At 66.0% G+C, this 43,591-nt stretch carries 54 protein-coding genes, 1 tRNA gene and 1 rRNA gene; 18 read left to right on the forward strand and 38 right to left on the reverse strand.

Features of this window, described 5'->3' with window-relative positions; genetic code table 11:
• Positions 1-694, reverse strand: a 16S ribosomal RNA gene (locus G584_RS0109410); the annotation flags it as partial.
• A gap of 127 nt (positions 695-821) precedes the next feature.
• Between G584_RS0109410 and G584_RS0109415 the strand changes: the two genes are divergently transcribed.
• Both G584_RS0109415 and G584_RS0109420 read left to right on the forward strand, forming a co-directional pair.
• Positions 822-1,523: a PIG-L deacetylase family protein gene (locus G584_RS0109415; protein ID WP_038051022.1), complete on the forward strand. Its 702-nt coding sequence runs from the start codon at positions 822-824 to the stop codon at positions 1,521-1,523.
• Entirely contained in the window at positions 1,514-1,933 is a 420-nt protein-coding gene (locus tag G584_RS0109420; protein WP_028494403.1) for an archease, read from the forward strand. The genes G584_RS0109415 and G584_RS0109420 overlap by 10 nt, the downstream gene beginning before the upstream one ends.
• Here the strand turns inward: G584_RS0109420 and plsX are convergent.
• Genes plsX through folK form a run of 4 tightly spaced genes read right to left on the reverse strand, consistent with a single transcriptional unit; the run spans position 1,922 to position 4,191 of the window.
• Complete coding sequence (gene plsX / locus G584_RS0109425) at positions 1,922-2,902, reverse strand: phosphate acyltransferase PlsX (protein ID WP_028494404.1); 981 nt, start codon at positions 2,900-2,902, stop codon at positions 1,922-1,924. The two genes, G584_RS0109420 and plsX, sit on opposite strands and share 12 nt — an antisense overlap.
• Complete coding sequence (gene trxA, locus G584_RS0109430) at positions 2,899-3,231, reverse strand: thioredoxin (RefSeq protein WP_028494405.1); 333 nt, start codon at positions 3,229-3,231, stop codon at positions 2,899-2,901. The genes plsX and trxA overlap by 4 nt, the downstream gene beginning before the upstream one ends.
• 60 nt (positions 3,232-3,291) lie before the next feature.
• Positions 3,292-3,669, reverse strand: coding sequence for an RNA-binding protein S1 (locus G584_RS0109435; protein ID WP_028494406.1), 378 nt, complete (start codon positions 3,667-3,669; stop codon positions 3,292-3,294).
• Between the two features lie 42 nt (positions 3,670-3,711).
• The gene (folK, locus tag G584_RS0109440; protein ID WP_028494407.1) at positions 3,712-4,191 is read right to left on the reverse strand and encodes a 2-amino-4-hydroxy-6-hydroxymethyldihydropteridine diphosphokinase; all 480 of its coding nucleotides are present in this window, start codon (positions 4,189-4,191) and stop codon (positions 3,712-3,714) included.
• A 138-nt stretch (positions 4,192-4,329) separates the two neighbouring features.
• Between folK and lysJ the strand changes: the two genes are divergently transcribed.
• Genes lysJ through G584_RS0109455 form a run of 3 tightly spaced genes read left to right on the forward strand, consistent with a single transcriptional unit; the run spans position 4,330 to position 8,236 of the window.
• Positions 4,330-5,526, forward strand: coding sequence for a [LysW]-aminoadipate semialdehyde transaminase LysJ (gene lysJ, locus G584_RS0109445; protein WP_028494408.1), 1,197 nt, complete (start codon positions 4,330-4,332; stop codon positions 5,524-5,526).
• Between the two features lies 1 nt (position 5,527).
• The gene (locus G584_RS0109450) at positions 5,528-6,616 is read left to right on the forward strand and encodes a [LysW]-lysine hydrolase (protein ID WP_028494409.1); all 1,089 of its coding nucleotides are present in this window, start codon (positions 5,528-5,530) and stop codon (positions 6,614-6,616) included.
• 9 nt (positions 6,617-6,625) lie between these two features.
• On the forward strand, positions 6,626-8,236 hold the full coding sequence (locus tag G584_RS0109455; RefSeq protein WP_028494410.1) for a GGDEF domain-containing protein: 1,611 nt from the start codon (positions 6,626-6,628) through the stop codon (positions 8,234-8,236).
• A 48-nt stretch (positions 8,237-8,284) separates the two neighbouring features.
• Here G584_RS0109455 and G584_RS12800 read toward each other — a convergent pair whose 3' ends face one another.
• The 8 genes from G584_RS12800 to G584_RS0109495 all read right to left on the reverse strand — a co-directional run bounded on the left by G584_RS12800 (position 8,285) and on the right by G584_RS0109495 (position 16,813).
• Positions 8,285-8,896, reverse strand: coding sequence for a helical membrane plugin domain-containing protein (locus tag G584_RS12800; RefSeq protein WP_028494411.1), 612 nt, complete (start codon positions 8,894-8,896; stop codon positions 8,285-8,287).
• Positions 8,897-8,904: 8 nt separating this feature from the next.
• Positions 8,905-10,041: an NAD(P)/FAD-dependent oxidoreductase gene (locus tag G584_RS0109465; RefSeq protein ID WP_028494412.1), complete on the reverse strand. Its 1,137-nt coding sequence runs from the start codon at positions 10,039-10,041 to the stop codon at positions 8,905-8,907.
• Positions 10,042-10,163: 122 nt separating this feature from the next.
• Entirely contained in the window at positions 10,164-11,168 is a 1,005-nt protein-coding gene (locus tag G584_RS0109470) for a hypothetical protein (RefSeq protein ID WP_028494413.1), read from the reverse strand.
• Positions 11,152-11,667, reverse strand: a complete 516-nt coding sequence (locus G584_RS0109475; protein ID WP_028494414.1) for a c-type cytochrome — start codon at positions 11,665-11,667, stop codon at positions 11,152-11,154. Before G584_RS0109475 ends, G584_RS0109470 begins: the two co-directional genes overlap by 17 nt.
• Positions 11,660-12,178: a DUF3341 domain-containing protein gene (locus tag G584_RS0109480; protein WP_028494415.1), complete on the reverse strand. Its 519-nt coding sequence runs from the start codon at positions 12,176-12,178 to the stop codon at positions 11,660-11,662. The genes G584_RS0109475 and G584_RS0109480 overlap by 8 nt, the downstream gene beginning before the upstream one ends.
• Before the next feature lie 9 nt (positions 12,179-12,187).
• On the reverse strand, positions 12,188-13,540 hold the full coding sequence (gene nrfD / locus G584_RS0109485; RefSeq protein ID WP_028494416.1) for an NrfD/PsrC family molybdoenzyme membrane anchor subunit: 1,353 nt from the start codon (positions 13,538-13,540) through the stop codon (positions 12,188-12,190).
• Positions 13,530-16,169 (reverse strand): 4Fe-4S dicluster domain-containing protein, encoded by a 2,640-nt coding sequence (locus tag G584_RS0109490; RefSeq protein ID WP_028494417.1) that lies wholly within the window; start codon positions 16,167-16,169, stop codon positions 13,530-13,532. The genes nrfD and G584_RS0109490 overlap by 11 nt, the downstream gene beginning before the upstream one ends.
• Positions 16,170-16,177: 8 nt before the next feature.
• On the reverse strand, positions 16,178-16,813 hold the full coding sequence (locus G584_RS0109495) for a cytochrome c3 family protein (RefSeq protein ID WP_028494418.1): 636 nt from the start codon (positions 16,811-16,813) through the stop codon (positions 16,178-16,180).
• Between the two features lie 228 nt (positions 16,814-17,041).
• Between G584_RS0109495 and G584_RS0109500 the strand changes: the two genes are divergently transcribed.
• Together G584_RS0109500 and tsaE are read left to right on the forward strand one after the other, a co-directional pair.
• Positions 17,042-17,128: transfer RNA gene (locus G584_RS0109500), tRNA-Leu, on the forward strand.
• Positions 17,129-17,156: 28 nt separating this feature from the next.
• Positions 17,157-17,627, forward strand: a complete 471-nt coding sequence (gene tsaE / locus G584_RS12140) for a tRNA (adenosine(37)-N6)-threonylcarbamoyltransferase complex ATPase subunit type 1 TsaE (protein WP_038051035.1) — start codon at positions 17,157-17,159, stop codon at positions 17,625-17,627.
• On the opposite strand, the gene G584_RS0109510 is transcribed toward tsaE, so the two are convergent.
• From G584_RS0109510 to G584_RS0109520, 3 genes are read right to left on the reverse strand one after another with little or no spacing between them, the layout of a single operon-like run.
• The gene (locus tag G584_RS0109510; protein ID WP_028494419.1) at positions 17,556-18,038 is read right to left on the reverse strand and encodes a TlpA family protein disulfide reductase; all 483 of its coding nucleotides are present in this window, start codon (positions 18,036-18,038) and stop codon (positions 17,556-17,558) included. The two genes, tsaE and G584_RS0109510, sit on opposite strands and share 72 nt — an antisense overlap.
• 43 nt (positions 18,039-18,081) lie before the next feature.
• Complete coding sequence (locus G584_RS0109515) at positions 18,082-18,582, reverse strand: metal-binding protein (protein WP_028494420.1); 501 nt, start codon at positions 18,580-18,582, stop codon at positions 18,082-18,084.
• Between the two features lie 36 nt (positions 18,583-18,618).
• On the reverse strand, positions 18,619-19,332 hold the full coding sequence (locus G584_RS0109520; RefSeq protein ID WP_028494421.1) for a type 1 glutamine amidotransferase family protein: 714 nt from the start codon (positions 19,330-19,332) through the stop codon (positions 18,619-18,621).
• A 73-nt stretch (positions 19,333-19,405) separates the two neighbouring features.
• Here G584_RS0109520 and G584_RS0109525 point away from each other — a divergent pair, with 73 nt between their 5' ends.
• Positions 19,406-19,975 carry a TetR/AcrR family transcriptional regulator gene (locus G584_RS0109525; RefSeq protein ID WP_211218410.1) on the forward strand — a complete coding sequence of 190 codons (570 nt, stop codon included), beginning with the start codon at positions 19,406-19,408 and terminating at the stop codon, positions 19,973-19,975.
• Positions 19,972-20,466 (forward strand): CarD family transcriptional regulator, encoded by a 495-nt coding sequence (locus G584_RS0109530; RefSeq protein WP_015716260.1) that lies wholly within the window; start codon positions 19,972-19,974, stop codon positions 20,464-20,466. The genes G584_RS0109525 and G584_RS0109530 overlap by 4 nt, the downstream gene beginning before the upstream one ends.
• A 50-nt stretch (positions 20,467-20,516) precedes the next feature.
• Here G584_RS0109530 and G584_RS0109535 read toward each other — a convergent pair whose 3' ends face one another.
• The 3 genes from G584_RS0109535 to ispD are packed head-to-tail and all read right to left on the reverse strand — an operon-like array spanning position 20,517 to position 22,529.
• Entirely contained in the window at positions 20,517-21,086 is a 570-nt protein-coding gene (locus G584_RS0109535; RefSeq protein ID WP_028494423.1) for a hypothetical protein, read from the reverse strand.
• Positions 21,073-21,891 carry a 4-(cytidine 5'-diphospho)-2-C-methyl-D-erythritol kinase gene (gene ispE / locus G584_RS0109540; protein WP_028494424.1) on the reverse strand — a complete coding sequence of 273 codons (819 nt, stop codon included), beginning with the start codon at positions 21,889-21,891 and terminating at the stop codon, positions 21,073-21,075. Before ispE ends, G584_RS0109535 begins: the two co-directional genes overlap by 14 nt.
• Positions 21,879-22,529 carry a 2-C-methyl-D-erythritol 4-phosphate cytidylyltransferase gene (ispD, locus tag G584_RS0109545; RefSeq protein WP_038051027.1) on the reverse strand — a complete coding sequence of 217 codons (651 nt, stop codon included), beginning with the start codon at positions 22,527-22,529 and terminating at the stop codon, positions 21,879-21,881. Before ispD ends, ispE begins: the two co-directional genes overlap by 13 nt.
• 15 nt (positions 22,530-22,544) lie before the next feature.
• On the opposite strand from ispD, the gene G584_RS0109550 reads away from it, so the two are divergent.
• Positions 22,545-23,321, forward strand: a complete 777-nt coding sequence (locus tag G584_RS0109550) for an undecaprenyl-diphosphate phosphatase (protein ID WP_476756155.1) — start codon at positions 22,545-22,547, stop codon at positions 23,319-23,321.
• Here the strand turns inward: G584_RS0109550 and G584_RS0109555 are convergent.
• Positions 23,313-24,374 (reverse strand): aminotransferase class V-fold PLP-dependent enzyme, encoded by a 1,062-nt coding sequence (locus tag G584_RS0109555; RefSeq protein ID WP_028494427.1) that lies wholly within the window; start codon positions 24,372-24,374, stop codon positions 23,313-23,315. The genes G584_RS0109550 and G584_RS0109555 overlap by 9 nt on opposite strands.
• A 163-nt stretch (positions 24,375-24,537) precedes the next feature.
• Between G584_RS0109555 and G584_RS0109565 the strand changes: the two genes are divergently transcribed.
• From G584_RS0109565 to G584_RS0109575, 3 genes are all read left to right on the forward strand, one after another.
• Entirely contained in the window at positions 24,538-25,587 is a 1,050-nt protein-coding gene (locus tag G584_RS0109565; RefSeq protein WP_028494428.1) for a DnaJ C-terminal domain-containing protein, read from the forward strand.
• A 113-nt stretch (positions 25,588-25,700) separates the two neighbouring features.
• Positions 25,701-25,922: a cold-shock protein gene (locus tag G584_RS0109570; RefSeq protein ID WP_014516375.1), complete on the forward strand. Its 222-nt coding sequence runs from the start codon at positions 25,701-25,703 to the stop codon at positions 25,920-25,922.
• Between the two features lie 87 nt (positions 25,923-26,009).
• The gene (locus G584_RS0109575) at positions 26,010-26,486 is read left to right on the forward strand and encodes a GNAT family N-acetyltransferase (RefSeq protein WP_028494429.1); all 477 of its coding nucleotides are present in this window, start codon (positions 26,010-26,012) and stop codon (positions 26,484-26,486) included.
• Positions 26,487-26,558: 72 nt separating this feature from the next.
• Here the strand turns inward: G584_RS0109575 and G584_RS0109580 are convergent, their stop codons facing one another.
• The 9 genes from G584_RS0109580 to G584_RS0109620 form a co-directional block, all read right to left on the reverse strand.
• A complete protein-coding gene (locus G584_RS0109580; protein WP_028494430.1) occupies positions 26,559-26,798 on the reverse strand; it encodes a ferredoxin in 240 nt (79 codons plus the stop codon).
• A 61-nt stretch (positions 26,799-26,859) separates the two neighbouring features.
• A complete protein-coding gene (locus tag G584_RS0109585; RefSeq protein ID WP_028494431.1) occupies positions 26,860-27,399 on the reverse strand; it encodes a CBS domain-containing protein in 540 nt (179 codons plus the stop codon).
• 4 nt (positions 27,400-27,403) lie between these two features.
• Positions 27,404-28,096 carry an NTP transferase domain-containing protein gene (locus tag G584_RS0109590; RefSeq protein ID WP_028494432.1) on the reverse strand — a complete coding sequence of 231 codons (693 nt, stop codon included), beginning with the start codon at positions 28,094-28,096 and terminating at the stop codon, positions 27,404-27,406.
• 60 nt (positions 28,097-28,156) lie between these two features.
• Positions 28,157-29,773, reverse strand: a complete 1,617-nt coding sequence (locus tag G584_RS0109595; RefSeq protein WP_028494433.1) for a PEGA domain-containing protein — start codon at positions 29,771-29,773, stop codon at positions 28,157-28,159.
• Positions 29,774-29,841: 68 nt separating this feature from the next.
• Entirely contained in the window at positions 29,842-30,792 is a 951-nt protein-coding gene (locus G584_RS0109600; RefSeq protein ID WP_028494434.1) for an acetyl-CoA carboxylase carboxyltransferase subunit alpha, read from the reverse strand.
• Positions 30,776-31,633, reverse strand: a complete 858-nt coding sequence (gene accD / locus G584_RS0109605) for an acetyl-CoA carboxylase, carboxyltransferase subunit beta (RefSeq protein ID WP_028494435.1) — start codon at positions 31,631-31,633, stop codon at positions 30,776-30,778. Before accD ends, G584_RS0109600 begins: the two co-directional genes overlap by 17 nt.
• Position 31,634: 1 nt before the next feature.
• A complete protein-coding gene (locus G584_RS0109610) occupies positions 31,635-31,997 on the reverse strand; it encodes a bactofilin family protein (RefSeq protein ID WP_028494436.1) in 363 nt (120 codons plus the stop codon).
• Positions 31,998-32,007: 10 nt separating this feature from the next.
• The gene (locus G584_RS0109615; RefSeq protein ID WP_028494437.1) at positions 32,008-32,940 is read right to left on the reverse strand and encodes a M23 family metallopeptidase; all 933 of its coding nucleotides are present in this window, start codon (positions 32,938-32,940) and stop codon (positions 32,008-32,010) included.
• Between the two features lie 57 nt (positions 32,941-32,997).
• On the reverse strand, positions 32,998-34,272 hold the full coding sequence (locus G584_RS0109620; RefSeq protein ID WP_028494438.1) for a thymidine phosphorylase: 1,275 nt from the start codon (positions 34,270-34,272) through the stop codon (positions 32,998-33,000).
• 22 nt (positions 34,273-34,294) lie between these two features.
• Here G584_RS0109620 and G584_RS0109625 point away from each other — a divergent pair, with 22 nt between their 5' ends.
• Genes G584_RS0109625 through G584_RS0109635 form a run of 3 tightly spaced genes read left to right on the forward strand, consistent with a single transcriptional unit; the run spans position 34,295 to position 35,987 of the window.
• The gene (locus G584_RS0109625) at positions 34,295-34,828 is read left to right on the forward strand and encodes a Uma2 family endonuclease (RefSeq protein ID WP_028494439.1); all 534 of its coding nucleotides are present in this window, start codon (positions 34,295-34,297) and stop codon (positions 34,826-34,828) included.
• Between the two features lie 41 nt (positions 34,829-34,869).
• Positions 34,870-35,574 carry a DUF433 domain-containing protein gene (locus G584_RS13150; protein ID WP_336298637.1) on the forward strand — a complete coding sequence of 235 codons (705 nt, stop codon included), beginning with the start codon at positions 34,870-34,872 and terminating at the stop codon, positions 35,572-35,574.
• Positions 35,571-35,987, forward strand: coding sequence for a PIN-like domain-containing protein (locus G584_RS0109635; protein ID WP_028494441.1), 417 nt, complete (start codon positions 35,571-35,573; stop codon positions 35,985-35,987). Before G584_RS13150 ends, G584_RS0109635 begins: the two co-directional genes overlap by 4 nt.
• Here the strand turns inward: G584_RS0109635 and G584_RS0109640 are convergent.
• Positions 35,984-37,093, reverse strand: a complete 1,110-nt coding sequence (locus G584_RS0109640) for a type IV pilus twitching motility protein PilT (protein ID WP_028494442.1) — start codon at positions 37,091-37,093, stop codon at positions 35,984-35,986. The two genes, G584_RS0109635 and G584_RS0109640, sit on opposite strands and share 4 nt — an antisense overlap.
• A complete protein-coding gene (gene panC / locus G584_RS0109645; protein ID WP_028494443.1) occupies positions 37,090-37,920 on the reverse strand; it encodes a pantoate--beta-alanine ligase in 831 nt (276 codons plus the stop codon). The genes G584_RS0109640 and panC overlap by 4 nt, the downstream gene beginning before the upstream one ends.
• Positions 37,921-37,941: 21 nt before the next feature.
• Between panC and G584_RS0109650 the strand changes: the two genes are divergently transcribed.
• Both G584_RS0109650 and G584_RS0109655 read left to right on the forward strand, forming a co-directional pair.
• The gene (locus tag G584_RS0109650; RefSeq protein WP_028494444.1) at positions 37,942-38,223 is read left to right on the forward strand and encodes a hypothetical protein; all 282 of its coding nucleotides are present in this window, start codon (positions 37,942-37,944) and stop codon (positions 38,221-38,223) included.
• 6 nt (positions 38,224-38,229) lie between these two features.
• Positions 38,230-38,781 (forward strand): Uma2 family endonuclease, encoded by a 552-nt coding sequence (locus G584_RS0109655; RefSeq protein ID WP_028494445.1) that lies wholly within the window; start codon positions 38,230-38,232, stop codon positions 38,779-38,781.
• A 17-nt stretch (positions 38,782-38,798) separates the two neighbouring features.
• Here G584_RS0109655 and rsfS read toward each other — a convergent pair whose 3' ends face one another.
• From rsfS to rplU, 7 genes are read right to left on the reverse strand one after another with little or no spacing between them, the layout of a single operon-like run.
• Positions 38,799-39,173: a ribosome silencing factor gene (gene rsfS / locus G584_RS0109660; protein ID WP_051209237.1), complete on the reverse strand. Its 375-nt coding sequence runs from the start codon at positions 39,171-39,173 to the stop codon at positions 38,799-38,801.
• A 6-nt stretch (positions 39,174-39,179) separates the two neighbouring features.
• Entirely contained in the window at positions 39,180-40,277 is a 1,098-nt protein-coding gene (locus tag G584_RS0109665) for an LCP family protein (protein ID WP_028494447.1), read from the reverse strand.
• On the reverse strand, positions 40,267-40,824 hold the full coding sequence (gene yqeK / locus G584_RS0109670; RefSeq protein WP_028494448.1) for a bis(5'-nucleosyl)-tetraphosphatase (symmetrical) YqeK: 558 nt from the start codon (positions 40,822-40,824) through the stop codon (positions 40,267-40,269). The genes G584_RS0109665 and yqeK overlap by 11 nt, the downstream gene beginning before the upstream one ends.
• Positions 40,799-41,359: a nicotinate-nucleotide adenylyltransferase gene (gene nadD, locus G584_RS0109675; protein WP_028494449.1), complete on the reverse strand. Its 561-nt coding sequence runs from the start codon at positions 41,357-41,359 to the stop codon at positions 40,799-40,801. Before nadD ends, yqeK begins: the two co-directional genes overlap by 26 nt.
• Before the next feature lie 27 nt (positions 41,360-41,386).
• Entirely contained in the window at positions 41,387-42,640 is a 1,254-nt protein-coding gene (gene obgE, locus G584_RS0109680) for a GTPase ObgE (protein WP_028494450.1), read from the reverse strand.
• 18 nt (positions 42,641-42,658) lie between these two features.
• The gene (rpmA, locus tag G584_RS0109685) at positions 42,659-42,916 is read right to left on the reverse strand and encodes a 50S ribosomal protein L27 (RefSeq protein WP_015716231.1); all 258 of its coding nucleotides are present in this window, start codon (positions 42,914-42,916) and stop codon (positions 42,659-42,661) included.
• Positions 42,917-42,919: 3 nt separating this feature from the next.
• Positions 42,920-43,225, reverse strand: coding sequence for a 50S ribosomal protein L21 (rplU, locus tag G584_RS0109690; protein WP_028494451.1), 306 nt, complete (start codon positions 43,223-43,225; stop codon positions 42,920-42,922).
• Positions 43,226-43,591 lie beyond the last annotated feature (366 nt).

Raw genomic sequence — 43,591 nt, forward strand, 5'->3', positions numbered from 1 at the left:
TCCCGGTATCTGCGCATTTCACCGCTACTCCGGGAATTCCACCACCCTCTCCCACCCTCTAGCTTGAGCGTATCCCACGCTCCCCCACGGTTGAGCCGTGGTCTTTCACATGGGACGCCCCAAGCCGCCTACACGCCCTTTACGCCCAGTAAATCCGGGTAACGCTCGCGCCCTCCGTATTACCGCGGCTGCTGGCACGGAGTTGGCCGGCGCTATTACCTGGGTACCGTCATCCCCCTAACCGGGGCTTTCGTCCCCAGTTCAGGAGTTTACACCCCGAAGGGCTTCCTCCTCCAAGCGGCGTCGCTCCGTCAGGCTTCCGCCCATTGCGGAAGATTCCTAACTGCTGCCTCCCGTAGGAGTGGGGCCCGTGTCTCAGTGCCCCTGTGGCCGGCCGTCCTCTCAGACCGGCTACCCGTCGTCGCCTTGGTGGGCCTTTACCCCACCAACTAGCTGATGGGACGCGGGCCCATCCGGAAGCGGGGCTATCCACCCCTTTAGTCCTACCCCACAGGATAGGACCACATGGCGGATTAGCCTGGGTTTCCCCAGGTTGTCCACCTCTTCCGGGTAGGTCACCCACGCGTTACTCACCCGTCCGCCGCTGGGTAGGCATAAACCTACCCCGCTCGACTTGCATGTCTTAGGCACGCCGCCAGCGTTCACCCTGAGCCAGGATCAAACTCTCCAACAAAAAGAACTCGCCCGAAGGCGTTGTGTTTCGCGTGTTGCCCTATTCCTGCGCTTTCAAGATCCCCCGCCGGTCCAACCGGCGCACCATTGAATGTACCAAGCAGGGACTTTTCTGTCAAGATGGGGGCATGCTGGACCTCTTGGTGGTGGTCCCCCACCCCGACGACGAAAGCTTTGGTGCTGGTGGGGCGCTTCTCCTTGCCAAAAGGGCCGGGCTCAGAACGGGTATCCTTACCCTCACCCAAGGGGAGGCCGGAAGAACCCTGGGGCTTTGTCCCCCCGAGGAGCTGCCTAGGGTGCGGGCCCAAGAGCTAGAGCGGGCGGCGGAGATCCTGGAGGTGGACTTCCTCGAGGTCCTCTCCTTCCCCAACGCCCTACCCCAGGCGGTTCACCTGGAGTACAGAGGCCCCAAAGAGGCGGCGGAGGGACCCCGCGGCCTGGCCTCGGGGAAAGGCCTCCTCGACCATCCCGAGGCGGAAGCAGCCATCCGGGAAAGGCTTCTTGCCCAAAGGCCCCGTTATATCCTCACCTTTCCCCCTGACGGCATCAACGGCCACCCCGACCACGTGGCCACAAGCCGCTACGCCACCAGGGCGGCGAAGGGCCTGGCCCAGGTGGTATACTTCGTGCGGCCCGAAGGCCCCTGGCCCGTCACCCACCGCCTACACCTACCCGAATGGGCCCTGGCTCGGAAGCTCAAGGCCCTGGCCCAGCACCGGACCCAAGCCCTGTCCGTGCTGGATTTCATGGAAAGGTATCCAGAGAGGCTCTGGATGGAAACCTTCCACCTCCCTGGGGCGAAGGGCATCCAGGAGGGGCCATGGTGGTAAAGCCCCTGAACCACACCGCCGACGTGGGGTTCCTCCTGGAGGCGGAAAGCCTCGAGGGCCTCTTCCAGGCCGCCCTGAAAGGGCTTCTCCAGGTGATGTTCCTCTTTCCCCCAGAAGGGGGAAGCCGGCGCAGGCGCCTTTCCCTGGAGGCGGAGGACCTGGAAACCCTCCTGGTCCGCTTCCTTAACGAGCTCATCTACCTGATCCAGACCAAGGGCTTCGTGCCCGGAAGGGCCCGGGTACAGGTAAACAAGGAAGCCGGGGGCTACCGCCTCACCGCCACCCTCTGGGGCGAGCCCTTCCAGGAGAGCCTTGGCTTCCAGGGGGAGGTGAAAAGCGCCACCTTCCACGGCCTGCAGGTGAGCCGGGAAAACGGGGTATGGAAGGCCCAGGTGATCCTAGACGTGTAAGGCGGAAAGACCCGCCCGCACCCGGTCTAAAAGCCCTGCCGCCACCAAGCTCCTGGCCCGAAGGAGGGCGTTTTTCACCGCCAAAGCGTCGGCGGAACCGTGGCCGATGAAGACCGCTCCCTCCACCCCTAGAAGCGGCATGGCCCCATACTGGGCAGGATCCACCCTGTCCCTCACCTTTCGCAAAGCCCCCCGGGCCAGGAGGGCCCCCAACCGGGCCAAGGGACTTGAGGTGAGGGCTTCCTTGATCCAACCGAGGAGGACCTTGGCCTCCCCCTCCGCCAGCTTCAGGGCCACGTTCCCGGTAAAGCCGTCGGTGACCACCACCTCCGCGGTGCCCAAGAAGATGTCCCGCCCCTCCACGTTGCCGAAAAACCGCTCTCCCAAGGCATCCTTCAGGAGGGGGTAGGTTTCCAACACCAGGGCGTTGCCCTTCCCCTCCTCCTCACCGATGGAAAGAAGGCCCACCTTGGGGTCCTTAAGGCCGCTGGCCTCGGCATAGGCCAGGCCCATGGCGGCGAACTGCACCAAGAAGGAAGGGCGGCAGTCGGCGTTGGCCCCCCCGTCCAGGAGGAAGGTGCGTCCCCTTTGGCTGGGGAACTCCACCAAAAGGGCAGGCCTTTCCACCCCTTTGACCCGCCCCAGGGTGAAGAGGGCCGCGGCCATGGTGGCTCCGGTGTGGCCCATGGACACCACCGCCTGGACCTCACCCCGCTTCAGAAGGTCCATGGCCACCATGATGGAGCTTTCCCGGCGCTTCCTCACCTCGGTGGCATGCTCCTCCATGGGGATCCAGTCCGGAGCATGGTGGATGGGCAAGGAAGCCCCCAGGCGAGCGAGCTCAGCCCGCAAGCGGGCCTCCTCCCCCACCAAAAGGACCTCCACCCCTTCCTTAGCGGCCAGGAAGGCTCCCTGGACCGTAACCCCGGGGGCCCGGTCCCCCCCCATGGCGTCCAGGGCGATCCTCATGCGCTCGCAGGAAGGTGCTTCTGGATTTTGGCCTCAAAGTTGCGCTTGGGCTGGGCCCCCACCAGAACCTCCACCGGCTGGCCGTTTTTGAAGAGGATCACCGTGGGAATGCTCATGACCCTAAAGCGCATGGCCGTCTTGGGGTTTTCGTCCACGTCCAGCTTGGCCACCAAGAGCTTCCCCTCGTACTCCCTGGCCAGCTCCTCCAGGATGGGAGCGATCATGCGGCAAGGAGCACACCACTCCGCCCAGAAGTCCACCAGGACCAGGGGGTGTCCGCTTAAGGTCTGGTCAAAGTTGGCGTCGGTAACCTCTATGGGCTTCGCCATACCCCATCACTTTAAAGCAAAACCCCGGGGGCATACACCCCCCGGGGGAACCCTTTAGGATCACCGCCTTTTCCTTCCGCCCTTCTTACCCCCCTTGCCGCTGAAACCCCCGGTGCCCCGGAGGAAGCTTTTGAGCTTGTTCTCAAACTCGGGGGACTGCTTGGGCAGGCGCCTGGGCCTGGGGGGCGGAGCCCCTTCCGGGGCAGGGGTGAGGTCCTTGATGGAAAGGTCCAGACGCCCCCTGGCGTCCCGGCCCTTCACCATCACCTGGACGATGTCCCCCTCGTTGAGGAAGTCCCGCACGTTCCTCACGAACTCGTGGGCGATCTGAGAGATATGCACCAGCCCCTGCTCGCCCCCCGGGAGTTCCACGAAGGCACCAAACTCCGTGACCCGCACCACACGACCCTCTACAACGCTTCCTGCTTCTAGCTCCACTTTGTTTCTCCCTTTGCGCGGCTAGGATCCGCGATGCCTCCACTATAGCACAAAGGGTCGCACCCCCTTTCGGTCCAGGGGGGCGAGGAGTTCGGCAAAGGTGCGCCCAAGCACCGGGTGCCGTCCCTCCGGGATAAGATCGGCCAAGGGCACCAGGACGAAGGCCCGCTGGTGGAGCCTGGGATGGGGCACCTCGAGGCCCTCCTCCCTTAGGACCAGGTCCCCGTAGAGCAGGAGGTCCAGGTCGATGGTCCTCGGCCCCCAGCGCTCCCTCCGCTCCCGCCCAAGGCTTTGCTCTATCCCCAGGAGGCCCTCCAGGAAAGCCCGTGGGGAAAGTCCCGTATCCACCTCCGCCACCAGGTTCAGGTAGGGAGGCTGGGGTGGGCCCACGGGCTCGGTTTCGTACACGGGGGAAAGGCGCAAAAACCGGGTCTCGGGAAGCCGGGAAAGGAGGGAAAGGGCCTGCAGAAGATAGCCCGCCCGGTCCCCCAGGTTGGAACCCAAGCCCACATAGGCCAGCACCTCCCCAGTCTATCCGTTGACAAGGAGGTCCCGCCCCCCTACCCTGAAGGGGAGATGGCCGTCCGGGGCAAAACCTGATGGGGCCTGGGAAGCCAGGCTTCCCGGGCCCGCCCGGGGGCTTTTCTTTTGGAGGCGAGGATGGTTGAGGTAAACGGGGTAAACGTGGACTGGCGGACCCTTCTGGAGGCGGAAAAGAGCCTGGATACTGGCGTCTACACCAAGCACGACCTTCTTTTGGTGCGGGGGCAGGGGGCTAGGGTTTGGGATGCCGAGGGCCACGAGTACATCGACTGCGTGGGGGGCTACGGGGTGGCCAACCTGGGCCACGCCAACCCCGAGGTGGTGGAGGCCATCAAGAAGCAGGCGGAAACCCTCCTCTCCATGCCCCAGACCCTGCCCACCCCCACGCGGGGGGAGTTCTACCGCACCCTGGTAAGCCTTCTTCCCCCCGAACTCAACCGGGTCTTCCCCACCAACTCCGGCACCGAGGCCAACGAGGCGGCCATCAAGTTCGCCTGGGCCCACACCAAGAGGCGGAAGCTGGTGGCCGCCATGCGGGGTTTCTCCGGGCGCACCCTGGGAAGCCTTTCCGTGACCTGGGAGCCCAAGTACCGGGAGCCCTTCATGCCCCTCTTGGGGCCCGTGGAGTTCATTCCCTTTAACGACGTGGAGGCCCTAAGGAAGGCGGTGGACGAGGAAACCGCGGCGGTGATCCTCGAGCCCGTGCAGGGGGAAGGAGGGGTGCGCCCCGCCACCCGGGAGTTTCTGGAGGCCGCCCGGGAGATTACCCGGGAAAAAGGTGCCCTGCTGATCCTGGACGAGATCCAGACCGGCATGGGGCGCACGGGAAGGCGCTTCGCCTTTGAGCACTATGGGGTGGTACCCGACATCCTCACCCTGGCCAAGGCCCTTGGGGGCGGGGTGCCCATCGGGGTAGCGGTGATGCGGGAAGAGGTGGCGAAAAGCATGCCCAAGGGGGGCCACGGCACCACCTTCGGGGGGAATCCCTTGGCCATGGCCGCTGGAGTGGCCGCCCTGCGCTACCTGGAGCGCACCCGGCTATGGGAGAGGGCCGCCGAGCTCGGGCCCTGGTTCATGGAAAAGCTAAGGGAGATCCCCTCCCCCAAGATCCGCGAGGTGCGGGGGCTTGGGCTCATGGTGGGCCTCGAGCTCAAGGAAAAGGTCGCCCCCTACATCGAGCGCCTGGAAAAGGAGCACCGGGTGCTGACCCTACAAGCCGGCCCCACGGTGATCCGCTTCCTTCCCCCTTTGGTCATCGAAAAGGCGGATCTGGAGCGGGTGGTGGAGGCGGTGCGGGCTGTGCTAACCCAATAAGATGAGCGCAAGCGCCTTGGACCCCGTTGAGTTCCTCAAAGGGGCCCTGGAGATCCCCTCCCCTTCCGGGCAGGAGCGCCTGGTGGCAGAGTACCTGGCGGAGGGGATGGAAAGGCTGGGCCTTAAGGCCTTCGTGGACGAGGCGGACAACGCCCGGGGCCAGGTGGGCCATGGCCCCATCCAGGTGGTCCTCCTGGGGCACATCGACACCGTGCCCGGGGTGGTGCCGGTGCGCCTGGAGGGCAACAAGCTCTTCGGCCGGGGAGCGGTGGACGCCAAGGGCCCCTTCGTGGCCATGATCCTGGCCGCTGCTAGGCTTTCGGAAGAAGCCCAGCGGCGCCTTACCGTTCACCTGGTGGGGGCCACGGAGGAGGAGGTCCCCAGCTCCAAAGGGGCCCGCTTCGTGGCCCCGAGGCTCAAGCCCCACTACGCCATCATCGGGGAGCCCTCGGGCTGGGAGGGCATCACCCTGGGCTACAAGGGAAGGCTGCTGGTGAAGGCCAGACGGGAAAAGGACAACTTCCACTCCGCCCACCACGAGCCCAACGCCGCCGAGGAGCTCATCAGCTACTTCGTGGCCATCAAGGCCTGGACGGAGGCCATGAACGTGGGGCAAAAGGCCTTTGACCAGGTGCAGTACACCCTAAGGGACTTCCGCATCCAGCCTGCGGAGCTCAAGCAGGTGGCGGAGATGTTCTTTGACCTGCGCCTTCCCCCAAGACTCCCCCCGGAGGAGGCCATTCGCCATCTCACCGCCTACGCCCCCCCCACCATAGAGCTGGAGTTCTTCGGCCGAGAGGTGCCCTACCTGGGTCCCAAGGACACCCCCCTCACCCGGGCCCTCAGGCAAGGGATCCGCAAGGCTGGGGGAAAACCCGTTTTCAAGCTCAAGACCGGGACCAGCGACATGAACGTCCTGGCCCCCCACTGGAAGGTGCCCATGGTGGCCTACGGTCCTGGGGACTCCACCCTAGACCACACCCCTCACGAGCACATAGAAGTGGAGGAGTTCCTGAAAGGAATAGAAGTGCTTAAGGAGGCCCTCGAGGCCCTGGCCAAGGCGCACCCACCGGAGCCAGCCTTGGGCTAAACTGTGGCCGTGGCCGCCTATGGGTTAGGGTTTGTCGCCCTCCTTGTATTCCTGGGTCTATTCCCCCCCACCGCCCCTTGGAGCGAGCGCTTCCTCACCCCCCTGGTGGCCCTAGGAGGGGGGATTTTCCTTCTAAAACGCCGACGGGGAGCCTGGGGCCTGGGCCTTCTCCTCCTGGGCCTGGGGGACCTGGTCAAGACCCTGGGGGACCTGAAGGATCTACCCAGGGGCCTATACCTAGAGCTCCCCTACCTGGTGGGTTATGCCGCCTTGACCTGGGCTCTCCTCAAGATCCCAGGGGAAAAGCCCCGCCTAAGCCTCCTCCTGGTGCCCTTGGCCCTTTTGGGCCTGGCTTCCGCTTTGAAACCAGAACTGGGCATAGACCGGATCTATACCGTGTGGGATACCCTCCTGCTCCTTCTCCTTTTGCCCAGGCTGGAACCCGTGTTCCGGGAGCGCCTCCTGGGGGAACGGGCCCTTTGGGGAGCAGGGCTTCTCCTCTACCTGGTGGCGGACATGGCCTACGCCTTCCTGGAGGCGGAGGGAGCCTATCCCACCGGCCATCCTGCCCACCTCCTCTGGATCCTGGGGTACCTCCTCCTCGCCTGGGGTATGGAGAAGGAAGGGCGAGGGGAAGGCGTCTTTTTGGGGCAAGCCCTGGCCCTAGGAGGGCTTTTCCTGATGCCCATTCTCCTACTGAACGATCCCACCCCCTGGGGGGTGCGGATCATGGCCCTCTACGGCGGGATGGTGGGGGGGCTGGGCCTCCTTTACGCCAACCACCTGGAATGGCGCCGCACGGAGGAGAAAAGGCTACGCTGGACCCGCTTTCTGGAGGAGCTCGCCCGCCTCTCCCCCCGGGTGACCCAGACCCTAAGCCCTGAGGCTGTGTTGGTGGGGGCCCTCGAGGCCACCCGCCACCTCCTGCCCCAGGCCGTGGGCCTGGAGGTGAGGGGAAGGCGGGGCCTGGTGGGGGAGCGCACCCCCCATTCCCTGGCCATTCCCTTAAACGGGGACACCGCCTACCTCTACCTGCAAAAGCCCTTGGAGGAATCCGTCCCGCCCGGCTTCCTCTCCCTCCTGGGGGAGCGGATCCGGCAAGTCCTGCGCCAGGTGGAGTGGGGCACCCTGGCCCTCACGGATCCCCTCACCGGGCTTTTGAACCGCAGGGGCCTCGAGGCGGAGCTTCCCAAGCTCCTGGCCCTGGCCCGGCGCTACCAGGCCCCCATCAGCGTGGTCATGCTGGACATCGACCGCTTCAAGCGGGTGAACGACACCTACGGCCACCCGGTGGGCGACGAGGTCCTAAAACACCTGGGCCGCATCCTCCAGGCCAGCGTGCGCCGCGAGGACCTGGCGGTGCGCTACGGGGGGGAGGAGTTCCTCCTCTTCCTCTACGGGGCCGACCGCCTTGCGGCCAAGGAGGTGGTGGAGCGCATCCGCTACCGCTTCCGCCACCAAAGGGTGGACCCCATCCCCTATCCCCTCACCCTCTCCGCCGGCATCGCCGGGGGAGAGGTTCCGGAAAGCGAGGCCCAGCTGGAGGACTGGGTTCTCAAGGCCGACTACGCCCTTCTCAGGGCCAAGGAAACGGGCCGGGACCGGGTGACCATGGCGTAAACCCCGTTGCGGCTCTTGCCGCAACGGGGCCTTGAAGACTCTGAGCCGCTACTTCTTGGGCATCATCTTGGCCATGAGGCCTTCCAGGGCCTTCATGTCCTCGTTCAGGTGTCCGAAGGCCTTGCCCAGGGCCTTGAGAAGGAGGAAAAGCACCCCCAGGGCCTTCTGCACCTCGGGGTCGGAAAGCTGTTTCAGGATCCCCGCCAGGCCCACCCGGGGTGGATCCCGCATCACCTCGGGGGTAAAGGTCTCCCCCAGGCCCCGTTGCAGGGCCGAGGCCATCATGCCGATGGCGGCGGGCTCTATCCGGGAAAGGATGTCCAGAACATTGGCCCCGTGGGAAAAAAGCCTGAGCACCTGGGGCTCCATGAGCATCCCCAAGCCCTCCCCGAAGTTCTCAGAGAGGTGGCCCAGGAAGGCCAAGGCCCCGGATCGTTCCAGCTTCTCCAGGGTATCCGCCAGCTTCTCCAAGGCCTCCGCCTGGTCCAGGAAGCGGGCCAGCAGGGAAACCACCTGGAGGTTCTTGGGCTCCATGAGGAGGCCCAGGTTCTCCGCCAGGGTCTCCCCGGCCCCTACCTTGGCCAGGAGGCCTAGCCCGCTCTTTTCCAGGACCTCCTCTATGCGGGCCAGCCTTTCTTCCACCGTAAGCGTCCTCTCCATGACCCCTCCTACTCGATCAAGGTGGCGAACCAGAAGCCCTCAAAGAGCATCTTGGTCACCCGCACCCACTTGCCCACGGCCATCACCCCGCAGGAGGGCATCCCCGTGCCCGCCAGAAGCCTTTCAAAGGAGCACTGGGGCAGAAGGGCGTTATCCCCGAAGTCCATGATGCACATGGCCACGGGGTTGAAGGGCTCGCCGATATAGGCCCCCTTGAGATCGGAGGCGATGACCCCGGCCACGTACTCTCCCTGGAAGTGGGCCACCACCCCAGCGGGGGGCAGCATGAGGGAGGGGTTCACCGTGTCCCCGATGACGAAGACGTTGGCGAACCGGGTGGAGCGGAAGGTCGTCTTGTTCACCTCGGGGAAGCCCTGGGGCCCCGCCAGGGGGGATTCCCGCACCACCCGGTTGGGGGCGAAAGGAGGCGTAAGGATGAGGAGGTCGTAGGCCAGCTCCCGCCCGTCCTTGGCCCTGACCTTGCCCCCTTCAAAGGAAACGGGTTCAAACTCCCCGTGGAAGGCGATGCCCTTGGAGCGGAGGATCTCCATGACCTTCCCCGAGATCACCGGGCCCATGCCCGCCAGGGGCAGGGGGTTTAGGTGGAAGACCTCCACCGTGCTCTTATCCCGGATCCCCTTGACCTTGAGGGCGAACTCCACCTGCCCCGCCACCTCGTAGGGCGCGGGAGGGCAGGGGTAGTAGGGGGAGGAAACCCCCACCACCACCCGGCCCCCCTTGAAGTTCTTGAGAGCCTCCCTCAGCTTCAAGGCCCCCTCGAGGCTCCAGGGAGCGTGGCCGTCCTGGGCGGGGGAAGGCAGCGCCTCCGCCCCCAGGGAAACGATCAGGTAGTCGTAGGAAAGCTCCCCGGCGCTGGTCTTCACCCGGTTGTTGGCGGGGTCTAAGGCCTCCACCGTGGCCTGAAGGTAGGTGATGCCCCGCTTCTCCAGGTTGGCCAGGGGCCTGCGCACCTGCTCGGGCTCCCGCATGCCGAAGGCCACCCAGGGATAGGCGGGCATGAACTCGTGGTAGGCGTTCTTGTCCACCAGGGTGACCTCCACCTCCCTCCCCAGGAGCCTTTTCACCTTGTTGGCCGCCACCAGGCCACCCGAGCCGCCTCCCAAAACCAGAACCTTCGTCGCCATCTTCCACCTCCCGGGTACCCTTACCGTGTACCCCTAAGTCCAGGATGCACCCATCCTCTTTGTGAAGGTAGGTGCAAATGCCCCGCCCGTGAGGGCGGGGGCATCCCTGGCTTAGAGAATCCTCAGGAGGGGTTCCGCAGGCGCTGGAGGAAGAAGAGGCCAAGGCCCAGGAAACCCAGCACCTCCCCGATCCCCACCCCCCGCCCCAGGGCGGGGAGCACGTACCAGGCCAGGTGCAGAAGGCGGAAGAGGGAAATCCAAAGGGCCACGGGCAGGAGATACCGGGCCTCCCGCTTGGGCAGGTTGGTGAGGAGGTAAAGGAAGGGCAGGAAAAACCCCCCCACCGCCCACAGGGCGGCCACCGTGCCCCAAGGGCCTTCCAGGCGCTTCAGGTAAAACTCCACCTCATGGGGCAGATCCCCTCCCCAGATGATGATCAGGGTGGTGGCCTCCACGTAGATCCAGATGATGGAAAGGGCGAGAAGGAGGTTGGTGTGGTTCTGGGCCTGGCCCATGAGGGCGGGCGTTCCCTTGCGGGCCGCCAGGGCCACGGCCACGGCCAGGGCTAAAACCGCTGCGGAAAGAAGGAGGATGGCCCCAAAGGAGGCGGAGTAGAAGTGGGCCTCGAGGGCCATGAAGAGATCATAGGTGAGAAAAGTGCCTGCAACAAAGGCCAACGCCAACCCCCAGGCCCCTACCTCCGCCCGGTGTTCCCCGGGTTTCAGCTTGAGGAGGATCCAGGAAAAGAGGGTGAAGAAGAGGACGTAGCGAAGAAGCATGAAGGGAGCGTTCAGGTACCCCGAGCGGTGCGCCAGTATGGGATCCAACGCAGCCCCAGGCCGGGCCCAGGGGAAAAGCTCCGGCAGGAAGAGGAAAAAGGGCAGGCCCAAAAGCCCCATGAGGGGGAGGAAGCGGGCTAGGGGATAAAGGTAAGGCTCCAGGGGAACACCCCAGCGGCTCCTTAAGGCGTTGTGCAGCAGGAGCACCAGAAGCGCTCCCAAGGAAAGGAGCAGGAAGAAGGCGAAGGGAAAGTAAGCGGCCGGAGCCCCAAAAAGAAAGGCTAGAGCGTAAAGAACCAGGCCCAGGAACAGGAAACCCGAACGGCTTGCCTCAATAGACCTCTGCATTGATCACCTCCAGAGGGCAGGCCTCCTCCTGCAGGCACCGCTTGATGTAGTGGGCAATAAGCCAACGCTCCCTCTCCGGGATGCGGCTTTTGTAGGAGAGCATGCGGCCAAAGCCGTTGGTGGCCGCAAAGTAGAAGTAACCCTCGGGCATGGCCTTCACCGCTGGGTCCAGGAAGGAGCGGGGCTTGGGCATCCCCAAAGGAATCACCCTCCCATCCCCTTCCCCGTTCAGCCCATGGCAGATGGCGCAGAAGGAGCGGTAAAGGACCTTGCCCCGCACAAGCTCCTCGTCCGTGAAGGCGTAGGGGTTGTCGGCGAACCCCCCCTCGGGCTTGAGCCCGGTGCGCACCTCCAGGTTCAGGTTCTCCCCGAAGCGCACCCGTTCCGGGGCCACCTGGACCTGGAGGGGTGCTTCCCGAAACGGCTTCACCTTGGGCTGGTCCCACATCCAGCCGCAGGCGGAAAGGAGGGGGAGCAGGAGAAGAAGCCACCTAGTCACGCCGCACCTCCTCCACCTCGGCGCCCAGTTCCCGAAGAAGGGCCTTGGTGGCCTCCAGGTCGAACCGAGGGTCCGTGGCGTAGACGAAGATCCCGTACTCGTCCATAAGGACCCGCACGTACTCCTTGGCCCTCACCGCAGGGTGGGCGGCCAAGGGAAGGCCGTTTATGTACAGGAGAAAGAGGAAGATCCCCACGGTGATGGTGAGGATGGTGAGCTCAAAGGTCACGGGGATGAAGGCAGGCCAGCCCAAGAGGGTCTTGCCTCCGGCGTTGTGGGGATAGTCCAAGGTGGTGTAGACCTGGAGGAAAAGCCCGAGGCCCACACCCAGAACCCCCAGGCCAAAGGCCACCCAGGGAATGCGCCCATCCCCCCCCAGGACCTCCTCGATCCCCTCCACGGGGTTTGGGGTGAGGGCCTCGAGGTGGCGGTATCCCTTTTCCTTGAGCACCCTTAAGGCCTCTAAAAGCCTTTCCGCAGAGTCAAAGTAGGCCATGAGTCCATACAGCATGGGCCCCTCCTAGTGCTTCCTCAAGCGGTGGAACAGGTGGACCATCTCCGCCACGGCGATGGGTGGGAAGATGCGGATGAAAAGGGAAAGGCCGAAGAGGAAGAAGCCGATGGTCCCGAGGAAGAGGGTCCAGTCCACCCAGGTGGGGTAGTAAAGGTGGAAGTTCCCAGGCAAGAAGTCGTGGGACAGGCTGATGATGACGATCACGAAGCGCTCCAGCCACATGCCCACGTTGGCCAGAATGGAGAAGACGAAAAGCCAGGTGACGTTCTTGCGGAAGCGGGGAAACCAAAGGGTTTGGAGAAGGACCACGTTGATGAGCATCATGGCCCAGTAGTAGGGGGCGTAGGGGCCGGTCATGCGCCAAAGCTGCTGAGCCCACTCCGCGGGCTCCCCCGCGTACCAGGCGATGAAGATCTCCAGGAGATAGATGTAGGCCACGCCGAGGCCCGAGGCCAGGGTCACCTTGGCCATCCAGTCCAGGTGGCGGTCGGTGATCACCCCCTCCAGCCGGTACCACTTTCTGAGGGGAATGATCAGGGTAAGGGCCATGGCAAAGCCCGAGTAGATGGCCCCGGCGGCGAAGAAGGGGGGAAAGACCGTGATGTGCCAGCCCGGCACCAGGCCGTAGGCGAAGTCCATGCTCACCACCGAGTGCACGGAGATCACCACCGGGGTAGCGAGGCCCGCCAAAAGCACATAGACCGCCCTATAGCGCTGCCAATGGACGGCATTTCCCGTCCAGCCCAGGGAGAGCCAGCCGTATAGCTTCCGCCGCCAACCCTGGCTCCTCTCCCTCAGGAGGGCCAGGTCCGGAATCAAGCCCAGGTAGAGGAAGAGGGTGGAGATGGTGAGGTAGGTCATGATGGCCAGCACATCCCAGGAAAGGGGGCTTTTGTACTGGGGCCAGAGGGCCATGTGGGTGGGGTAGGGCATGACCCAGTAGAAGAGCTGGGGCCGGCCCATGTGGATGAGGGGGAAGGTGGCCGCCGCCAGCACGGCAAACAGGGTCATGGCCTCGGTGACCCGGTTCAAGGAGTCCCGCCAGTTCTGGCGCATGAGGACCAGGATGGCGCTGATCAGGGTCCCGGCGTGGCCGATGCCGATCCACCAGACGAAGTGGACGATGTCAAACCCCCAGGCCACGGGCTGGTTGATGCCCCAGGTGCCGAGGCCCTTCACGAAGGTGACGAAGATGGCATAAAGCCAGGCCAAGGTCAAGGCCCCCCCCACGGCCAAGACCACCTTCCAGGGCCTGGGGGCTGGCTTCTCCACCGGTTCCAAAAGCTTTTCCACCAAGGTCTTCTCCGTCCACTCCCCCTGGATCAGGTCGTGGTCGGGATGGGGTTCCTTATGCGCCATGCCTCCCCTCCTTCAGCTTGGGATTGGGGTTTTTCAAGTGGGCCAGGTAGGTGGTGCGGGGCCAGGTGTTGGCCTCCTCCAGAAGGGCGTAGTGCCTTCCCTCCTTGCGGTGGGCCTGGATGGGGTCTTCAGGGTCCAGAAGGTCCCCGAAGTGGATGGCCTTCCCCGGGCAGACCTCCTGGCAGGCGGTCCTGATCTCCCCGGTGCGGATCTTCCGCCCCTCCATGGCCGCCTTGGCCCGGGTTTTTTCGATGCGCTGCACGCAGTAGGTGCACTTCTCCATTACCCCGCGGCTCCGCACCGTCACCTCGGGGTTCATGAGGAGGGCCAGGGGGCTTTCCTTGGCCCTGCGGGGGTCTCCCTTGCCCACGAAGGCCTCCCCGTAGGGGAAGAAGTTGAAGCGCCGGGCCTTGTAGGGGCAGTTGGCGGAGCAGTACTTGGTGCCCACGCAGCGGTTGTAGACCATAAGGTTTAACCCCTCATCGGAATGCAGCGTGGCCGCCACCGGGCAGACGGCCTCGCAAGGGGCCTTCTCGCAGTGCTGGCACATCACCGGCTGGTGCACCACCCCCTCCTCGGCGAAGTAGCGGTCGATGCGGATCCAGTGCATCTCCCGCCCCTTGGCCACCTCCTCCTTGCCCACCACGGGGATGTTGTTCTCCACCTGGCAGGCCAGGGTGCAAAGCCCGCACCCCAGGCAGCGGCTTAGGTCCACGGTCATGGCCCAGGCGTGCTCCCCTTGGGGCCAAGGGGGATAGAAGGAGATCCGCTTCTCCTTCTCCGGTTCGGCCTCGAGGGCCTCGGCCTCCTCCATCACCTTCACCGCCTCCACTTCGCCCAGGTACCCGTGGTACTGGGTGGAAACCAGGGGATAGTCCCGGCCCGTGGGGGTAACCTCCATGGGCCAGACCACCCCTTCGGGGTGGAAGAAGTGGGAAAGGGGGGCTACCCCGCTCCCCTTGGGCAGGCCGGGAAGGGGCCAGAGGGGAAGGAGGGCCTCCTTCTCCCCAGCCTTAACCCGCAGGAGGGGCCTTTTGGGATCCGCCCGCCGCTCCCGGGCCCGGATGTCCGCAAGAAGGCCTAGGGCCTCGGCATCCTCCTCGCTTAAGAGCAAGGCCCCGTCCCAGACCAAGCGGCTTAGGGGCCTCGGAAGCTCCTGCAAATAGGGGTTGTCCCGGTAGCGCCCGTCGTAGAGGCTGGCGTCGGGGCGCAGGGTAAGCTCCCAAGGAGCCTCCTTCCGCAAAGGGGGAAGGCGGCCTTCCAGGCCGGGGCGCACCTCCACGGGCACCTCCCGGGCCTCCGCCAAGGGCCTTCCCTCCGCCAGGGCCCGCTTCTCCTCGGGGGAAAGGGCGGGAAGCTCCTCCCCCAGAAGCCCCGCCAGCACCTCCTCCAGGCTCTTCCCGCCCCACAGGGGCTGGATGAGGGCCTGGCTGGACCAAAGCCGGCCCTCGGCATCCCGGTGCTGGCCCGAGGCCTCGAGGGGATGGGCCAGGGGAAGGCTCCAGGAGGCAGCCTTGTTGGGGTAGAGGGAAAGCGCTGCGGAAAAGGCCTTGCCCGAGAAGCTGGGCAAGGGACCCTCCGCCGCCCACACCAGGCGCTCGGCCTCCTCGGCCTGCAGGAAGGCTTTGGGCGTGGCCGCCTCCTTCTCCGGAGGCTCCACATACCGCACCGGGGCCTTAAGGGCCTGGTTGATGGCCATGACCAGGGCCTGAGCCCCCGGGGAGAGCTGGGGCCCAGCCAGGACCACCCCACCCCGTTGCAGGTCCTCCGCCAAGGCGGAAAGGAACCCTCCGTAGTCCGAGGCCGGGCTTCCCGGCACCACCCCCAGGGTCTGGGCCAAGGCCAGGATAAACGCCTCCACCTGGCTGGGCTTTAAGGCCAGGCGGTGGTCGGCCATGCTTCCCAGAAGGCTGGCCCCGCTTTCCACCGCGTAGAGGCGGTTCATGGGCGGAATGCGCCTGCGGCTTAAGGCCTCCCACCAGAGGTATCCCGCCGGGTGCTCGTGCGCCTCCACGTCCAGGAGAAGTACGGTTTCCGCCTTCTCCGGGGCGTAGACGGGCCAGGCCCTTCGCCCAAAGGCCACCTCCGCCCCCAGGTAGATGTTCTCCAGGCTCCAGGCCTCAAACCGGGCCACCCGGAGGTTGGGGAAGCGAGCCTGGGCTCTTTCCAACAGGCCCTCGAGCCTGGGGGAGGTGGTGCGGGGCAGAACCAGAAGGGTCTCCCCCTCTGCCAAAGCCCGCCGCCAGGCGGCGTAAAACCCCTCCCAGTCCGGGGCCTTGCCCTGGCGGGCCGGGTCGTATAGAGCGTAGAGGCCCGCCAGGGGATAGGGGCCCATGGCCCTCTCCAAAGGCGCCATGAAGAGGGGCCTTTCCTGGTAGACCTTTACCCGCACCGGCTCGGCAAAGCCAGCGTGGGCTATGGCGGTGACGAACTCCGCCTCCCCCCCCTCCACCACCCATTCCGGCTGGCGCACGTAGGGTACCCCCTTCCGCCGCACCACCGGGGTACAGGCGGCCAGGGACAAAAGCCCCAAAGCCAAGAACCCCCGCCGGGTCACAGGACCAAAGGGAAACTCCTCACGGAAGAGCTCCCGCTCCAAAGCTTCCTCATAACCGCGCCGTTCCCTCATGAAGCCTCCTAACGGTGACAGGTGTTGCAGCTGGTAAGGGCCTCCGCCGAACGCACCTGGTAGATCTCCTTCAGCTTCTTGCCCAACTCGGGATCCGGGGTGTAGGCCATGTTGAAGACCTGCTCCCTGGGCCTGAGGCGGGCCTCAGGCTGGCGGTGGCAGTCCAGGCAGAACTTCATGGTGAAGGCCTGGGGCTGGCGGACCACCGCCATCTGGTCCACCCGGCCGTGGCACTCGGCGCACCCCACCCCCTTGGCCACGTGGGCCCCGTGGTGGAAGTAGACGAAGTCGGGCAGGTTGATGACCCGGTTCCAGCGCAAGGGCTCCCCGGTTTCCCAGCTTCGCCGCACCAGGGCCAGGTTGGGGCTATCGGGCTTGATGAAGGTGTGGCAGGTCATGCAGGTTTCCGTGGGAGGCAGACCCGCGTAGGCCGCCCGCTCCACGCTGGAATGGCAGTAGCGGCAGGAAAGCCCCAACCCCCCGGCGTGGAAGGCATGGCTGAAGGGCACGGGTTGCTCCACGGGCAGGGTGCGCTGCTCAAAAGCCCCCACCGCCACCCCAGAAAAGACCACCACCAGTAAGGCGAACACCCCTAAAACCGTTCCCCAGAAGAAGGTTTTTACCCATCGGTTGCGCCGCCGCATGCCACCTCCGGTCTTAAGGGCCAAGGCTACGGGCAAAGGGGCGAGGGGTCAATTAAAGGGCGTGGCTCTTTTCATAAGCGAACAGGCTTTACCCGTGCCTACCCTTTAGCAAGGTCTTCTCATGGGTACACTAGCGGAAAGGGTAAGGGACAAATGTCCCAAACCCCGGCAAACCTTGACAAGGAGGAGGCTTTTGCTAAACTAAGGCTTGCGCGTAAGGCGCACCCTGCCGGGATGGTGGAACTGGTAGACACGCCATCTTGAGGGGGTGGTGCCCGCAAGGGCGTGCGGGTTCAAGTCCCGCTCCCGGCACCAAAGAGGCCCCGCGGGGCCTTTTTCCTTTATGCGGCTCCTCCTAGAGCGCACCCTCAAGACCCTCGAGGACACCCAGGCCCTGGCCCGGGAAACCCTGGCCCTTTTCCCTTTGGGGGCCCTGGTGGTCCTGGAGGGGCCCTTGGGTGCGGGCAAGACCACCTTTGTCCGCTTTCTGGCCGAGGCCTTGGGCTTTAAGGGAAGGGTGACCAGCCCCAGCTACACCCTCATCCACACCTACCCCACCCCGGAGGGCCCCTTGGTCCACGCGGACCTCTACCGCCTGAAGGACCAAAGGGCTCTCCTGCCCCAGCTGGAGGCGGCCCGGGAGGAGGCCCGCCTCCTCCTGGCGGAGTGGGGGGACCCTGGCCTCCTCGAGGCCGATTTCCTCCTGCGCCTTAGCCCCCAAGGGGAGGTGCGCCGGGCAGAGCTATGGCAACTCCACCCCGGCCAGGAGGAGGGCATCCAGCAAGGCCTCCCGCCCGGCCCGCCCGGCGAATAGGGCCACCACCTTGCCCTCGGCATCCACCACGAAGGTCCAGGGCTGGCCCAGGACCTTGAAGCGGTTGGCCACCTCGTGGGGCTTGTCCCTATCCGAGGCCAGCAAGGGAATGAACCGGGGAAAGGCCCTCATGTACTCCAGCACCACCTCCTTGGTGTCCTTGGGCTCCCGGCTGATCACGTAGAAGGGTACCCGGGTTTCCTCCGCCACCCGGTGAAGCCCCGGGAACTCCGCCTTGCACACCGTGCACCAGCTGGCCCAGAAGACGATGACCGCAGGCTTCCTCAAGGTGGCGGGGGTGACGAGGTTACCCTTGGGATCCAGAAGGGCGAACTCGGGCAGGCGCTGGCCCGGCTGCACCGCAAGGACCACACCCAAAAGCAGAAGGAACCCCATCCATCGCCTTAGCATGCCTCCATTGTTTACCCTAGCGGGGATGGGTATGTAAACCACCTCACCTTGGCCGCCGCAGGCGCTTAAGGTCGTGGTCGGGCCAGATGCCGTCCGCCACCAGGTGGAGCCACTGGGAAAGGTAGTAGCCCAAAAGGGCAAACCCCCAGACCTCCCAGGGCCAGGAGGGAAGCTTCAGGGAAAACCCCATGCCAAAGTACCCGGCAAGCCCCTGGGCCAGGAATCCCAGGGCCAAAAGGAGCCCCACCAGATACCCCAGGCGGGTCAAGGGTCCCAGCACCCAGGTATGGGAAAGCCCCCGGTGGCGGAAGAGCCATCCATAAGGGCGCCAAAAAAGACCCAAAAGGCCCCAGCGGCGCTGGGATCGCGAACCCTTCTCCGCCAGGTCCAGGTCGGGGGAAAGGAGGAAGGTGCCCGCCAGATAGGCCAGGGTGAAGGCCAAGCCCCGAGGGTCCTCCGGGGAGCCCCCGTAGGCCAGAAAGACCACCGCCCCCCCGCCCAGGACCGTCAGGTTAATGGCCTCGTGCACCCGCCCCAAGGGCATAGGACCATGTTACCGGAGGAGGGAACCCCGCCCTCCTCAAAGGGCGGGAAGGGGGAAGCGCTCCCCCGCCGAGAGCACGTCCACCCTGAGCCCCTTCACCCCCCGGCCCGTGTACTCCGCCCCTCCGGCATCCACCAGGGTCACCCCTCCCATCCAGACCTCTCCCAGGCCCCTTAGGAGGCGAAGAGCGGTGTTCTCCAGAAGGCCTAAGCCCACCAGGTCAGGGTTGTCGGCCACCAGGCGGGAGAGGGCCAGGAACCGCCCCCTTTCCTCCACCCGGGGGAGGAGCACCAGTCCCCTCAAGAGGGCCAGGCCCAAGGCGGCCCTAACCTCCCCCTCCAGGGAGTAAAAGGCAGCCTCGCCCAAAAGGCCCGCCGCCTCCCCCAAGGCCACCACCCCACCCCCCTGGCGGTGGACCTCCAAAAGGGCCTGGAGAAGGAGGCTTCCCCGGATGAGATCCAAAAACTCCGGCAGCCCCTCGGCGGCCAGAAGCACCAGGGGGCTCGCCGCCACCGCCTGGGCTATCTCGGGATCAAAGGCCTCCTCCCGCCGCCTGAGGTAGAGGACCTTCCCCCGCTTCAGGCCCAAGCTGCGGTAGGCCAGCCGCCAGGCCTCCGCCAGGTCCCGCAAAGGATAGGGTACGAGGAAAAGGGCCTCCCCCCTGGCCTCCTCCAGGAGCCTGGCCTCCACCGGGCGCAAGGCCCCCCGAAGGGGATCGGCGGTTAGCAAGGCGAAAAAGCCCTGACGCATACCTGACCTCCTATACCTTCAGGGTAATCCCCTCCTCATGAAAGGAAAAGGGTGGTGTGGTAGACTTAAGGGCGTGGCCGCGATGGTATCCCCCCCGGGGGCGCTCTCCAAGGACAAAAAGAGGGCCATCCTCGAGGCCACCTTGGAAATCCTCCGGGAGATGGGGCTTTCCGGGCTGAAAATGGAGGAGGTGGCCCGGCGGGCAGAGGTGGGCAAGGGCACCATCTACCTCTACTTCCGCGACAAGAAGGACCTCCTGAAAAGCCTGGTGGAGGAACGCACCTGGGCCTTCTACCGAGAGGTGGAGGAGGTGGTGCGCCTCAAGGCACCCTTTTTTGTGCGCCTTGAGGCCCTCCTGAAGAAGCGCCTGGCCTGGATCGCCGAGTGGCGGGGCCTGTGGGCGGCGGTAGCCCGGGAGGCCATGGAGGACCCCACCCCCTGGCTCAAGGGGCTCCACCAGCACTACCTGGACCTCTTGGAGGAGCTGGTGCGGAGCGGCCAAGAAGAAGGGGCCGTGCGCCCCGAGCTTTCCCCCAGGGCCACCGCCCACGTGATCGCGGCCTTGGGGTGCACCCCCCAGCTAGAGGTGGAGGCTTATTTGGAACACCTCATGGAGGTGTTCCGGAAAGGAGTCGCGCCGTGAAAGAATTCCGTCCCGGCGATAAGGTGGTTTTGCCCCCTTACGGGGTCGGCGTGGTGGCGGGCATAGCCCAGCGGAGCGTGAGCGGCATCAGCCGAGCCTACTACCAGGTGGACTTTCCCGGCTCCCGCTCCAAGGCCTACGTACCCGTGGAGGCTCCCCAAAGCGTGGGCATGCGCAAAGCCCTTGCCCCGGAGGAGGTGCCGGTCATCCTTGACCTCCTAAAAAACGGGCGCATGCCCCTGCCCAAACAGTGGGCCGCCCGGCACCGCAAGACCAGCGAGATCCTGGCGGATGGGAACCCCTACCGCATCGCCCAGATGGCTGGGCAGCTTAGGGCTTGGGAGCTGGAACGGGGCCTACCGGACCTGGACCGCCAGGCCCTCAGGCGGGCCATCTACCTCCTGGCGGAGGAGGTCTCCCAGACCCTGGAGATCACCGTGCAGGAGGCCAAGCGCCTCTTTGAGGAGGCCTGGGGCGAAGAGCTGAACTAACGCCACCCCACCCTGGCCTTGCCAGGGTGGGGGCCCCGGTAACGCTCTTTTCACAGCAATAGGCTCCAGGTTTTCTTCTCCATCTCCAGGATGCGGGCCAGGTAATGCTCCAGGACCCCTGGATCCAGTCCCTCCACCTGGCCCTGGGCCATGACCTCCAGGTCGAAGAGCACCGCCTGAAACTCAGGGGCCGACCAGTGCTCGGCAAGCTCCTGCCAGGGCCCATCCCCCTCCACGTGGGCGTTCCAGGCCTCTAGGAACAGGCGGTTCAGGAAGTAAAAGAATACGAGCCGGTAAGGGTAGGAAAGCCCCTCCATCTCCTGGAGCAGGGCGATGTACTCCTGCCGTACCGGGTGAACCGGTTCCCTGGGATCCGCCCCCTGGGAAAGAAGCCAGTCCAGCTCCTCCACTGTGGCCATGAGGGCCTGGACCAAAGGAGCCCGGTGGGGATGGGGGGCCTCCTTAAGAAGCCCCACCTGAAAGCGGTACAAAGCCTCCACGAAGGGGAAGTCCTGCTTAAGCCAGAAGCTGAACCGCTCCTCATCCCAGCGGAGGGGCAAGGCCTTGATCTCCTCCAAGGCATCCGGGCAACACCCAAAAAGCTCCCTAAAAAGCTCCATACCCTCCCCCCAGAACCCCTTGCCGGGCATAACCGCTATGCCTCAGGGCCTCCACCGCCCTCTTGGCCTGGGCCTCGTCCTCCGCCAGGCCGAAGAAGGCACTCCCCGAGCCCGACATCAAAACCCCCCTCAAGCCTAAGGCCTTAAGCCGGGCCCTCACCTCCTTCAGCTCCGGATGGAGGCGGAAGGCGGGACCCTCCAGGCTATTCCAATAGGGTGGCTCCTCCCCTTTCTCCAGGGCCTCGAGGATCTCCGACACCGGAAGCTCGGGCCCGAAATCGTGGGGCTTCACCTCCGCATACACCCTGGGGGTGGGAAGCCGCAGGCCCGAGGAAAAGACCACCACCGGCAAAGGGGAAAGGGAAAGGGGTCTGAGCCTCTCCCCCACCCCCCGGGCCTCCGCCACCCCCCCTTGGAGGAAGAAGGGCACGTCGGCCCCCAGGGAAAGGGCCAGGGCAAAAAGGTCCACCTCCGCCGGATAGAGCTCCTTCAGGCCCAAAAGCACCTGGGCGGCATCCGAACTCCCCCCGCCCAGGCCCGCCCCCTCGGGCAGGGCTTTCTCCAGGACGATCCGCACCCCCCCGGGCCAGCCCGCCGCCTCCAGGTAGGCCTCTGCCGCCCGGTAGGCCAGGTTCCTTCGCCCGTACCGCCCGCGGAACTCGATCCCCTCGGGGATGGGTTCCAGGAAAAGCCGGTCCCCGAAGGATAGGCTGGCGAAGAGGGTGTGGAGCTCGTGGTAGCCATCCGGCCTCCTCCCCAGGAGGGAGAGGCCCAGGTTCACCTTGGCCACCGCTAGGCGTTCCATACCCTCGCCAAAGCCTCCGCCAGGGGCAGGTCCTCGGGGTAGGTGATCTTGAAGGCAGCCCTCTCCCCCTCCACCAGGGCCACGGGATAGCCCAGGGCCCTCACCAGCTGGGCGTCGTCGGTGGCGGAAAGCCCCCGCTTCCTGGCGTAGGCGTGGGCCTCCCGCAAGAGGGCGGTGAAGAAGCCCTGGGGGGTTTGGACCAGGCGCAGGGCCTCCCGGGGCACCACCTCCCCATACCCCTCCCCTTCCGGCCGGATGAGGGTGTCGGGAAGGGGCAGAACCGGCACCGCCGCCCCCGTGGCCCGGGTGGCCTCGAGGACCCGCGCCACCAGCCTCTGGCTCACGAAGGGCCGGGCCACGTCGTGGACCAGGACTAAAGGGAGGCTTGCCGCCTCCAGGAGGCGGGAAACCGACTCCTGCCGGGTTCTGCCCCCCTCCAAAAAGGTGGCGCGAAGCCCCTTGGGAACGGGAGCCCCAGGGGGCAAGGCCACCAGGACCTCCGCCGCCTCCTGGAAAGCACCCACGGCCCACTCCAAGAGGGTCTTCCCTCCCACCCGCAAGAAGGCCTTGGGCCCCAGGCCCAGCCGCTCCCCGTTCCCGGCGGCGGGGATCAGGACAGAGACCTCCACGACTCCCATGGTAGCATGGGCCCCATGAGCCTTTGGGAAGCTCTTCTCTTAGGGGTGGTGGAGGGGCTCACGGAGTTCCTGCCCGTCTCCTCCACCGGCCACCTAACCCTCCTCTTCCACCTCCTGGGCCTGCCCATCCAAGAGGATCCCTTCCTCAAGACCTTCCTCATCGCCATCCAGCTTGGGGCCATCCTGGCCATCCTCCTCCTCTACGGAAGGCGGTTCGCGGTGGACCGGGCCCTCTGGCTCAGGATCGGGATGGCCTTTCTGCCCACCGCGGCCATGGGCTTCCTCCTCTACCCCCTCATCAAGGGGGAAATCCTGGGAAACGACGGCATCGTGGTCTTCTTTCTGTTCTCCGTGGGCCTGGTCCTCCTCTTGGCCGACCGCCTGGCGGAACGGGCCCGCTATGGGGATGTGCTGGAGCTCCCCCTAGCCCGGGTGGCCTTAATCGGGGTCTTCCAGGGCCTGGCGGCCCTCTTCCCCGGCACCAGCCGGAGCGGGGCCACCATCCTGGGAGGCCTCCTCCTGGGCTTGAGGCGCAAGGCAGCAGCGGAGTTCAGCTTCCTCTTGGCCCTCCCCACCATGCTGGCCGCCGTGGGGTACGACCTCCTGAAAAGCGCTCCCGCGGTGCCCCAGGGGGGCTGGATCCTTCTTGGGGTAGGCTTCCTCGCCGCCCTGGTCACCGCCCTCCTCACCGTGCGCTGGATGCTTTCCTTCGTGGAGCGCCACGGCTTCAGGCCCTTCGCCTATTACCGCATGGCCCTGGCCTTGGTCTACGCCTACTTCTTCCTACGCTAGGGCCAGAACCCTATCCAGGGTTTCCAGGAACTGTTGGTAGACTTCCCTCCGGGCCCCTTCCCCCATGAGGCCGAGCCGCAAAACCTGCCCCCGGGTGGGCCCGATCCCCCCGGCCACCGCCACCCCCTGGGCGTAAAGGGCCTGGACCAGGCGGTCCGCCTCCACCCCCTCAGGGGGGCGCACCACCAGTACCGTGGGCAGGGGGCTGGCCTTGGGGTAAGGACGGAAACCCCTTTCCCTTAGCTCCCCAAGAAGCCAGGCGTAGACCTCCTTTGCCCTTCGTTCCCGGGCCTCCATCCCCTCCTCCAGGGCCAGGTTGAGGGCCTCCAGCAGGGCGTAGTGCAGGAGGACCGGGGTGGTGTGGTGGTAGCCGCCCCGCTCCCAGTGCTCCGCCACCCGGGCAAGGTCCAGGTACCAGCCCCGCCTACCGGTGAGGGCCTTGCGGGCCTCGAGGCTCACGGCGATGGGGGCCAGGCCCGGGGGAGCGGAGAGGCACTTTTGGCTGCCCGTGAAGGCGTAGTCCACCCCCATCTCCCGCATGGAGAAGGGAAGCATCCCCAGGGTGGTGACGGCATCCAGGAAGAAAAGGGCCCCGGCCTCCTTGGCCAGGGCCCCGATCTCCCGGGCCGGGTTCAGCACCCCGGTGGAGGTCTCCCCATGGACCAGGGCCACCATGCGGTAGCGCCTGGCCTTTAGGGCCTTGGCCACCGGTTCCGGGTCCACGGGCTCGCCCGGAGGGAATTCCAAAACCGTGGGTTCCAGGCCGTGCACCTGGGCCATCTCCGCCACCCTCTGGGAAAAGGCCCCGTTCACCAGCACCAGGACCGGACCCCGGTCCAGGTTGGCGAGGCCAGCCTCCATACCCAGGCTTCCCGAGCCTGCCAAAGCCGCCAGCAGGGCGCCTTCCCCGGGGTCAAAGAGCCGGGCAAGCCTCTCCTGAATGGCTCGGTTCACCGCCAGCACCTCGGGGTCCAGGTGGCCCCGCATGGGACGGAGAAGGACCTTTTGCACGCGCTCGGGGATGGGGGTGGGTCCAGGGGTCAGAAGCAGCATCTCGCCTCCTCTACTCCCGCCGGAAGCGGGCATAAGAAAAGCCCCCGCGGCCATACCGGGGGGGCCCTTCCCGAAGGAAGGGGCCCCCTACCGGATAGCTCGCAGGAGCCTCATTGAGGCCCACTTTAGCCCAAGGCCCCTTTCCTTGTAAAGTGCTACCTGGATGAAGGACTACTATGCCATCCTGGGGGTGAGCCGGGAGGCCACCCAGGAGGAGATCAAGAAAGCCTACCGGAGGCTTGCCCTCCAGTACCACCCCGACCGCAACCCCGGGGACAAGGAGGCGGAGGAACGCTTCAAGGAGATCAACGAGGCCTACGCCGTCCTTTCCGACCCCGAGAAACGGGCCCAGTACGACCGAGGGCTTCTAGGGGCACCGGAGCTCCGCACCGAGGACCTCTTTGACCTCTTCGCCCAGGTTTTCGGCTTCCACGCGGGGCGCACCGCCCCCAGGGGGGAGGACCTCGAGGCCCAGGTGGAGGTGGGGTTGGAAGACCTCCTCAAGGGAAGGGAGGTGGAGGTGGCCTACGCCCGCCTCGTCCCCTGCGAGGCCTGCCACGGCCAGGGAGGGAGGCGGGTGGCCTGCCCCACCTGCGGGGGAAAGGGCGTGCTGGAAAGCTACCGGCAGGGTCTCTTTGGCACCTTTGTTACCCGCTCCACCTGCCCCCACTGCAAGGGACAGGGCCATCTGTTGGCGGAAACCTGCCCCGCCTGCCGGGGCCGGGGCCGGGTGGCGCGGGAGGAACGGGCCCGGGTACGAATCCCTCCGGGCATGGACGAGAACCACCTCCTGCGGGTACCGGGCTACGGAAACCTGGGGCCCGGCGGGCCAGGGGACTTGTACGTGCGCTTGAAAATCCGCCCCCATCCCCACCTGGAGCGGGAAGGGGCGGATCTGGTCTACCGGCTCAGGCTTGGCCTCGCCCAGGCGGCCCTGGGCGCTCGGGTGGAGATCCCGGGGCTTTCGGGCCCCATCCCCTTGGAGATCCCCCCGGGCACGGGGCATGGGGAGGTCTTTGAACTTCCCGGGGAGGGCCTTCCCTACCCAGGAGAGGCCAGGCGGGGAACCCTTCGGGTGGTGGTGGAGCTTTCCGTGCCCAAACACCTCAGCCCCAAGGCCAAGGAGCTCCTCAGGGCCTACGCCAAGGAGGTGGGAGAGGAGGTGGCTCCGGAAGGCTTCTTTGAGAGGCTACGGGGGTTCTTCCACAAGTAGACCTTTCGTGGTATAATAAGACATTCCGGGTTGCTATAGGGTGGCCCCTTGGGTCTAAAGCAACCCCTAAGGCCCCGGATACGAGCCCTTGGGCTCGGAAGAGAAGGAGCAGTATGCAGAAGGGTCGGGTCAAGTGGTTCAATGCGGAGAAGGGCTACGGCTTCATCGAGCGCGAGGGCGACACGGACGTGTTCGTCCACTTCAGCGCCATCAACGCCAAGGGGTTCCGCACCCTGAACGAGGGCGACATCGTCACCTTTGACGTGGAGCCGGGCAAGAACGGTAAGGGCCCCCAGGCGGTGAACGTCACCGTGGTGGAGCCGGCCCGCAGGTAAAGGGCAACCCGAACCGCCGTGGGGAGGACCCACGGCGGTCTCCTTTTGGGGAAACTATCACCCCATTCTCAGGCCCTAGCCGGTAGCATGGGAGGGATGCGGACCCTTAACCTGAGCCTACGCCCGGTGCTTCCCGAGGATGCCCCCCTCCTGCACCAGCTCTTCCTGCGAAGCCCCGGGTACTTCGCCCTGATCGGTATGGAACCCCCGGCCCTCGAGGACGTGGCCCGGGACCTGGCCACCCTGGAGAAGGACGAGCGCCGCCGGGTCTTCCTCCTCTTCCTGGAGGAGGAGGCGGTGGGCTACCTGGACTACAAGCTTCGCTACCCCGAGCCTGAGGACGCCACCCTAAGCCTCCTCCTCATCCGGGAAGACCGCCAGGGGCAGGGCCTGGGGCGAAGGGCCCTGGAACACCTCCTAAACCACCTTCTTGCGGGAACCGAGCGGCTTTATGCGGTGGTCTACGGCAACAACGCCCGGGCCAAGGCCTTCTTCCAGGCCCAGGGTTTCCGTCACGTGAAGGACGGGGGCCCCACCCTGAGCTGGTACGTGCGGGAGCTATAACCCGGCACCCCACCCAGGATCTCGCCCAGGTGGGGTGCACCTGAACCCTAAGCCCGCTCTGGGCCTAAGCCCCTAGCCCAAGCCGGCCAGCTTGCGGTTCTTCTCGATGTAGGACTTCCACTGCTCGGGAACGTCCTCCTCGGGGTAGATGGCGTTCACCGGGCAGGCGGGTACGCAGGCCCCGCAGTCGATGCACTCCTCGGGGTGGATGTAGAACTGGTCCCCCCCGTCGTAGATGCACTCCACGGGGCAAACCTCCACGCAGGACTGGTCCTTTACGCCGATGCAGGGTTCACAGATCACGTGCGGCATCCTTCACCTCCCGAGCAACCGCTCCCCCCTATTTTAGGGCAGATGGCCCTTTGTCAACCGCCTAGGCCCCCAGGTGCCGGAAGAAGGCCTCCCGGGAGATGGCCCCCACCACCTCCTCCCCCCTGACCACCAGGACCAAGGGCTGCCGCAGGAAGAGGGGGGAAAGCTCGCTCACCGCCACCTCCGCCTCCACACTGGGCACCTCCTCCAGGGGCAGGATGTGGTCGGAAAGGCCCAGTAGCCCCACCGGCCGCCCCTCGTGCACCAGCAGGGCCAGCCCCCGGCCCTCGTAGGCCTCGAGGGCCTCCACCCGGGGCAGGGGCCGCGCCAGGCGCCGTGCCGGGATGGGCCAGAGGAGCCCGGCGGTGAGCAAGGTGGTGCAGGGCACCCGCACCGCCTTCTTGGCCACGTAGAGGGAAAAGGTGAAGAAGAGGAGAAACCCCAACCCCTCCAGGAGGCCGGCCAGGTTAAAGCTCTCCCACCCCAGCCTGCCCCCACCCCCGAGGAAGGAGTGGAGGAGGTAGGAGAAGAGAAGGCCCAGCACCAGGGCGGCTAGATAAGCGAAAAGCCCGGCCAGGCGGAGCTCCTTCACCGTGCGCATGGGCTTAGCTTACCAGGTCCTCCTCCCGGTCCACATCCACCCCCACCTCGGGGTAAGGGGTGATGAGGGCCTTGGCCTCCACCCCTAGGATCCTCCCGGCCCTTCCCTCCAGCTCGGGGAGGGAAAGCCGGCCCAGAAGAAGCTTGAGGAGGACGTCCAGGCCGATGAGCCGGGCCAGGGCCAAGGGGCTTTTCCTCAGGGCCACCACCCTTTGGGCCAGGGGCAGGGCCTGGTAGAAAAGCCCCTTGTCCAAAAGCACCAGGTTTCCCCCGGTGAAAACCCCCTCCCGCAGGCGGGCGTAGGTGCGCCGGCTGTGGGGAAAACGGGCCTCCACCGCCTCCTTGGGGACGATGGGGTAGACGAGAGCAGCCTCCGGGGCCTTTTCCAGCACATAGCGCACCGCCTCCGGGGTGAGGTGGGGGATGTCGGCGGTGGCCACCAGGACCCGCCCCTCCACGTGCTCCAAGGCCGCCTCCAGGTTCCCAAGCAGGCTTCCCCTGTCGGGCAGGGTCAGGCGGGGGGAGGGGCTTAGCCCCGGGTTCTCCCCCACGTAGACCACGGAAAGCCCCGCTTCCCTCAAGGCGGAAAGCACCCACTCCGCCATGGGCCTTCCCCGGTAGGGCACCAGGGCCTTGCTCCGCACCCCGTACTTCCCCGCCCAAGCCTCCTCGCCGCCTCCCAGGACAATGGCCTCCACGCCCCTATGCTAAAGGTTTTGCCGGGACCCCCACCCCGGCATCGCCGGGGTGGGGTGGCATTAAAGGGGCCTAAGGGTAAACCGGAGCACCTGGTTCCCCGTGATGCGCACCGTTTCCACTAGGGTGCGGTACCCAGGGGCCACCAGGGTGAGTTCGTGCTCGCCGAAGGGCGCCTCGAGGCGCAGGTAACCGCCCTTGGCCACCCCCACCTCCTCCCCATCCAGGAAGACCCGGGCCTCCACGTTCAGGTAAAGCTCCAACACCGCCCGCACCGGCACGAGCTCCACGTAAAGCCTCACGGACTCCCCGGGGCGCACCTCCACCTGGGCCCGGTACTCCCCGTAGCCGAGGGCCAGGACCCGCACCTCATGGAGACCGGCCTCGAGGGTCATCCTTAAAGGTGCCCGGCCCATCGAGCGGCCGTCGATGTAGACCTCAGCCCCCTCGGGCCTAGCCTCCAGGTAAAGCTCCCCCGTGCGGATGGGCCTCAAGGTGGCGGAAACCCGGGTCTCCCGGCCCCCTTCCACCCGCACCGTGGCCCGGTAGGGCTCGTAACCCGGGGCCTTGAGCTCCACCTGATAGGTTCCCTCCTCCAGCACCAGGCGCAAGGGAGTCCGGCCCCGCAAGGTGCCGTTCACGTAGGCCTCGGCCCCCGTGGGGCTGGACTCCAAGAGAAGGGTGCCGGTGCGGGGAATGGGGTTCAGGCGCACGTCCAGCCGGGTGGTCTCGCCCCTTCGCACCTGGACCGTGGCCCGGTAGGGCTCGTAGCCCGGCGCCTTAAGCTCCACCGCATACCGCCCCTCGGGCAGGCTTAGGGAAAGGGGCGTGCGGCCCCTGAGGACTCCTTCCACGTACACCTCGGCCCCGGAAGGGCTGGAGGTGACGGCAAGGGTCCCTTGCCTGGGCTCCGGCACCAGCTGGGCGAAGACCTGGACCCTTTCCCCGGGCCTGGGGTTCACCACGACCCGGTAGGGCTGGTAGCCGGCAAGCCGGAGCTCCACCTCGTGCCGGCCCGGGTTCACCTGGAGGCTAACGGGGGTGCGCCCAGAAAGCCGTCCATCCAGGTAAACCTCGGCGCCAACGGGCCTCGAGTCCACCACCAGGGTGGCCGTGGCCGGGGTGGGTGGGGGGGCCGTGACCCGGCCCACGAAGTAGCGGGCCACGTCGGTGACCCAGTCCTTGTCGGGGACGGGCTCAATCACGATGGAAAGCGCCCGGGCTAAGCCCTCCGCCCCCTGGACCCGCACCTGGTTGCGCTCCACATCCAGGATCTCCCCCAGGGAAAGGGGGCGCTTGCTCGCCACCGCCAGGATGCGGTCCTCGCCCTCGGGACCCGTCACCGTGTAGCGGTAGCGGGCCCCTTCCGGGGGAAAGCGCCGGGTTTCCCCGGCCCGGAGGAAGTTGCCCCGTTCGAAGGCGTTGGGCAGGATGGGGTCAACTTTCCCGTCGGCGTTGATGTTGAAAAGGTAGACGTAGGCATCCTGGTTCACGTTCACGTAGATGAAGATGGGCTCACCGATCTGGTAAACCGCACCTCCCCGTTTGCCGGGGTCCTTGTCCACCCAAACCCGAACCTGCAGGTCGGTGGGCACGGGATTCACGAGGATCCCCTGGGGGCTTACCTGCTGGGCCAAAGCCGTCCCCAGGCCCAGGATGGCCCAAAGCAGTTTGCGCATATCCCTCACCTCCGCCCTCAGGCTAAAGCTTTCCTGTGAAAATCCTGAGGGAAAAGGGACAAGGCCCCTTAAGACTCGGCGTAGGCCCCAAGGGCGCGGAAGCGGCGGTAGCGGTCCTGGTAGAGCTCCTCCGGGGAAAGCCCTTTGAGCTCCTCGAGGGTCCTCAGAAGGGCTTCCTTGATGTTCTGGATGGCCTTAAGGGGGTCCTTGTGGGCCCCGCCCTCGGGCTCGGGGACGATGGCGTCCACCACCCTCTGGGCCAGGAGGTCCCTTGCGGTGAGCTTCAAAGCCTCGGCGGCCTTAGGGGCCTCCTTGGCATCCCGCCAGAGGATGGCGGCGCAGGACTCGGGGCTGATCACCGAGTACCAGGCGTTCTCCATGATGAGGACCCGGTTGGCCACCCCGATGGCCAAGGCCCCCCCGCTGCCCCCCTCCCCCAGGATGAGGGCGATGGCGGGCACCTTCAGGCGGCTCATGCGCTGGATGCTCTGGGCGATGACCCAGGCCTGGCCCCGCTCCTCCGCGGAAACCCCCGGGTAGGCCCCCGGGGTGTCGATAAAGGATATGAAGGGGTAGCCGAACCGGTCCGCCAGGTCCATGAGGCGCATGGCCTTGCGGTACCCCTCGGGGTGGGGCATACCGAAGTTGCGCTTTAGGTTCTCCTTGGTGTCCCTCCCCTTCTGGTGGCCCACCACCACCACCTTCTGGCCCTCCAAATAGGCGAGCCCCCCCACGATGGCGGGGTCGTCGGCGAAGGCCCGGTCCCCATGGAGCTCCAAAAAGTCCTGGAAGGCCTTCTCCAGGACGTCCAGGGTGGTGGGGCGGCCCGGGGCCCGGGCCAGCTGCACCCTCTGCCAGGCGGTGAGGCTCCCGTATACCTCCTGCTTGAGCCTAGCCAGGCGCTCCTCCAAAAGGCGAATCTCCGCCTCCAGGTCTACCCCCGTGGTGCGGGCGGTTTCCCTTAGCTCTGCGATGCGCTTTTCTAGCTCCAGGATGGGCTTTTCAAACTCCAACGGCATAGGAAACTCCGGGGTGCAAATGGCGAAGGACCAGGACCAGCTCCGCCTTCAACCTCCTGCGGTCCGTAACCCGGTCCACCATCCCGTGCTTCAGCAAAAACTCCGAACGCTGGAAGCCCTCGGGAAGCTCCTGGCGGATGGTCTGGCGGATGACCCTGGGCCCGGCGAAGCCGATCAGGGCCCCGGGTTCGGCGAAGATCACGTCGGCCAGGGCGGCGAAGCTGGCGGTGACCCCCCCGGTGGTGGGGTCGGTGAGGATGGAAACGTAAGGAAGGCGTTTCTCCCAAAGGCGGTCCAGGCTCATCACCGTCTTGGCCATCTGCATGAGGGAAAGGGCCGCCTCCTGCATCCTGGCCCCGCCCGAGGCCGCCACGATCACCAGGGCCCGGCCCTCCGCCGCCGCCCTTTCCGCCCCCCGGGCGATCTCCTCCCCCACCACGCTCCCCATGGACCCCCCAGCAAAGGCGTAGTCCATCACCAGAAGGACCGCGGGCACCCCACCGATGGCGCAGGTACCCCCCAGGATGGCGTCCTTGCGACCGGTCTCCTCCTGGTAGGCCCTGAGCCTTTCCGCATAGGGTTTGGTGTCCACAAAGCCTAAGGGATCCAGGGGCCTAAGCCCGGTGATCTCCTGGAAGGTGCCGGGGTCTGCCAGCATCTCCACCCTTTCGGAAGCGGGCACCCGGTGGTGGTGGCCGCACTTGGGGCAGACGTAGAGGTTTTCCCGGAACTCCTTCTTGTAGAGCTGGGCCCCGCAGGCCTCGCACTTGGTCCAGAGCTCGGGGACGTCCCGGTTCCCCCCGCTGGGCCTTTTTCTCCGGAAAAGCCGCTCTAGGGCCACGCTACGCCTCCTTGGGAGCCTCGAGGGCCTTGGTCTCCCCCGCCAGGCTCTGGCCGATGAAGACCGCTCCCGCCTCCACATCCAGGACCTGGGCCCGCACCGTGCCGGTGAAGCGGGCCGTCTTGGAAAGGCTCACCTTCTGAGCCACCAGGTCCGCCTTCACCTCCCCGTGGATCTGGACGCTCCCTGCCTCCACCCTTTCCCCTTCCACCCGGCCCGTGCGCCCCACCTCCAGCTCCCCTTCCACGTAGACCGAGCCCTTGACCAAGCCGTCGATGCGCACCTGGCCCTTGGCCTTCAGATCCCCCAGGACCTCGGTGTCGGGCCCTAGGTAGGTGAGGGCTCCCCCCTTCCTGCCCAACATCCGCCCCATTTTACCGGCCGGCCCAGGTGGGGGGAAGGTAGGGCCTCGGGTCCACGGGGGTGCCGTAGCGGTAGACACCGTAGTGGAGGTGGGGACCGGTGGAGCGGCCCGTGGAGCCCACGTACCCCAGGACCTGCCCCCTTTCCACCCTCTGCCCGGGGCGCACCAGGATGCGGGAAAGGTGGCCGTAGAGGCTCTGGTACCCCTCGGCGTGGTCCAGGAGGACGGCGAGGCCATAGGCCCCCATCCAGCCGGCCCGGGCCACCACCCCGCCTCCCGTGGCGTAGACGGGAGCACCGTAAGGGGCGGAGAGGTCCAGGCCGTCGTGGAACTCATACCCCGGGCCGAAGGGGTTCTTGCGCACGCCGAAGAAGGAGGTGATCCCCTCGTAACCCCTTAGGGGCAGGCCCCGGGGGAGGCTTCGCTCCACCTCCAGGGTCCTCTCCAAGGCCGGCACCACCTCCTTAAGCTGGTTCCTTAGGTCCAGGACCTCGGCCCGCACCTCCGCCCAGCCCGCCAGGGACTCCTCGGGGGAGGCCGCCACAGCCCCACCCCCCTGGCCCCCCTCCTGGTAGCGCACGGGAAGGGCGTTTAAAGGGGAAAGCCCCGCCCGGCGGCGGAGCTCCTCTATGGCCTTCTTGATCTCCTCAAGCTCCTTCTTGGTGCGCTTGGCCTCCTCCGAGAGGGCCCCGTTTTTGGCCCGCTCCGCCTCGAGGGCCAAGGAAAGCCTCCGGGCCTCCTGGGAAAGAGCCTGGAGGCGAACCTCGAGGGTTCGGGCCTCCCGGCTCCTATGCCAGAGGTAGAGGTTGGCCCCGGTCCAAAGGGTCAGGAGGACCAGGATCAGGGCCACGGCCCACCCCGGCAGGGACACCGCCCGGCTTCCCCCGCCGCTTCGGGCAAGGAGAAGGGTATAGCGCACGGGCCTCCTAGCCTGCCGCTTCATCCGGTCGAGTATACCCCACCCCACCGCCACCTGCCCTGCGCAACCCTATGTTGCGCCTCAGGGCACAGCATCCAGGACCAGGGGCAGGGGGCTTGCCGAAAATCCCAGCTGGAAGGCCTCCCTTAAGTGGGCCAGGGCTTCCTCCAAGCCCTTCCCGCGGTGGTAGACCAGGGCCAGGGCCTCCCCCCTTTCCACCCAGTCCCCGGGCTTTTTCAGCAGATAGACCCCCACCCCGTGGTCGATGGCCTCCCCCTTCTTCCTACGCCCGCCCCCCAGGGCCAAAACCGCCAGGCCCACCCGGTAGGCATCCACCTCCTGCACCACGCCCTCCTTCTCCGAGACGAGAGGAAGTTCCTCCCCAAGGGGAAGCAGGGAGAAGTCCTCCACCACCCGGGGATTTCCCCCCTGGGCCTCGAGGAAGGCCTGGAACCTTTCCAGCGCCTTGCCGCTTTCCCAGGCCCTACGGGCCAGGCCCGGGTCCAGCCCCTCAAGCCGTAAGGCCTCCTCCGCAAGGCGCAGGGCCACCTCCACGAGGTCCTCCGGTCCCTTTCCCTTCAGGGTTTCTATGGCCTCCCGGACCTCTATGGCGTTCCCCACCGCCCGGCCCAGGGGGGCCTCCATGCTGGTGAGGAGGGCCCTAACCCTTCGCCCCGCCCCCTGGCCGATCCCCACCATGGTCCTGGCGAGAAGCCGGGCTTCCTCCAGGGTCTTCATGAAGGCCCCCTTGCCCACCTTCACGTCCAAGACGATGCTCCTCGCCCCGGCCGCCAGCTTCTTGCTCATGATGGAGCTGGCGATCAAGGGGATGCTCTCCACCGTGGCCGTGACATCCCTTAGGGCGTAGAGCTTCCCGTCCAGAGGAGCCAGGTCCGGGCTTTGGGCGGCGATGACTAGGCCGATGCGCTCGGCCCTTTCCAGAAACTCCCCCTCCGTCATCTCCCCCCGCCAGCCCGGCACCGACTCCAGCTTGTCGATGGTCCCCCCGGTGTGGGCCAGGCCCCGGCCCGACATCTTGGCGAAGGTGCACCCCGCCGCCGCCAGGATGGGCCCCACCACCAGGCTCACCTTGTCCCCCACCCCCCCGGAGGAGTGCTTGTCCACGGGGTGGGGCAGATGGGAGAGGTCCAGGACCCTCCCCGAGTAGGCCATGGTTTCCGTAAGCCATAGGGTTTCCTCCGGGTCCAGGCCCCTCAGGAAGGCGGCCATGAGCCAGGCGGATACCTGGTAGTCCGCCACCTCTTCCTTCAGGTAGCCCTCGAGGAAAGCCTTCAGGTCCTCCCGCCTGTGCTTCAGGCCCTCCCGCTTCTCGCGGATGAACTGCACCGGGTTCATGCCCCCATGCTACGCTAGGGCTATGGCCCAGCGGTACCGGTTTGGCATTGAGGAGTTCGAGCGCCTCTTCCAGGGGGTCACGGGGGTGGAACTTCTGGACGGGGAGGTGTACCAGATGAGCCCTATCGGTCCGAAGCATGCGTTGGTCGTAGCCCGTTTGGTTAAGCGGCTCACGGAGGCTCTGGGGAACCAGGCCCTGGTATGGCCGCAAAATCCCGTGCGCCTGCCCCCGGGCTCCGAACCCCAGCCCGATATCGCCCTCCTCAAGCCCAAGGACTACTGGGAGGCCCTCCCCAGCGCCGAGGACATCCTGCTCCTGGTGGAGGTTTCCGAGTCCAGCCTGGACTGCGACCGGAACGTGAAGCTTCCCCTTTATGCCCGCTCGGGAATCCCCGAGGTGTGGATTCTCGACCTCTCGGAAAACCGCCTCCACGTCTTCCGCCATCCCAAGGAGGGCCTTTACACGGAACACCGCATCCTTCTTCCTGGCGAGGAAGCCGAACCCCTCCACTTCCCTGGGGTGCGCATTCCCTGGCTGACCCTAAGTGCGTGGTAATCTGGTGACCGATGGGCGAGCGGAAATCCAAAAGGAGGGAGATGGGTCACGGGCAAAGTCCGCACCTTGAAGGCGAAGTGCTCAGCTTGGATCCTCGGGACCGCCCCCTCTATACCCTGCGCGAAGCTGCCCGTTACCTGGGCATTCCCCCAGCCACCCTGCACACCTGGGTGCGCGGGCGAGGCTACGCTACCCATCATGGGAAAAAATGGTCTACCCCGTTGATTGTCCCTCCGCAAGGAGGCTCCCTCCTCTCCTTTCACAACTTGGTGGAAGCCAATGTCCTCGCCGCATTAAGAGAGGAACATCGCATCTCCATGGCCAAAATCCGCCGCATGGTGGAGTATGCCAAGGAACATCTAGGAGTCACCCGCCCGCTCCTGCTTGACCTGAAAACCGGCCTAGGGGATGTTTTCATTAAGGATCCCGAGGGATTGCTGTCTTTAACCCGTTCTGGTCAGCTAGCCCTAGAGGAAATCCTGGAACGCTATTTGGCCAGGGTAGATCGGGATGTCTGGGGAAGGCCTCTTCGCTTCCATCCTCCCGTAGCCGGACAAATACGTAGCGACCGAATCGTATTGGACCCAGAAGTAGCCTTCGGCGCGCCCACGGTGAAAGGCATTCGAACCCGCATCATCGCGCTTCGTTACGATTCCGGCGAAACCCCGGAGTTCCTAGCCGAAGACTACGGCCTTAGCGTGGAAGACGTAAAGGAAGCTGTGGTTTTCGAGGGTAGGGCTGCGTGAAGCCTACCTATTTTTGCGACCGGAATCTTGGCCGAAAGTTCCCCATGCGACTGCGAGAGCTCGGGCTTACTGTGGAGCTCCACGATGAACACTTCCGGCAAGAAGAGCGAGATGAAGTTTGGATCCCCCATGTAAGCCAACAAGGGTGGGTGATCCTAACTCTGGACGAAAGGATCCGCTTCAACAAGGTAGAAAAGACCATGCTTTTAGTGTATGGAGCTAGGGTGATCCTCCTGCCCAACCCCAGCCAGCGCACGTCGGGCTGGCTTCTTCAAGTTGCTGAGGAATTTGCAAAAGCCCAAGCCCAAGTTGAGCGCTTCATAAACAAAACCCCTCCTCCCTTTGTGGCTCGATTCCAGGTCATTCACAAAGGAGACAGAAAACGCTATGGTCTAAAGCACCTAGGCCCCTAGTACGCCTGCCCCGTGGCCTTGGTGAGGAGAAGCCTGAACTCGTGGGGGCTGGTGGCGGCGGAAAGGGCGTCCTCCAGGGAGATGAGCCCCTGGGTGTAGAGCTCCACCAAATGCTGGTCGAAGGTGCGCATCCCGTGAATGGAGCCCTCCATCATGGCCTCCTTGATCTGGGGGGTCTTGTCCTCGTCCTTGATGAGCTCCCGCACGTAGGGGGTGGCGATCAGCACCTCGAGGGCCAGCACCCTCCCCTTGCCGTCCGCCCGGGGCAGAAGGCGCTGGGAGAGGATGCCGAGAAGGGACTCCGCCAGGAGGATGCGCACCTGGTGGTGCTCATGCAGGGGGAAAAACTCGATGATGCGGTTGATGGTCCTCGCCGCATCCAGGGTGTGCAGGGTGGAAAGCACCAGGTGCCCGGTCTGGGCCGCCATGAGGGCGGCCTCCACCGTCTCCTTGTCCCGCATCTCCCCGATCAGGATCACATCCGGGTCCTGGCGCATGGCGTACTTGAGGCCCGAGTAGAAGCTATCCGTGTCCAGCCCCACCTCCCGCTGGACCACCAGGCTCTTCTTGTGCTTGTGCAAGAACTCTATGGGGTCCTCGATGGTGATGATGTTCTTGGCGTAGTGCAGGTTGATGTGGTCGATGAGGGCCGCCAAGGTGGTGCTTTTCCCTGAACCCGTGGGCCCGGTCACCAGGATGAGCCCCCGCTCCTTGGCGGCGAGCCCCTCCATCACCTCCCGGGGCAGGCCCAGGGCCTCGAAGCTGGGGATGACCTCGGAGACCACCCGCATCACCAAGCCGAAGCTTCCCCTCTGCCTCAGAAGGTTGCAGCGGAAGCGGGCCACCCCGGGGATGGTGTAGGCGAAGTCCAGCTCCTTGCGGTACTCCACCTCCTCCCACTGCTCCGGGGTGAGGAGGGCTTTGGCGATGGCCTCGAGGTCCTTGGGGGTCAGGGGCCGGTTGCCGAAGGGTTTCAGCTTCCCGTCCACCCGGATCACGGGCGGGGCCCCCGCCTGCAGGTGGATGTCCGAGGCCCGGGCCTGGACCATGGCCTTGAGCATCTCCAAGAGGCTCTGCTTGCCCTCCTGGGGAGAAGCCTCGCTCATGGGTACACCTCCAGGTTATCGATCAGGCGCACCTCAGGGAAGCGGCCCGCCACGATCCCCCTGGCCCCGGGAACAAAGCGGGAAAGGGGAAGGAGGGTCTCGGGGTGGACGATGGCCAGGTAGTCAGGCTGAAACTGGGGAACCTCCTTAAGCACTTCCTCCCCCCTTCTCAAGGCCTCGGCCACGCCTTCCCCCTTTAGGGCCGCTTCCCGCATGGCCTGCAGGGCCCGGTAAAGCACCGTGGCTTCCTTGCGCCTTTCTGGGGAAAGGTACACGTTGCGGCTGGAAAGGGCAAGCCCATCCTCCTCCCGCACCGTGGGCACCCCCACCACCTCCAGGGGAAAGCCCATGTCCCGGACCATCTTGCGGATCACGAGAAGCTGCTGGTAATCCTTCTCCCCGAAGTAGGCCCGGTCCGGCCTCACCAGGAGGAAAAGCCTGGCCACCACCGTGGCCACCCCCTGGAAATGGCCGGGGCGCACCGCCCCCTCCCAAAGGGCGGTGAGGGGACCCTCCACGCTGACGCGGGTGGAGTAGCCCGCCGGGTACATCTCCTCCACGCTGGGGGCGAAGAGGAGGTCCACCCCCGCCTCCTCCAAAAGGGCTTGGTCCCGCTCCAGATCCCTGGGGTAGCGGTGGTAGTCCTCCCCGGGACCAAACTGCAGAGGGTTCACGAAGATGGAGACCACCACAAAGGGGTTCTCCTTCCGGGCCCTCTCCACCAGGGCCAGGTGCCCCCGGTGGAGGTAGCCCATGGTGGGGACAAACCCCACCCCCTCCCGGGGGAGGGCCTGCCTTAACTCGGCCACGGTGTGCGCCACCTTCACGGGGCTCAGTATACTTTCCCCGTGGGCAAGAAGAAACGCGAGGAAAAGCTCAAGAAGAAAGCCCTGAAGGAATGGGAGGAGAGGCGGCCCAAAACCTTCCGTGAGGCCCTCAAGTACTTCCCGGGCCTCTTCTTCCGCACCACCTTGGTGGTGATGGCGGCCACCGCCCTCATCGTCTTCGCCGGGGCCATGGGCCTCGCCTGGGCCCAGAGCATGTGGTTCCAAATCCTCGTCTACCTGGGGTTCTACCTCCTCTTCTACCGCTTCATCATGGGGCCTTTAGCCCCACCCCGGATAAAATGAGGGCAGATGGCCGAGCCCGCGGAGGTCCGCCGCCCCCTGACCCTCGAGGCCTACCTGGAGGAGGAGGCCCGAAGCCCTGTGCGCCACGAGCTGGTCCGGGGCTTCCCCAGGGCCATGGCCGGGGCCAGCCGCCGCCACAACCTCCTGGTGGTGGCCCTGGTGGCGGCCCTTTTTCCCCGGGCCCGGGAAAAGGGGTGCCGGGTCCACGCGGAAACCCTCAAGCTCAAGGTGGCCCCCGACACCGTCTACTACCCCGACCTCATGGTGGTTTGCGGCCCCCCAGGGGAAAACCCCTTTTTGGAAGAACGCCCTTGCCTGGTCCTCGAGGTCCTCTCCCCTTCCACAGAGGCCCAGGACCGCTGGGAGAAGATGCGGGCCTATCTGAGCCTGGAAAGCCTCCAGGCCTATCTGCTCCTGGACCCGGAAAGGAAGGGCCTCGAAGGGTATTTCCGCGAGGGGAAGGGCTTCAGCCTGAAGCGCTACGCCGGCGGCCAGGTGCCCCTGCCCTGCCTGGACATGTCCTTGGACCTAGAAGCCATCTACTCGGCCCTGGACTAGGCCCAGGGCCTGGGTCCTCATATCCTCTCGGCGTCCGCCCAGAACCCCTCCAGGTCGTAGTACTCCCGGGCCTCGGGGGTCATGAGGTGGACCACCACCTCCCCGTAATCCAGGACCACCCAGCGGGGGCTCTGCCCCTCCGTGGGCCTGGGGCGAAGCCCCTCCTCCTCCAGCTTCTCCTGCACGTGGCGCTCCAGGGCCTGGAGATGGGGGGCGCTGGTGGCGCTGGCCAGGACGAAGTAGTCCAGGCTCTCGGACACCGCCCGGAGGTCCAGGGCCACCACGTTTTCCGCTTTCTTTTCCCAAAGGAGATCCTTGATCCTCGCTACCAGCTCCACTGCCTCTTGCTTACGCAAATCTAGCCCTTCGTGCTGACCGAGGGTCTTTACCATCTAGCCCTATTGTACCAGGTCCCGCCCGAGCTCCACCACCACCCCAAAAACCGGCCGGTGGGGGACCAGAAGGGGTAGGTGGAAGAGCTCCGCATAGTAGGCCCCGGCCTCGAGGTCCTGGGTGTAGACCGCGCTCTGCGCCACCTCCGCCTCCTCCACCTGGGCCTCGATTCCCTCCCGGGCAAGAAGGGCCTGGCCCCAAAGGATAAGGCTCCTTTCCCCCTTTAGGCGCACGGGCACTTGGGGCGGGGAGGAAGGCGGGGCCATCCCCAGGAAGGGGGCCAGGACCTGGGCCCGGGCTTCCTCGTCCACCAGGAGGAAGGTCCCCTCGCCATCCCGGGTGGGCAGGGTGGAAAGGGTAAGCCGCAAGCCCTGGACCCCGGGCAGATAGGCCAGAACCTCCTCCAGGGAAAGGTCGGTGTCCAGCTCCCGCCAGGCCTCCCTTAGGGCCAGGGCCAAGGCCGGCCAGGTGCGGGGGTCCTGGGCCTTCTTGAGCACCTGGGAGACCACCCCCTTGATGCGGTCCAACCGGGCGTAATCCCCTAGGGCGTCGTGGCGGAAGCGCATGTACTTCACCGCCTCCTCCCCGTTTAGGTGAAGCCTTCCCGCGGGGAAGTCGATGAAAAGCCTCGCCGCCCGGTCGGTGTAGCGCATGGGGCGCTCCAGGTAGACCTCCACCCCCCCCACGGCGTCCACCACCCGGGCCACGCTTTCCAGGGTGAGGATGAGGTGCCTCTCCGCCACCAGGCCCGTGGCCTCCGCCACCGCCCGCTTCAAAAGCTCCGCCCCGCCCCGGGCGTAGGCGGCGTTGATCTTGCCCCCCACCACCGGGCTATAGAGGTCCCGGGGGATGGCCAAGGCCCTGGCCTCCCCTCCCCTTAGGCGCACGTAGAAGATGGTGTCCGTGCGGCTTCCCGGTCCGCATGGGGTGTGGTAGCCGCAGTACTCGATGTCCCGGGCCGCCACCACCACCCCCATCTCGGGCAAGGCCCCCGCCCTCCTGGGCCGTATTCCTTCCTCCTCCCCCGGCCGCGGCCAGGAGAGCACCCCCCCGAGGGCGAAAAGGGCCAGGGAAAGGAGGAGGAGGGAAAGCCTAGGGCGCATCCTGCAAGCGGCGGTACACGGCCAGGGTCTTAGGGTGCAGGGGGACGCCCTTGGCGGTGAGGTAGGCCACCTTGTTCCCCACCGCCAGGCGGTAGGCCTCGAGGAGCCTCCCCGAAAGGGCGAGCTCCCGGATCTCCCCGTTCACCCCCCGGCCTGGCTCGGAGATGTCGGCGATGTAGAGGGCCATGCCCAGGCCGTTTTGGGGGTCCACCCCGTACACGTGCCCCTCCACCGCCTCCAGAACCTCCTCGTCCTCTACCCCCCAGGCCTCGGCCAGAACCCGGGCCGCCCGGCCGTGGAGGGAAAGGGGATGGGCCCTTTCCACCTCGTTCTCCGGGGGGGCCAGCCTAAGGAGCTCCTCCTCCCCCAGGTCCCGGGCGGCGTCGTGGAGAAGCCCCGCCAGGTAAGCCCGCTCCCCGTCCAGGCCGTTTTTAAGGGCGATCTCCCGGGCCAGGGCCGCCACCCTCTGGATGTGCGCCCACCTTTCCGGCCGGACCAGGGCCTTTACCCTCTCCTCCAGCTCAGCGGTAGAAACCGTGCTTTTCAAGGTACACCTCCACGGGCCTGGGCACCCAGAAGCGGATGCTCTCTCCTTCCCGGATCCGCCTCCGGATCTCCGTGCTGGATATCCCCACCTCGGGCACCAGCAAAGGCACCACGGGCACCGGCATCCCCTCCAAGGGGTAGCCGGGCCGGGCCACGGCCACCAAGGTGGCCAGCTCGTGAAGCCGGTGCCCTTCCTTCCAGGTGAGGACATCCCGGTAGGCATCGGCCCCGGTGATGAAGAAGAGCTCGTCCTCCGGGAAAAGCCTCCTGGCCTCCCTTAGGGTGTCCACGGTGTAGCTTGGGCCCGGCCGGTCCAGCTCCAGCCTCGAGGCCAAGAACCCCTTCTCCTCCGCCGTGGCCAGGAGGACCATCTCGTAGCGGGCCTCCGCCGGGGCCACCGGGGTCTTGTGGGGGGGGCGGGCCGCCACCACGAAGAGGACCAGGTCCAGCCCCAAGGCCGCCCGGGCCTCCGCCGCCGCCAAAAGGTGCCCCAGGTGGATGGGATCGAAGCTCCCGCCGAAAAGGCCTATGCGCAAGGTTCAACCTCCGTGGTCAAGCCGCCTTTATCCCGGGATGTACTCAAACTCCCGCCCCGCAATCCGCACGATATCCCCCGCCCGCACCCCCTTGGCCTTGAGGGCCGCCTCCACCCCCTGGCGCCGGAAGACCTCCTGCAGGTAGCCCGCCGCCTCGGAGAGATCCCCCTTGAGCCGGCTCAGGTACCGCTCCAAGGCAGGGGAGCGCACCTCGTACACTCCTTCCTCCACAGGCACCACCTCCACCCCTGCCTCCACGAGAGCCCTGGGGGCTGGCCTGGGAAGCTCGGGGGCCGGGGTAGCCTTCACCAGGCTGAGGAGGGCTTCCTTCAACGCCGCCAAACCCTCCCCCGTGAGGGCGCTCACCGGGAGGACGGGAAGCCCCTCCTGGGCCAGCTCCGCCACCCTCTCCTCCACCTCCTTGGGGGTGAGGAGGTCCACCTTGTTCAAGGCGATGAGGCTAGGCCGCCTGAGGAGAGCGGGGTCGTAGGCCTCTATTTCCTTGCGCAGGGTGCGGAAGGTCTTCAAGGGCTCCTCGGCGGCGTCCAGAACGTAGAGCAACACCCGGGTGCGGGCGATGTGGCGCAGGAACTCCAGGCCCAGGCCCTTCCCCTGGCTTGCCCCCTCGATGATCCCGGGAATGTCCGCCAGGGTGAAGCGCTCCCCCTCCTCTTCCCCCACCTCCACCACCCCCAGGTGGGGGGAGAGGGTGGTGAAGGGGTAGGGGGCGATCTTGGGATGGGCCCGGGTGGTGGCGGCGAGCAGGCTGGACTTGCCGGCGTTGGGGTAGCCCACCAAACCCACATCGGCGATGAGCATGAGCTCGAGGCGAAGCCTCCTCCTCTCCCCCTCCTCCCCCGCCTCGGCGAACCGGGGAGCCTGGCGGGTAGGGGTGACGAAGTGCATGTTCCCCCGGCCTCCCTCCCCTCCCCTGGCCACCAGGAGGACCTGGCCCTCCTCCGTGAGGTCCCCGAGAAGCTCCCCGCTATCCACATCGAAGACCCGGGTTCCCCGGGGCACCTCTATGTAAAGGTCCTGCCCGGCCCGACCGTGCTGGCCGCTTCCCTTGCCGTGCTCCCCGTCCTCCGCCTTGTAGGTGCGCTTGGAAAGCTCCGAGAGGGAGTCCACGCTTCCCCTGGCCCGCAGGTACACGCTCCCTCCCCGTCCCCCATCCCCCCCGTCGGGCCCTCCCTTGGGCACAAACTTCTCCCGGCGGAAGGAAATGGCACCGTCGCCCCCCTTACCGGCGGCGACGGTGATGGTCAGGACATCCCGGAACATCCAAGCCGTCCCTTGGGTCTACGCCAAGGGACGCACGTGCACGTAGCGGCCCAGCCGCCCCTTATCCTGGAACTCCACCACCCCGTCCACCAGGGCGAAGAGGGTGAAGTCCCGGCCCATGCCCACGTTCTTGCCGGGTTTGAACTGGGTGCCCCGCTGGCGGACCAGGATGTTCCCGGCCCTCACCACCTGGCCCCCATACCGCTTCACCCCAAGGCGCTTGGCCTGGGAGTCCCGGCCGTTTTTAGTGGAACCCAAACCCTTTTTATGTGCCATGGCTCACCCCTGAATCTCCTTGATGAGGATCTCCGTGTAGGGCTGGCGGTGCCCCTTCTTCCTGCGGTACTGCACCTTGGCCTTGAAGCGGGAGATGGTGATCTTCCTGCCCTTGCCGTGAGCGAGCACCTCGGCCACCACCTTGGCCCCTTCCACGAAGGGAGCCCCCACCACCGTCTTCTCCCCGGAAAGGAGAAGGACGGGAAGCTCCACCTGGCTCCCGGGCTCGGCCTTTAGCTTCTCCACCCTAAGCTTCAGCCCGGGCTCCACCCGGTATTGCTTGCCACCGGTCTTGACGATCGCGAACATGGCTTCCCCTTCCCAAAAGCCCCCGAAGGGGCTACCGGCTTTCTACTATACCCAACTCGGCCCACTCCTTCAATAGAGCCTCAAGAAGACGGGTGGCCTCTCAGGCCTTGAACCCATGCCTGTGCCCGCGCCTCCCTTTCCGCCACCTCTCCCGGGTAGGCGACCTTTACCTTGAGCCGACCGAAGAGGTTCTCCAAGGGAACCTCTTGCCTGGGCCGGAGGAAGACTTGCCCGCCTCGGATCACAAACTCCACCTCATCCCCCGGCTTTACTTCTAATATGAAATCCTCCCGATCCATTCCCTCAGCATCCCCCCGGCCACCAGTGAAAAAGAGTGTGGCTCCGAATAAGCTCCGGCTGGGTCTG

Source organism: Thermus antranikianii DSM 12462 (assembly GCF_000423905.1).
Classification (GTDB): Bacteria; Deinococcota; Deinococci; order Deinococcales; family Thermaceae; genus Thermus; species Thermus antranikianii.

Coding starts and splice junctions, on each gene's coding strand:
- G584_RS0109495 (WP_028494418.1), bottom strand. CDS start 16,813: ATGCGGCGGCGCAACCGATGGGTAAAAACCTTCTTCTGGGGAACGGTT.
- G584_RS0109600 (WP_028494434.1), bottom strand. CDS start 30,792: ATGCCGTTGGAGTTTGAAAAGCCCATCCTGGAGCTAGAAAAGCGCATC.
- trxA (WP_028494405.1), bottom strand. CDS start 3,231: ATGGCGAAGCCCATAGAGGTTACCGACGCCAACTTTGACCAGACCTTA.
- plsX (WP_028494404.1), bottom strand. CDS start 2,902: ATGAGGATCGCCCTGGACGCCATGGGGGGGGACCGGGCCCCCGGGGTT.
- G584_RS0109535 (WP_028494423.1), bottom strand. CDS start 21,086: ATGGAGCTTTTTAGGGAGCTTTTTGGGTGTTGCCCGGATGCCTTGGAG.
- G584_RS0109565 (WP_028494428.1), top strand. CDS start 24,538: ATGAAGGACTACTATGCCATCCTGGGGGTGAGCCGGGAGGCCACCCAG.
- lysJ (WP_028494408.1), top strand. CDS start 4,330: ATGGTTGAGGTAAACGGGGTAAACGTGGACTGGCGGACCCTTCTGGAG.
- ispE (WP_028494424.1), bottom strand. CDS start 21,891: ATGGAACGCCTAGCGGTGGCCAAGGTGAACCTGGGCCTCTCCCTCCTG.
- G584_RS0109450 (WP_028494409.1), top strand. CDS start 5,528: ATGAGCGCAAGCGCCTTGGACCCCGTTGAGTTCCTCAAAGGGGCCCTG.
- G584_RS0109490 (WP_028494417.1), bottom strand. CDS start 16,169: ATGAGGGAACGGCGCGGTTATGAGGAAGCTTTGGAGCGGGAGCTCTTC.
- rplU (WP_028494451.1), bottom strand. CDS start 43,225: ATGTTCGCGATCGTCAAGACCGGTGGCAAGCAATACCGGGTGGAGCCC.
- G584_RS0109420 (WP_028494403.1), top strand. CDS start 1,514: ATGGTGGTAAAGCCCCTGAACCACACCGCCGACGTGGGGTTCCTCCTG.
- rpmA (WP_015716231.1), bottom strand. CDS start 42,916: ATGGCACATAAAAAGGGTTTGGGTTCCACTAAAAACGGCCGGGACTCC.
- obgE (WP_028494450.1), bottom strand. CDS start 42,640: ATGTTCCGGGATGTCCTGACCATCACCGTCGCCGCCGGTAAGGGGGGC.
- G584_RS0109555 (WP_028494427.1), bottom strand. CDS start 24,374: ATGCTGCTTCTGACCCCTGGACCCACCCCCATCCCCGAGCGCGTGCAA.
- G584_RS12800 (WP_028494411.1), bottom strand. CDS start 8,896: ATGGAGAGGACGCTTACGGTGGAAGAAAGGCTGGCCCGCATAGAGGAG.
- G584_RS0109515 (WP_028494420.1), bottom strand. CDS start 18,582: ATGCCCTTGGGGCGGGTGCACGAGGCCATTAACCTGACGGTCCTGGGC.
- G584_RS0109585 (WP_028494431.1), bottom strand. CDS start 27,399: ATGCGCACGGTGAAGGAGCTCCGCCTGGCCGGGCTTTTCGCTTATCTA.
- nrfD (WP_028494416.1), bottom strand. CDS start 13,540: ATGGCGCATAAGGAACCCCATCCCGACCACGACCTGATCCAGGGGGAG.
- G584_RS0109510 (WP_028494419.1), bottom strand. CDS start 18,038: ATGCTAAGGCGATGGATGGGGTTCCTTCTGCTTTTGGGTGTGGTCCTT.
- G584_RS13150 (WP_336298637.1), top strand. CDS start 34,870: ATGGGTCACGGGCAAAGTCCGCACCTTGAAGGCGAAGTGCTCAGCTTG.
- G584_RS0109655 (WP_028494445.1), top strand. CDS start 38,230: ATGGCCGAGCCCGCGGAGGTCCGCCGCCCCCTGACCCTCGAGGCCTAC.
- tsaE (WP_038051035.1), top strand. CDS start 17,157: ATGCGGCTCCTCCTAGAGCGCACCCTCAAGACCCTCGAGGACACCCAG.
- G584_RS0109580 (WP_028494430.1), bottom strand. CDS start 26,798: ATGCCGCACGTGATCTGTGAACCCTGCATCGGCGTAAAGGACCAGTCC.
- G584_RS0109595 (WP_028494433.1), bottom strand. CDS start 29,773: ATGCGCAAACTGCTTTGGGCCATCCTGGGCCTGGGGACGGCTTTGGCC.
- G584_RS0109615 (WP_028494437.1), bottom strand. CDS start 32,940: ATGAAGCGGCAGGCTAGGAGGCCCGTGCGCTATACCCTTCTCCTTGCC.
- G584_RS0109415 (WP_038051022.1), top strand. CDS start 822: ATGCTGGACCTCTTGGTGGTGGTCCCCCACCCCGACGACGAAAGCTTT.
- G584_RS0109620 (WP_028494438.1), bottom strand. CDS start 34,272: ATGAACCCGGTGCAGTTCATCCGCGAGAAGCGGGAGGGCCTGAAGCAC.
- G584_RS0109465 (WP_028494412.1), bottom strand. CDS start 10,041: ATGGCGACGAAGGTTCTGGTTTTGGGAGGCGGCTCGGGTGGCCTGGTG.
- G584_RS0109520 (WP_028494421.1), bottom strand. CDS start 19,332: ATGCGTCAGGGCTTTTTCGCCTTGCTAACCGCCGATCCCCTTCGGGGG.
- rsfS (WP_051209237.1), bottom strand. CDS start 39,173: ATGGTAAAGACCCTCGGTCAGCACGAAGGGCTAGATTTGCGTAAGCAA.
- G584_RS0109480 (WP_028494415.1), bottom strand. CDS start 12,178: ATGCTGTATGGACTCATGGCCTACTTTGACTCTGCGGAAAGGCTTTTA.
- G584_RS0109570 (WP_014516375.1), top strand. CDS start 25,701: ATGCAGAAGGGTCGGGTCAAGTGGTTCAATGCGGAGAAGGGCTACGGC.
- ispD (WP_038051027.1), bottom strand. CDS start 22,529: ATGGGAGTCGTGGAGGTCTCTGTCCTGATCCCCGCCGCCGGGAACGGG.
- G584_RS0109550 (WP_476756155.1), top strand. CDS start 22,545: ATGAGCCTTTGGGAAGCTCTTCTCTTAGGGGTGGTGGAGGGGCTCACG.
- G584_RS0109575 (WP_028494429.1), top strand. CDS start 26,010: ATGGGAGGGATGCGGACCCTTAACCTGAGCCTACGCCCGGTGCTTCCC.
- G584_RS0109470 (WP_028494413.1), bottom strand. CDS start 11,168: ATGCAGAGGTCTATTGAGGCAAGCCGTTCGGGTTTCCTGTTCCTGGGC.
- G584_RS0109610 (WP_028494436.1), bottom strand. CDS start 31,997: ATGTTGGGCAGGAAGGGGGGAGCCCTCACCTACCTAGGGCCCGACACC.
- G584_RS0109640 (WP_028494442.1), bottom strand. CDS start 37,093: ATGAGCGAGGCTTCTCCCCAGGAGGGCAAGCAGAGCCTCTTGGAGATG.
- G584_RS0109625 (WP_028494439.1), top strand. CDS start 34,295: ATGGCCCAGCGGTACCGGTTTGGCATTGAGGAGTTCGAGCGCCTCTTC.
- G584_RS0109665 (WP_028494447.1), bottom strand. CDS start 40,277: ATGCGCCCTAGGCTTTCCCTCCTCCTCCTTTCCCTGGCCCTTTTCGCC.